Annotated in this window: 50 protein-coding genes and 1 riboswitch (2 of these 51 cut by a window edge); of the genes, 22 read left to right on the forward strand and 28 right to left on the reverse strand. The window is 65.7% G+C overall.

The features are described 5' to 3' along the window. The 3 genes from WG208_RS14245 to WG208_RS14255 form a co-directional block, all read left to right on the forward strand. A protein-coding gene (locus WG208_RS14245) for a DNA-3-methyladenine glycosylase (protein ID WP_337172044.1) crosses the window boundary here: on the forward strand, nt 1-430 show its 3' portion. The gene continues 263 nt to the left of window position 1, outside the view; the window shows 430 of its 693 coding nt (coding positions 264-693); its start codon lies beyond the left edge, outside the window; it ends in the stop codon at nt 428-430. 96 nt (nt 431-526) lie between these two features. Further along, nucleotides 527-1411, forward strand: coding sequence for a TIGR01777 family oxidoreductase (locus WG208_RS14250; protein ID WP_337172045.1), 885 nt, complete (start codon nt 527-529; stop codon nt 1409-1411). A 16-nt stretch (nt 1412-1427) separates the two neighbouring features. After that, complete coding sequence (locus WG208_RS14255; protein ID WP_337172046.1) at nt 1428-2945, forward strand: carboxypeptidase regulatory-like domain-containing protein; 1518 nt, start codon at nt 1428-1430, stop codon at nt 2943-2945. 361 nt (nt 2946-3306) lie between these two features. Here the strand turns inward: WG208_RS14255 and WG208_RS14260 are convergent, their stop codons facing one another. Next, nucleotides 3307-3465, reverse strand: coding sequence for a hypothetical protein (locus WG208_RS14260; RefSeq protein WP_337172047.1), 159 nt, complete (start codon nt 3463-3465; stop codon nt 3307-3309). 266 nt (nt 3466-3731) lie between these two features. Between WG208_RS14260 and WG208_RS14265 the strand changes: the two genes are divergently transcribed. Continuing rightward, entirely contained in the window at nt 3732-4382 is a 651-nt protein-coding gene (locus WG208_RS14265; protein ID WP_337172048.1) for a hypothetical protein, read from the forward strand. 68 nt (nt 4383-4450) lie between these two features. Here WG208_RS14265 and WG208_RS14270 read toward each other — a convergent pair whose 3' ends face one another. The 4 genes from WG208_RS14270 to WG208_RS14285 are packed head-to-tail and all read right to left on the reverse strand — an operon-like array spanning nt 4451 to nt 7855. Further along, the gene (locus tag WG208_RS14270) at nt 4451-5584 is read right to left on the reverse strand and encodes a dihydrodipicolinate synthase family protein (protein WP_345787004.1); all 1134 of its coding nucleotides are present in this window, start codon (nt 5582-5584) and stop codon (nt 4451-4453) included. A gap of 27 nt (nt 5585-5611) precedes the next feature. Then, a complete protein-coding gene (locus tag WG208_RS14275) occupies nt 5612-6628 on the reverse strand; it encodes an NAD(P)-dependent oxidoreductase (protein WP_337172050.1) in 1017 nt (338 codons plus the stop codon). Continuing rightward, nucleotides 6628-7398: a lysophospholipid acyltransferase family protein gene (locus tag WG208_RS14280; RefSeq protein WP_337172051.1), complete on the reverse strand. Its 771-nt coding sequence runs from the start codon at nt 7396-7398 to the stop codon at nt 6628-6630. The genes WG208_RS14275 and WG208_RS14280 overlap by 1 nt, the downstream gene beginning before the upstream one ends. 19 nt (nt 7399-7417) lie before the next feature. Continuing rightward, nucleotides 7418-7855, reverse strand: a complete 438-nt coding sequence (locus WG208_RS14285; RefSeq protein ID WP_337172052.1) for a SufE family protein — start codon at nt 7853-7855, stop codon at nt 7418-7420. A gap of 306 nt (nt 7856-8161) precedes the next feature. Here WG208_RS14285 and msrP point away from each other — a divergent pair, with 306 nt between their 5' ends. From msrP to WG208_RS14305, 4 genes are all read left to right on the forward strand, one after another. Further along, complete coding sequence (gene msrP / locus WG208_RS14290; protein ID WP_337172053.1) at nt 8162-9079, forward strand: protein-methionine-sulfoxide reductase catalytic subunit MsrP; 918 nt, start codon at nt 8162-8164, stop codon at nt 9077-9079. 2 nt (nt 9080-9081) lie between these two features. Next, nucleotides 9082-9693: a protein-methionine-sulfoxide reductase heme-binding subunit MsrQ gene (locus WG208_RS14295; protein WP_337172054.1), complete on the forward strand. Its 612-nt coding sequence runs from the start codon at nt 9082-9084 to the stop codon at nt 9691-9693. Between the two features lie 124 nt (nt 9694-9817). Further along, entirely contained in the window at nt 9818-12667 is a 2850-nt protein-coding gene (locus WG208_RS14300; protein ID WP_337172055.1) for an EAL domain-containing protein, read from the forward strand. Next, nucleotides 12648-13889 carry a hypothetical protein gene (locus WG208_RS14305; protein ID WP_337172056.1) on the forward strand — a complete coding sequence of 414 codons (1242 nt, stop codon included), beginning with the start codon at nt 12648-12650 and terminating at the stop codon, nt 13887-13889. The genes WG208_RS14300 and WG208_RS14305 overlap by 20 nt, the downstream gene beginning before the upstream one ends. A gap of 261 nt (nt 13890-14150) precedes the next feature. Here the strand turns inward: WG208_RS14305 and WG208_RS14310 are convergent, their stop codons facing one another. From WG208_RS14310 to pnuC, 3 genes are read right to left on the reverse strand one after another with little or no spacing between them, the layout of a single operon-like run. Next, on the reverse strand, nt 14151-14588 hold the full coding sequence (locus tag WG208_RS14310; RefSeq protein WP_337172057.1) for a DUF6526 family protein: 438 nt from the start codon (nt 14586-14588) through the stop codon (nt 14151-14153). Further along, nucleotides 14585-15175 (reverse strand): ATP-binding protein, encoded by a 591-nt coding sequence (locus WG208_RS14315; RefSeq protein ID WP_337172058.1) that lies wholly within the window; start codon nt 15173-15175, stop codon nt 14585-14587. The genes WG208_RS14310 and WG208_RS14315 overlap by 4 nt, the downstream gene beginning before the upstream one ends. Further along, nucleotides 15172-15828: a nicotinamide riboside transporter PnuC gene (gene pnuC, locus WG208_RS14320; RefSeq protein WP_337172059.1), complete on the reverse strand. Its 657-nt coding sequence runs from the start codon at nt 15826-15828 to the stop codon at nt 15172-15174. The genes WG208_RS14315 and pnuC overlap by 4 nt, the downstream gene beginning before the upstream one ends. Nucleotides 15829-15853: 25 nt before the next feature. Further along, a riboswitch (TPP riboswitch) is annotated at nt 15854-15957 on the forward strand. Here pnuC and WG208_RS14325 point away from each other — a divergent pair. Then, nucleotides 15950-18064 (forward strand): TonB-dependent receptor, encoded by a 2115-nt coding sequence (locus WG208_RS14325; protein WP_337172060.1) that lies wholly within the window; start codon nt 15950-15952, stop codon nt 18062-18064. Its footprint overlaps the riboswitch before it by 8 nt. 181 nt (nt 18065-18245) lie before the next feature. On the opposite strand, the gene WG208_RS14330 is transcribed toward WG208_RS14325, so the two are convergent. The 4 genes from WG208_RS14330 to WG208_RS14345 form a co-directional block, all read right to left on the reverse strand. Further along, nucleotides 18246-19241 carry an LLM class flavin-dependent oxidoreductase gene (locus WG208_RS14330; RefSeq protein ID WP_337172061.1) on the reverse strand — a complete coding sequence of 332 codons (996 nt, stop codon included), beginning with the start codon at nt 19239-19241 and terminating at the stop codon, nt 18246-18248. 4 nt (nt 19242-19245) lie between these two features. Further along, nucleotides 19246-19824 (reverse strand): NADPH-dependent FMN reductase, encoded by a 579-nt coding sequence (locus tag WG208_RS14335; protein WP_345787005.1) that lies wholly within the window; start codon nt 19822-19824, stop codon nt 19246-19248. A 142-nt stretch (nt 19825-19966) separates the two neighbouring features. Then, nucleotides 19967-21283, reverse strand: coding sequence for a hypothetical protein (locus tag WG208_RS14340; protein WP_337172063.1), 1317 nt, complete (start codon nt 21281-21283; stop codon nt 19967-19969). Nucleotides 21284-21290: 7 nt separating this feature from the next. Next, nucleotides 21291-24977: a carboxypeptidase-like regulatory domain-containing protein gene (locus WG208_RS14345; RefSeq protein ID WP_337172064.1), complete on the reverse strand. Its 3687-nt coding sequence runs from the start codon at nt 24975-24977 to the stop codon at nt 21291-21293. Between the two features lie 262 nt (nt 24978-25239). Between WG208_RS14345 and WG208_RS14350 the strand changes: the two genes are divergently transcribed. The 3 genes from WG208_RS14350 (at nt 25240) to WG208_RS14360 (ending at nt 32071) form a co-directional block, all read left to right on the forward strand. Then, nucleotides 25240-26499 (forward strand): ATP-binding protein, encoded by a 1260-nt coding sequence (locus WG208_RS14350; protein ID WP_337172065.1) that lies wholly within the window; start codon nt 25240-25242, stop codon nt 26497-26499. A 62-nt stretch (nt 26500-26561) separates the two neighbouring features. After that, complete coding sequence (locus WG208_RS14355) at nt 26562-29336, forward strand: 2-oxoglutarate dehydrogenase E1 component (protein ID WP_337172066.1); 2775 nt, start codon at nt 26562-26564, stop codon at nt 29334-29336. An 8-nt stretch (nt 29337-29344) separates the two neighbouring features. Continuing rightward, nucleotides 29345-32071, forward strand: coding sequence for a PIG-L family deacetylase (locus WG208_RS14360; protein ID WP_337172067.1), 2727 nt, complete (start codon nt 29345-29347; stop codon nt 32069-32071). A 9-nt stretch (nt 32072-32080) separates the two neighbouring features. Here the strand turns inward: WG208_RS14360 and WG208_RS14365 are convergent, their stop codons facing one another. After that, complete coding sequence (locus WG208_RS14365; protein ID WP_337172068.1) at nt 32081-32512, reverse strand: helix-turn-helix transcriptional regulator; 432 nt, start codon at nt 32510-32512, stop codon at nt 32081-32083. 145 nt (nt 32513-32657) lie between these two features. Between WG208_RS14365 and WG208_RS14370 the strand changes: the two genes are divergently transcribed. The 5 genes from WG208_RS14370 to WG208_RS14390 are packed head-to-tail and all read left to right on the forward strand — an operon-like array spanning nt 32658 to nt 38091. Continuing rightward, on the forward strand, nt 32658-33725 hold the full coding sequence (locus tag WG208_RS14370; RefSeq protein WP_337172069.1) for a hypothetical protein: 1068 nt from the start codon (nt 32658-32660) through the stop codon (nt 33723-33725). A gap of 2 nt (nt 33726-33727) precedes the next feature. Next, nucleotides 33728-34246 carry an adenylyl-sulfate kinase gene (locus WG208_RS14375; RefSeq protein ID WP_337172070.1) on the forward strand — a complete coding sequence of 173 codons (519 nt, stop codon included), beginning with the start codon at nt 33728-33730 and terminating at the stop codon, nt 34244-34246. Beyond that, nucleotides 34246-36663 (forward strand): PEP-utilizing enzyme, encoded by a 2418-nt coding sequence (locus WG208_RS14380; RefSeq protein WP_337172071.1) that lies wholly within the window; start codon nt 34246-34248, stop codon nt 36661-36663. Before WG208_RS14375 ends, WG208_RS14380 begins: the two co-directional genes overlap by 1 nt. Before the next feature lie 31 nt (nt 36664-36694). Continuing rightward, nucleotides 36695-37324: a gamma-glutamyl-gamma-aminobutyrate hydrolase family protein gene (locus WG208_RS14385; RefSeq protein ID WP_337172072.1), complete on the forward strand. Its 630-nt coding sequence runs from the start codon at nt 36695-36697 to the stop codon at nt 37322-37324. Beyond that, complete coding sequence (locus WG208_RS14390) at nt 37321-38091, forward strand: phosphocholine cytidylyltransferase family protein (RefSeq protein ID WP_337172073.1); 771 nt, start codon at nt 37321-37323, stop codon at nt 38089-38091. Before WG208_RS14385 ends, WG208_RS14390 begins: the two co-directional genes overlap by 4 nt. Before the next feature lie 33 nt (nt 38092-38124). Here the strand turns inward: WG208_RS14390 and WG208_RS14395 are convergent, their stop codons facing one another. The 3 genes from WG208_RS14395 to WG208_RS14405 are packed head-to-tail and all read right to left on the reverse strand — an operon-like array spanning nt 38125 to nt 40481. Next, on the reverse strand, nt 38125-38532 hold the full coding sequence (locus tag WG208_RS14395) for a putative toxin-antitoxin system toxin component, PIN family (protein ID WP_337172074.1): 408 nt from the start codon (nt 38530-38532) through the stop codon (nt 38125-38127). Continuing rightward, nucleotides 38529-38750, reverse strand: a complete 222-nt coding sequence (locus WG208_RS14400) for a CopG family transcriptional regulator (RefSeq protein ID WP_337172075.1) — start codon at nt 38748-38750, stop codon at nt 38529-38531. Before WG208_RS14400 ends, WG208_RS14395 begins: the two co-directional genes overlap by 4 nt. A 51-nt stretch (nt 38751-38801) precedes the next feature. Next, entirely contained in the window at nt 38802-40481 is a 1680-nt protein-coding gene (locus WG208_RS14405; RefSeq protein WP_337172076.1) for a sodium:solute symporter, read from the reverse strand. Nucleotides 40482-40807: 326 nt separating this feature from the next. Here WG208_RS14405 and WG208_RS14410 point away from each other — a divergent pair, with 326 nt between their 5' ends. From WG208_RS14410 to WG208_RS14420, 3 genes are all read left to right on the forward strand, one after another. Then, nucleotides 40808-42076 carry an NAD(P)/FAD-dependent oxidoreductase gene (locus WG208_RS14410; RefSeq protein ID WP_337172077.1) on the forward strand — a complete coding sequence of 423 codons (1269 nt, stop codon included), beginning with the start codon at nt 40808-40810 and terminating at the stop codon, nt 42074-42076. Nucleotides 42077-42362: 286 nt separating this feature from the next. After that, complete coding sequence (locus tag WG208_RS14415; protein WP_337172078.1) at nt 42363-44393, forward strand: ATP-binding protein; 2031 nt, start codon at nt 42363-42365, stop codon at nt 44391-44393. Nucleotides 44394-44396: 3 nt separating this feature from the next. Then, on the forward strand, nt 44397-44999 hold the full coding sequence (locus WG208_RS14420; RefSeq protein WP_337172079.1) for an ANTAR domain-containing protein: 603 nt from the start codon (nt 44397-44399) through the stop codon (nt 44997-44999). A 71-nt stretch (nt 45000-45070) separates the two neighbouring features. Here WG208_RS14420 and WG208_RS14425 read toward each other — a convergent pair whose 3' ends face one another. Beyond that, nucleotides 45071-46534 (reverse strand): M20/M25/M40 family metallo-hydrolase, encoded by a 1464-nt coding sequence (locus WG208_RS14425; RefSeq protein WP_337172080.1) that lies wholly within the window; start codon nt 46532-46534, stop codon nt 45071-45073. 136 nt (nt 46535-46670) lie between these two features. On the opposite strand from WG208_RS14425, the gene WG208_RS14430 reads away from it, so the two are divergent. After that, nucleotides 46671-48305: a metallopeptidase TldD-related protein gene (locus tag WG208_RS14430; RefSeq protein WP_337172081.1), complete on the forward strand. Its 1635-nt coding sequence runs from the start codon at nt 46671-46673 to the stop codon at nt 48303-48305. After that, entirely contained in the window at nt 48302-49693 is a 1392-nt protein-coding gene (locus WG208_RS14435; RefSeq protein WP_337172082.1) for a metallopeptidase TldD-related protein, read from the forward strand. Before WG208_RS14430 ends, WG208_RS14435 begins: the two co-directional genes overlap by 4 nt. A gap of 146 nt (nt 49694-49839) precedes the next feature. Here the strand turns inward: WG208_RS14435 and WG208_RS14440 are convergent, their stop codons facing one another. The 11 genes from WG208_RS14440 to WG208_RS14490 all read right to left on the reverse strand — a co-directional run. Further along, nucleotides 49840-50556, reverse strand: a complete 717-nt coding sequence (locus WG208_RS14440; RefSeq protein WP_337172083.1) for a hypothetical protein — start codon at nt 50554-50556, stop codon at nt 49840-49842. Nucleotides 50557-50644: 88 nt separating this feature from the next. Further along, nucleotides 50645-50785 carry a hypothetical protein gene (locus WG208_RS14445; protein WP_337172084.1) on the reverse strand — a complete coding sequence of 47 codons (141 nt, stop codon included), beginning with the start codon at nt 50783-50785 and terminating at the stop codon, nt 50645-50647. 271 nt (nt 50786-51056) lie between these two features. Continuing rightward, entirely contained in the window at nt 51057-52142 is a 1086-nt protein-coding gene (gene hypE / locus WG208_RS14450) for a hydrogenase expression/formation protein HypE (RefSeq protein ID WP_337172085.1), read from the reverse strand. Continuing rightward, nucleotides 52139-53254, reverse strand: a complete 1116-nt coding sequence (hypD, locus tag WG208_RS14455) for a hydrogenase formation protein HypD (RefSeq protein WP_337172086.1) — start codon at nt 53252-53254, stop codon at nt 52139-52141. Before hypD ends, hypE begins: the two co-directional genes overlap by 4 nt. Further along, nucleotides 53251-53544, reverse strand: coding sequence for a HypC/HybG/HupF family hydrogenase formation chaperone (locus WG208_RS14460; protein WP_337172087.1), 294 nt, complete (start codon nt 53542-53544; stop codon nt 53251-53253). Before WG208_RS14460 ends, hypD begins: the two co-directional genes overlap by 4 nt. Before the next feature lie 2 nt (nt 53545-53546). Beyond that, the gene (locus tag WG208_RS14465) at nt 53547-54704 is read right to left on the reverse strand and encodes an NHL repeat-containing protein (protein WP_337172088.1); all 1158 of its coding nucleotides are present in this window, start codon (nt 54702-54704) and stop codon (nt 53547-53549) included. Then, nucleotides 54701-55588, reverse strand: coding sequence for a NifU family protein (locus WG208_RS14470; RefSeq protein WP_337172089.1), 888 nt, complete (start codon nt 55586-55588; stop codon nt 54701-54703). Before WG208_RS14470 ends, WG208_RS14465 begins: the two co-directional genes overlap by 4 nt. Nucleotides 55589-55597: 9 nt before the next feature. After that, the gene (locus WG208_RS14475; RefSeq protein ID WP_337172090.1) at nt 55598-55987 is read right to left on the reverse strand and encodes a hypothetical protein; all 390 of its coding nucleotides are present in this window, start codon (nt 55985-55987) and stop codon (nt 55598-55600) included. Then, the gene (locus WG208_RS14480; protein WP_337172091.1) at nt 55987-57243 is read right to left on the reverse strand and encodes a hypothetical protein; all 1257 of its coding nucleotides are present in this window, start codon (nt 57241-57243) and stop codon (nt 55987-55989) included. Before WG208_RS14480 ends, WG208_RS14475 begins: the two co-directional genes overlap by 1 nt. 95 nt (nt 57244-57338) lie before the next feature. Further along, entirely contained in the window at nt 57339-57593 is a 255-nt protein-coding gene (locus WG208_RS14485) for a hypothetical protein (protein WP_337172092.1), read from the reverse strand. After that, a protein-coding gene (locus WG208_RS14490; protein WP_337172093.1) for a hydrogenase maturation protease crosses the window boundary here: on the reverse strand, nt 57590-57671 show its final stretch. The gene runs 749 nt beyond the window's last position; only the last 82 of its 831 coding nucleotides appear in the window; its start codon lies off the right edge, out of view — the gene reads right to left on this strand; it ends in the stop codon at nt 57590-57592. The genes WG208_RS14485 and WG208_RS14490 overlap by 4 nt, the downstream gene beginning before the upstream one ends.

Raw genomic sequence — 57671 nt, forward strand, 5'->3', positions numbered from 1 at the left:
CGAGGAGGTCGAACATCCGACGCCGGAAAGTGTGCTCGCCATCGACGACGACGCACTGCGTTCGTGCGGACTGTCGGTGGCCAAGGTGCGGGCCATCAAGGATCTTGCGTTGCATGTGAGCGACGGCCGGTTGCCGCTCGACCGGCTGGAATCGATGCACGATCAGGCCATTATCGATGCGCTCGTGCCCGTGCGCGGCATCGGATCGTGGACCGCGCAGATGTTTCTGATGTTCCGCCTGGGGCGTCCCGACGTGCTGCCCGTGCTGGATCTGGGCGTCCGAAAAGGTGCGCAGCGCATCTATCGGACACGCAATCTTCCCGATGCCGCCCGGCTGGAGAAAATCGCCCGGACCTGGCGACCCTGGGCCAGCGTGGCCAGTTGGTACTGTTGGCGGGTACTGGATCTGGAGGACGCCGGCGGCTGGTGACGGTAGTGGCACGGTGGTGTCCCGGATATTGGTGATGCGCCGCGTGCGCTCCGCACGATTCCCCACGATTCCCCTGAGGTGGAGGCATTCCGATCCATGCGCGTGGCAGTCACCGGAGCGAGTGGGTTCATCGGATCCGAACTCGTGACCCGTCTCCGCGCCGATGGCCACGTCGTGGTCCGCATCGGCCGGAGTGAAGGCATGGATGTCCCTTGGGATCCTGCGCGCGGCGTACTCGATGCCGGCGCGCTCGAAGGCCTCGATGCGGTGGTGCATCTTGCCGGTGCGCCGATTGCCCGGCGATGGACGGCGGCCCGGCGCCACGCCATTCGCACGAGTCGTGTGGAGGGCACGACGCTGCTGGCGCGCACACTCGCCGGGCTCGCGCATCCACCCGCGGTGCTGCTCAGTGGCTCGGCCATCGGCATCTACGGAAGCCGTGGAGATGAACGGCTCGACGAAACGAGCGCGCCGGGACGGGATTTCCTCGCCGACACCGCGCAGGCGTGGGAGCGCGCCACCGGGCCGGCGGAAGCGGCCGGCATCCGGGTCGTGCATCTCCGCACGGGCATCGTGCAGGGAAGCGGCGGAGGGGCTCTCGCCGTTCAGCTTCCGGTTTTCCGCCTGGGACTGGGCGGCGTGTTGGGGAACGGACAGCAATGGATGAGCCCCATCGCTCTCACCGACCACGTGGCCGCCATGATGTTCTGTCTCGAAAACGATGGACTGCGCGGACCGGTGAACCTGGTGGCCCCGGAGCCCGTGACCAATGCGGCCTACACCCGCCTGTTGGGGACGGTACTGCATCGGCCGACGGTGGCGCGCGTGCCGGCCTTCATGCTGAGGTTGCTGTTCGGCACGGAAATGGCCAATCTCACGGTATTGGCGAGTCAGCGCGTGGAACCACGGGCATTGCAACGGGCGGGATTCGTGTGGCGGGCTCCCTCTGTCGAACAGATACTGCAGTATGAACTGAGGTGATCTTCTGAGGTGCTCCATGGGTGCAGTCGTCGCAACCGTTGGACCATTCGGGAACGCCATCCGGGTGCACGCCTTCCGGCGTCCGGCCCTCCGAAAGACCGCCGTCGGAATGGCCCTGCTGTGGGCATCGATGACATCGTCCACCGCCCGCGCGCAGGCGAGTATCGAAGGCACCGTGCTCGATTCCCTGCGCAGTCGTTCACCGATGGCCGGGGCGATGGTGGTGCTCGTCGAGCAGAACCGGTACGCCCGGAGCGATGCGCGTGGCCGTTTCCGGTTCGACAACGTGCCGACGGGACGTGTCTCACTCGGCTTTCTGCACCCGTTGCTCGATTCGCTGGATCTGCAGCTCCCGCCGTTGTCGCTGGAAACCACGAACGGGCAGGTGACGAAGACCGCACTGGTGGTGCCGCCGGCGCTCCGGCTCTATTCGCAGTTGTGCACCGATGTGCGCGACCCCGATGGCGGCGTGGTGGTGGGCCGGGTCCGTGATGTGGACGATGGCACGCCCATCGCGGACGCCGTGGTGGCCACGCAGTGGATCGAATTCACACTGGTCGAAGGCCGGTCCACGCCGAAGGTGATGGCCACGGCGGCGCGCACGAATGCCTCGGGGATCTTTGTGTTGTGCAACGTGCCGATCGACGTGCCGCTCGCGGTGCGGGCGCGGCGCGATGGGGCGCTGGCGGGTCCGGCGCAGCTCTCCCTCGACGATCGGCTGGTCGGGCACACGGAACTGGCGTTGAGCCGCCGGGATACGGCCGCCCGCTACATGGTCGTCTCCGATTCGGTCGTGGCGGACCACGTCGTTCGGGGGACGGCCACACTGCGGGGGCGTGTCGTCCGACCGAATGGCACACCGGTGTCGGATGCGACGATCGGTGTGCCGGGCAGCGGACGTCTCACGCGCACGGACGTCGATGGACGATTCACGCTGGACGGAGTGGCCGCGGGAACGCGCTCCATCGACGTGCGGGCGGTTGGCGGCGCGCCACTGCTGCAGGTGTTCGATTTTGCCAGCGACGGGGTGCGGGATACCACATTCGTGCTGCTTCCCCCTCCACAAACGCTCCACACGGTGACCACCACGGCGCCCCGGACCTATCGCGGGTCCGGTTTCGAAGCGTCGGGGTTTGTCGAACGGCAGCGCATGGGATTCGGCGCGTTCGCGACCGAAGAGGAGATCAAGCGTCACGAATCACTGGATCTGAACACGCTGCTCCTGCGCATGCGCGGGGTGAGTGTGGAGGCGGACATGATGCGGGGTCTGCCGGGTATGATGCCGTATCTGCGCGGCATGCGTGGCGGGCGCTGTATTCCCGCGTTCTTCCTGGATGGGGTGCGCATCATGGTGGACTCGCCGAGTCCGGATCCCAAAGGGAACGCGAAGTATCCCTACACGGACTTCGTGGGCATGGTGCCGGTGCAGAGCATCAAGGCCATCGAGGTCTATCCCAATCCCGGGGGGATTCCGCTGCAGTTCGACGACACGGCACTGGGCGGGTGTGGTTCGATCGTGATCTGGACGCGGTGAGGCTCTACGGTGAGGTTCTCATGAGTGGGTTTCGCACATCACTGACCGCGTTGGGTGTCGCGGCATGCATCGCGCCGCTGGTGGTCCATGCGCAGTCGCGTATTCAGGGCACCGTGACGGATTCGCTGCGCGGCCCCGCACCGCTGTCGGGTGCCGTGGTGGTTCTGCTCGAACAGAACCGGTATACGACGGCCGATGCGCGCGGCCGATTCCACTTCGACAGTGTGCCCTCGGGCCGGGCGACACTCGGTCTCCTGCATCCGGTGCTGGACTCCCTCGATCTGCAATTGCCGTCCATGACGGTGGATGTGGATGCGCGGAATGTCCGCGTGGCGATGAGCATTCCGCCGGCGGAACGTCTCTACGCGCTGCTCTGCAGCGGGGCACGCGAAGACGATGGCGGCGTGGTGGTGGGACGGGTGCGCGATATCGACAGCGATGTCCCGCTGGAGGGCGCCGTGGTTGCTACGGAGTGGGTGGAGTACGTGGTGACCGGTGGACGGTCGACGCCCAAGGTCATGGCAGTCGCCGACCGGAGTCGCGCCGGGGGGCTGTTCGTGTTGTGCAATGTGCCCACACAGGTGCCGCTGCTGGTGCGGGCCCGCTATGAGGGCATGCTGGCGGGTCCGGCGCGCCTTTCCCTCGACGATCGCCTGCTGGGACGCGCCGACGTGGCTTTCAGTCGTCGGGACACAGCGGCGCGTCATGTCAGCGTTGCGGACACGGTGATTCCAGGCGACGAGGTACGTGGCACGGCCGCGATACGGGGCCGGATCACGCGGGCCGATGGCACGCCGGCCACCCAGGCCATTGTCGGTGTGGTGGGAACGGGTCGCAGCCGACGACAAAGGTGTGTATCAGCTCGACGGCATCGCCGCGGGGACGCGCACCCTCGATGTGCGCGCCATTGGTTCAGCGCCCAGGCAGGAGAGCTTCGATTTTCCCACCGGTGGTGTTCGCGTCCACAACTTCATCCTCGACCCGGCACCGCAGGCGCTGGCGGCCGTGAAGACCGTCGAGACCGGGCGCTTGGCTTTCATGGCATCGGGGTTTGCCGATCGACGCCGCATGGGATTGGGCGCGTTTCTGACCCAGGAGGACATCAAACGGCACTCCGCGCTCGATCTGAATGCGGCCTTGATGACGATGCGTGGCATCCGCATCGATGGAGGGTTGTTCATGGGCATGCCGGTGATGCGGAGCCTGGATAAAGGCAGGCACTGCATACCGGCATTCTTCCTCGATGGGCTGCAGTTTCCGGTGGACGGGCCGCGGCCCGCCGATGATGTCCTCTATCCCTATACGGATCTCACCGCCGCCGCTCCCGTCGAGCAGATCCTGGGAATCGAGGTCTATGCTTCGTTGGGAGGGATTCCTCCACAGTACGCTGCTGCGAGTGCCATGGGGTGCGGGGCCATCGTGATCTGGACGCGCTGACGGTGCGCACCGACGCCGGCCGCGCCGCCCAGCGGGGCATGTCGTCGGTGGGTACGCCGGTCAGTACCTCAGCGCAGCCACGTGTCCCGATGCGCGTCCACGAAATCATCGTCGACGAGCTCCGGATACAGTACCGGTAGTCGGGCGAGCATGTCGGCCTGCCCCGGGGAAAGCTGTTCGTGTGTGTCGAACGTCCAGGTGCCACGCACCAGTCCCTGCCGTCGCAACACGTCGAGAATGCCGGGCAGACAGCCGCGATACCCGTTGGCGGCGTCGAAGATCGCGGCATTGGCCATCGTCAGCGCCGCGCCGCGCGTGAGCCATGAGGCCGGCAACGAGGTGCTGCCACCGGCACGCCATGCTTGGAACGCCTGCAGCATCGTCACCGCCTTCGAGGTCCATACGGCCCACTGGCCGAGCAGGCCACCCACGAAGTGACGGGTGTACGCCCGTCCACCACTCGTGACGGGGATGTCGGTGACGAGATCGGGAACGATGGCATCGTCGTTACCCGTATAGAGCGCGATGTCGTCGCGCCCCGCGTCGGCGAGTGCGCGCACCACGTCGAGCGTGGCATACCGATCGAACGGTGCGACTTTGATGGCCACGACATTCGCGATCTCGGCGAATTCGCGCCAGAACGCATGACTCAGTCGACGCCCGCCAACCGCCGGCTGCAGATAGAACCCGAACAAGGGAATGGCCTCGGCCACACGCCGGCAGTGCGCGAGGATGTCCGCATCGGTGGCATCGCGCCACGCTCCCAGGGAGAGCAGCCCGCAGTGGTAACCGAGTGCGAGCGCGATCCGGGCTTCACGCAACGCCTGTGCGGTATCGCCGATGAGGCCCGCGACTTTCACGAACGGACGGGGATCGGCCGTCAGCGATGTCGCGACGGTTTCCGCGGCCAGCTCCAGCACCGGTCGGTACAGACCGATCTTGGCATCGTGAATGGGGAATCCGGTGGTGTGCACGCCAACCGCGATGCCACCGGCGCCGGCCGCCACATAGTAGCGGGTGAGCGCGCGCTGATGACGTTCGTCGAGTGTGCGTGATGGCGTGAGGGCGAGCGGATGCGCCGGGATGACGTGGCCGTATTGCAGATGACGGCGCACGTTGAACCCGCTCGATGGATCGCTCAACGAATTGCTCTGCGAATTGCTCTGCGAATCGCTCTGCGGCTCATTCGGCGAATCGTTCATCGACATGGACCCGTCTCCCCGCAGCCGTCAGAAACGCCCATCCCGCACCTCGAATTTCGTGGGTTTGGCCAGCAGACGACCTCCGGCGCGGATCCAGTCCACGGTCCAGGCACAGAGCGTGTCGAGCGGCAACGGTGTGTGTGGCAACCGCTGCCCGAGAGCGTCCACGTTGCCGACGAGTGCATCGGTGCCCGCTTCACCGGCGAAATGCGGCGTGACACCCGCGTACCGGGCCACCCGTTCGGCGATCTCCCGCACCGGGACGATCGCGCCAGTCACATTGAGCGCCACGGCCGGCGTGTCCGCCACCGTCAGTGCGCGGAGAGCCAGACGATTGGCGTCGCCCTGCCAGATGACATTCACGTGGCCGGTGTCCAGGGCGACGGGCTCTCCGTTCAGCACCTGGCGCGCGATCTCGGTCACCACGCCATAGCGCAGATCGTTGGCGTAAAAGAGACGGTACAACAGCAGCGGCGAACCGGTGCGACGGGCCACACTTTCGAACACGCGTTCGCGCCCGATGCACGAGGCGGCATATTCACCGTCGGGACTCAGCGGGTCGCTCTCGCGCGATCCTCCCGATGTCAGCGCCACACGCCCGTACACATTGCCGGTGCTGAAACACACGATGCGCGCACCGGCAAATCGCTCCGCGGCGTGCGTGGAGGCCACGACGTTCTGCGTCCAGGTGCCCACCGGATCGCCGCTCGTGCCGAATTTCTGACCGGCCAGCCAGAGCACATTGGGTACGACGGGCAACGACGCCACCGCGGCGGGATCGGCCAGGTCGGCTCGCAACACGCTCACGCCGGCCGATTCGAGGGCCGACGCCACCGCAGGGTCGCTGAAGCGCGACACCGCGAGAATGCGCCGCCCGGTGTCGAGGGTGGCGCGCCGCACCATCCGCACGAGCGACGGCCCCATCTTGCCTCCCGCTCCCAGCACGATCACGTCCCCCTCGAGCGCCGCGAGCGCTTCCATCGTGGCGGCGTCCGGCTCGGAGAGCCGGGCCTCGAGATCGGCTTCGGTGCGGGGCGCGGTCATCACGCCACGGCGTTTTCGACGTCGTGCAGACGGATACCGAGTTCCGCGGCGAGCTTGCGTCGTCCGGCCTCGATCCGCTCCCGCGTCAAGGCTTTGAGCCTGCCGATGTCGGCCATGGTCATTCCGTGGGTTTCGATCGGTTCGAGCACCTCGGCGAGGGCTCTGGCGCGCAGGAAGCGGAACGTGCCTTTGGCCATCGCGTTGCGTGTGCCGGCCACCGCGATGGGCAGAATGGGCGCGCCGCTTTCGATGGCCAGTCGGAAGGCCCCATCCTTGAATGGCAGCATCTCCGAAGTGCGGGAGCGAGTGCCTTCGGGGAAGATCATCACGCTCACCCGCTTGGCGAGTCGGTCACGGCACTGCGCGATGGCATCGAGCGTGGAGTCGCGATTGCCGCGCACGAGTTTGATGTCGCCGGCCATCTGCATCATCCAGCCCATGCAGGGGATCTTGAACATCGTGTCCTTGCTCAACCACTTCATCTCCCAGGGGAAGCAGCTGATGAGAAACACATCCGCGTACGACTCGTGGTTGGCCACCACCACATACGGCCGACGGGGATCCGCAATGCGGCCGCGCGTGTGGAAGTTCCACAGGCCGTTGATGCGCGTGGCGAACACGGCCACGAGGCGGAACGCCCGGCCGGCCGCGTAACGTCCCTTGTCGAAGGGTGCGGTACAGGCGTACACGAGCGCCACGATGGGCGTCCCGATGATCACGCTCAGCACCGTTCCCGTCCATGCCCACCAGTTGAGAAGCGTTCCTGCCATCGTCGAAGTGCTCCGGGGGTCAGCCGCTTTCGGCGGCGTATCGCTTGAGTCGGGCCACCATGGCCGACAGGCCTGCCTCGCGCGCGCCCAGTCCGATGTCGGTCATGAGCAGGCGAACGAAGTCGGGCGGCAGCGCCAGCGTGACCGACGGGGGCTGGTCGTTCACCGCGGCGAAAGTGATGGCCAGCACCGCCGCCACGGTGGGCGACTGTCGGGCGTTGACGTCGGCATGGAAGTGCATCGTGCCGTCCGCCTGCCGCTCGGGGAAGATGTCCACCCGCGTCTGACACTCGGGGACGGTGAACGCGGCCCGATCGAGCACCGCGAAGCGTTCAGGGAGGGGTTCGAGCTTCTTCGACCACGCGAGCAGCGCCTGCATCTTGTCCTCGCGCCCGAGGAGGCGGAACTGACGCAGTGTTCTGGCGAGTGGGGGCGGGAGGTCGGCCTCGTCGGACATGGGGTGCAAGGTAATGGGGACGGGACCGGGGGCGGTGGGGGGATTCGCGGTTGTGGGTATCGAGGGGGGTGGGTTCGGGGTGGAACGGCCCGGTAACGGGTCTCGCGACCAGGGACTCGAGTCCCACAACCCGGCAGGTCATCCCCGAACCCACGTCCTTGAGACCCGCCACCCTGTGGTTCCCCTCCCAACCCCGAACCCGAGACCCTGAACCGCGCGGCCCGCGCACCCCGAACGGGAACCCCTCCCTGTGCGTCCGAATATGTAGAATGTAGATCTCCGTCCGATTCTTTCACCAAACCGGCCATGCTCATCCGCAAGCCCGACGACATCCCCTCTTCGGAAATCACCCCCGAGGGGCTCTACCAGAATCGCCGCGCCTTCATCGGCACGGCGGGGGCGTTGGCCCTGGGTGGTCTGGCCGCGCCCTCGATCGCGCGGGGTCTGGCGCGGCACGGGGAGGTGCAGGAGGACAAGATCACGCCGGAAAACGACGCGACGAGTTACAACAACTTCTACGAGTTCGGCACCGACAAGGAAGATCCGAAAGAGCAGGCCAAGGACTTCCAGCCGAAACCGTGGACCGTGAACGTCGAAGGACTGGTGAAGACGCCGCGTGCATATGCATTCGACGACCTGCTGAGCAAGCTGCCCGTGCAGGATCGGGTGTATCGCATGCGGTGTGTCGAAGCGTGGTCGATGGTGATTCCGTGGCAGGGCGTGCCGCTCAAGGATGTCATTGCGCGGTTGGAGCCGCTGCCCAGTGCGAAGTTCGTGGAATTCACCACGCTGTACGACCCCAAACGCATGCCCGGACAGCGCCGCGCGGTGCTGCCGTGGCCGTACAAGGAAGGACTGCGCATGGACGAGGCCACGAACGCGCTCACGTTGCTCGCCACGGGCATGTACGGCAAAGCGCTGCCGAATCAGAACGGTGCGCCCCTGCGGCTCGTGACGCCGTGGAAGTACGGCTTCAAAGGCATCAAGAGCATCGTGAAGATCCGCTTCACCGATCGCATGCCGAACACCACCTGGAACGACGCCAATTCGAGCGAATACGGCTTCTACGCGAACGTGAATCCCACGGTGGATCATCCGCGCTGGAGTCAGGCCAAGGAGCGGCGCATCGGGGAGTTCCTGCGTCGCAACACGCTCATGTTCAATGGGTACGCCGACCAGGTGGCCTCGATGTACGCGGGGATGGATCTGCGGAAGTTCTATTGAACATGCGACGGTGGGTGCGGCCGGCGCTCTGGGTGCTGGTGATCTTCCCGGCGCCCATGCTGGTCGCGCAGTTGTTGCTCGGCCAGCTTGGCGCCGATCCGATCGACAAACTGGAACGGCTCTCGGGACTCTGGGCGCTGCGGTTTCTCATAGCCTCCCTGGCCGTGACGCCCCTGATGCGTCTCACCGGCTGGGGGTGGCTGGTGGCGGAGCGCCGGTTCCTCGGACTCGCCGCCTTCTTCTGGGCCATGGCCCATCTGTCCGTGTACACGGTGCTGGACTGGTTTTTCGACTGGCACGAGATCTGGAAGGACATCGCCGAGCATCTGTACATCACCCTGGGCATGCTGGCGTTCGTGCTCATGATCCCGCTCGCGCTCACGTCCACGAAGGCGTCGATCCGCCGGCTGGGCGGGGCCCGCTGGAACCGGTTGCACGCGCTGGTCTACGTGTCGGTCATTGCCGCCGGCTTCCACTACGTGTGGGCAGTCAAGAAGGACATTGCCCAGCCGATCTTCTATGGTACGATGATCGCCATCCTCCTCGCATTCCGGGTGGTCTGGCGCATCCAGCGACGCTCTTCGGCCCGATCGGTGTCCGGCTCCGTGTCATAAAGGCCGGCGGTGTGACGGTGGCGGCGGGTGATCGTCCTCTCCAGAGGTCCGTGGGGGAGGCTCGTGCAGGAGCCCGCGCGGAAGCCCGTGCGTCCTGCTGTGCAACTCAACCGTCGTTCTGTTCATGCCACCAGTGACCGGCGCGGAATCGCGTCGCATCGAACTCCCTGCACAGTCTGATCGTCCGACCCCGGCGCGCGGGTATGCCGCGGTGCCGGGGGGATTGCACAGTGCGCGCTGGGAACGCCATGCCATCATGTCCGCGGCGATCTATGCGATCGTGGCGACGGTGTGGCTCGCGGCATTGCATGGCCGCGACATCGAGTTGTTCAGCGTTCTGGGCGCCGCCCGTATTCTTGCTCCGTTTCCGGTGGTGGGAGTCGCGCTCGTGTTCGCATGGCGTGCAAGCCGCGAACTCTCACTCGATCTTGGCAGCCGCCGGTTCTGGCGCCGGCTGATCGTCGTGCTGGTGCTCGTGGCGATCACGCCCTGTCTGCGTTTCATGCCGACGCTGCCCTGGATCGGCATCGACCTGGCCATCCGTTTCGGGGTGACCCTGAGTGGCCCGCTGCTGATGCTGACCGCGCTGCTGCAGTTGCCCAGCGCGCCACATACCCCCGTCGACAAGACCAAACTCTGGCTGGATATCGCGACCGTGATTGTGGGCGGTCTGCTGGTCGCGTGGTACGATCTGGCCACGACGCATCTGCCGGGCGACCGGATGGTGCGGCTGTCGTTCCAGCTGCTGCATGTGCTGGCGGTCTTCGATCTGGTGCTGGTACTCGTGGCCTCGATTCTCTGGCGACGGACCGCCCTGATTCCACGCGCGAACATTCTGGTGCTCATCGGAGCCGCGCTGCTGATACGGTTCCTGGGGCACGTCGCATCGATCGGGGAGATGTATGCCGGTCAGAAGATCCCGGATGTGATGTACGTGATCCGTCCGACGGCCGGACTGTTGCTGGCCATCGCCGGCTGGATGAGCGCCGCCACGGTGTTGCGTCGCGATGTGCGGGCATCACGCGATCGGGATGGCCGTTCGGTGAGCATCCTGCCCTACGTGCTGGTGCTGCCGGGCTTCGTGCTGTTGCTGCGTCTGGCTTTCGAGGAAGGGCGGCAGCCGCTGCTCGGGCTCGTGTTGGGAGCGGCCACGCTGACCGTGCTGGCGTTTGCCCGGCAGTTCGCGGCGTCGCGGGAAGCGGTGAGCGCCCTGGCCGAGGCAACGGCACGTGACAGCGAAGCGCGGTTCCGGGCGCTGGTGCAGCATTCGAGCGACGTCATCATGATCGTCGACCCCGACGGGACGCTGCGGTATGCCAGCCCGTCCATGTCCACCGTGTTCGGGCATGAGCCGTCGCGCATCGTCGGCCTCAATCTGCTCACGCTGCTGCACATGGAAGATCAGCAGGGTGCGGCGCAGTTTCTCGAGGAACTCGCGCGCTCCGGTATCCGAACGGGGGCGGGGTCCCCCGGGGTGCTCAAGCGCGAGTGGCGCCTGGTGCATGCCGATGGGAGTTGGATGACCGTGGACAACGTCGGCACCAACCTGCTGCGGGAACCGGTGGTGCGTGGTCTCGTGCTCAATTCGCGTGATGTCACCGAACAGAGCATGATCAAGCAGCAGTACATCCACCAGGCATTTCACGATCCGCTCACCGATCTCGCGAACCGGTCGCTCTTCCTGTATCAGGTGGGGCATGCGCTGGCCCGCGGCGCGCGCAAGAACTCGCCGGTGACCGTGCTGTTCCTCGATCTCGACAACTTCAAGACCGTCAACGACTCGCTCGGCCATGCGGCAGGGGACCGTCTGCTGGTCGATGCGGCGCGCCGTCTGGCGTCGTGTGTGCGGGCCAGCGATCTCATCGCGCGACTGGGCGGCGATGAGTTTGCCGTGCTGGTGGAAGATGCGGCCTCGGTGGAGGAAGTCCTCGTCGTGGCATCCCGCATCGGGACGGCGCTGTCGCGGCCGTTCATGCTGGGCGGAAAGGAAGTGTTCGTCAGCGCGTCCATCGGCATCGCGCGCTCGTCGCAGGGCGAATCGTCCGACGATCTCGTACGCAATGCCGACGTGGCCATGTACGTGGCCAAGACCCGGGGCAAGGGTCAGCATGTGCTCTTCGAACAGGAGATGCACGATGCCGCCGTCGAACGTCTGGTCGTGGAGGCCGACCTCCGCCGGGCCATCGAGCGCGAGGAATTCTTCCTGGAGTTCCAGCCCATCGTACGGCTGGAAACGGGCGACATCATCGGCGCGGAAGCACTGGTGCGCTGGCTGTGTCGTGAACGCGGAACCGTGCCACCTGGTGTGTTCATTCCCATCGCCGAAGTGACGGGACTCATCGTGCCCATCGGGCGATGGGTGCTGCGCCGGGCCTGTCGGGAAGCGCAGCGGTGGACCCGCGAACGCGGCATTCCGGCCCGCATCACGGTCAATCTCTCCGGCCGTCAACTGCAGGACGCCGCCATCGTCGACGATGTCCGGCAGGCGCTCGAAGAGACGGGGCTCGATCCCGCGCAACTCGTTCTGGAAATCACCGAGAGCATGCTCATGCACAACACCGAGGTCTCCATGATCCGCCTGACGGCGCTCAAGGAACTCGGCGTATCGCTGGCCATCGACGACTTCGGCACCGGCTATTCTTCCCTCAGCTATCTGCAACGCTATCCGATCGACATTCTGAAGATCGACAAGGCGTTCGTGGACGTCATCGACAAGGGAGGCGAAGGACCGGTGCTGGCCAGCGCGATCGTGGCGCTCGGGGATACGCTGCGGATGAACACCGTGGCGGAGGGGATCGAGACGGAGGCCCAGCGCGGGCATCTGCTCACCCTGGGATGTGAGCTGGGACAGGGCTTCCTGTTCTCGCCGCCTCTCGATGAGGAGGAGTTCTGGCATCTCCTGCTCGCCCGGGGTTCACGCACGCCGTACGTCAGTCGTCGGCTTCGTGAAACGGGTGAACAACAGGCCGCCTGATACGACATACGACGCTTTTGCGATCGCCGCGCCGGGACTGGCGCCCCTGATCGCCGCCGAGTGCACCACGCTCGGCATCACGCCGCTCGACATCGATCCGGCCGGTGTGTCGTTGCGGGTGACGGCGCGTGAATTGTTCACGCTGAACTGCTGGTCGCGTCTGGCGAGCCGCGTGCTGGTGCGTCTGGCGGCGTTCGACGCGCGGGACTTCGCGACACTGGAGAAACAGGCGGCCCGTGTGGCCTGGGCCCGGGTGATCACGCCGGCCATGTCGGTGCAGTTGCGGGTGACCTGTCGGAAGTCGCGGCTGTATCACTCCGACGCCGTGGCCGAACGGGTGGCCCGGGGTATCGTGAAGTTGGTGCCCGGCGTGCGCATCGTGAATGGCTCACGCGATGACGAAGACGAGGCGCGCCCGGAGATCTCCACGGTGAATGAGACGGGGGCTGCGGACGACTCGACCCAGCTCATCGTGGTGCGCTTCGAACGCGATCGTTGCACCATCAGTGCCGACAGTTCCGGTGCGCTGCTGCATCGTCGCGGATGGCGTCAGGCCGTGGCCAAGGCACCTCTGCGCGAAACCCTGGCCGCGGCCATGCTGGCGGCGATGCGGTGGGATGCCGACATGCCGCTGGTCGATCCGTTCTGCGGATCGGGCACGATCGGCATCGAAGCGGCGTTGCGGGCGCGGCGCATCGCGCCCGGCCTGTCGCGCCGCTTCGCCATGGAACACTGGCCGGATGCCGACATCGCTCTGTATCGAGCCGTGCGTGATGCGGCTCGCTCCCAGATACGTGCGTCGCTTCCGGTGCCGATCGTTCTGCGGGACCGGGATGCGGGCGCCATCGTCGCCACGCGTGACAACGCCGCACGGGCCGGTGTGTCGAACGACATCACGGTCGAACACGGTCCACTTTCCGGGACCGATCTGACCTCGTACGGTGACCGCGGTCTCGTGCTCACCAATCCGCCCTACGGACATCGGGTGAGTGAAGGTGTGGACCTTCGTGGGCTCTACGCCCGCCTGGGCGATGTGATACGTGCCGGCCGACGGCGGTGGCGTCTGGCCATGCTCATGCCGAACGACCGGGCACTGCTCGGACAATTGCGTTTCCCGATGGCGTCGGTTTTGCGCACGAGCAATGGGGGGCTGCCGGTGGAACTGTTGGCCAACGGTCAGAGGTCAGACTTTCAGACGGGGTCAGAGGTGAGAGATCAGTAGGTCAGAACTGAGACGGAGATAGAACAATGAGAAATCAGACAACAACGAAATCAGAAGTCTGAGCACTGACGGTCGGGAGGGGTGTGCGCGCCACGGGCTTGCCGCCCGGGCGCCGCAGGGTTCGGGGCGCGAAGCGCCCCGCAAAACGCCGAGCTCTCGCGTCAGCACCCACCCTGCGAGCGAAGTGCTCAGATTTCTGACATCTGACTCCTCCTCCCTGCTCCCTATCTCCGTCTCAATTCTGACCTCTGATCTCTCACGTCACGCCCGGAATGTGTCCGCCTTCCAGTTCCGGATCTGCTGCTTGATCTCCTTTGGTGTGATGGCCGGATTGGCCAGCACCTGCTCGATCAGTGCGGGAAGCTCCGCGTCGCTGGCAAACCGCAGGGCGATGTAGTGCCGTGGACGCAACGAAGCTATGGCCCGCGCGGCCAGTTCGGCCGACAGCACGCGCTGATATCGTATCTGCTCCTCGAGACGGATGAGACGGTCCTGCACACGCAAGGGCGAGAGGCGCGAGACTGCCACGACACCCGCGAGCGCCAGGGCTCCCACCAGGAAGTATCCCGTGTCCGCGCCGGGGTTCTTCACGAACCGCACGATCGTCCAGATCAGAAACACGAGCGCGACCGGGCTCGTGAAGAAGTGGTAGATCGGCGTGAACTGGGTGTGGTTGGCGTAACTCTGTTGCTGGCTCATGGATCGGGTGTGGTGGAGGGGGCTGACGATGTCGACGCGAGCAGGGCGTCGATGTGGTGCATGGCACGTTGCCGACGCTGGTTCCAGTCTCCGCGAATGACCACATACGGCATGGCGAGCCGGTCGAGCGTCCGCGCGAACAGCGTTTGCATCTCCGGCCGCTGATCGCCACGGTCGCGCACCCCGTCGGCAATCCACGGCACGTCGATGTCGAGCAGGAGATAGAGATCGGGGCGCCGTGCCATCACCAGCGTTTCGATGGCCGGCGGACAATCGCCGAAGTAGTGATGACTGTAGACGACATTGCTGACGAGGTCCGTATCGTGCAGCAGCAGCGATTTGCCGGTGGCGCGCGAACGGGCGATGTACTCGTCTTCGAGCCGTACCTGACCCTGGGCGAGCGCGTCACGGTCGCCGAGCACCGGTGGGGCGCCCTTGAGGCGCGTGAATTCACGCACGTATTCCGGTACGCACCATACGTCGTAGTGGGCAGCCAGTTGCACGCCGAGTGTGGTCTTGCCGACGCTTTCGGAACCGGTGATCACCACCCGGCGGAGAGGGGTCGGCGTCGTCGCGGCGGACGTCATGCCGGAGTATCCGGAGGCTGCGTAGACCTCGGCATCCGTGCATGACTCTGCGCCTCGCGCCAGGAGCGCCGCCAGCTGACGTGACCCATGATGGCGAGAATGAAGAACACGCCATACAGCACGGCGGTGAGCGGCAGATGCCGATTGAGGAACACACCCACGTAGATCATGTCGACGATGATCCACACCAGCCAGTTCTCGGCGAGTTTGCGCGTCATCATCCACTGGGCAATGAGGCTGGCCGCGACCAGAGCGGAGTCGATGTGCGCGAGCGCCGCGCCGGGAATACGCGCGGTGATCGTCCAGAGCAGCAGCCACGTGGCAATCCCGATCGCCGTCAGCAGCGCGGCCAGCCCACGGGAGGTGCGTGTCACCGGCAAGGTGTCGTGTTGCGGTCCGCCGCGCCACCAATGCCACCATCCGTACAGCGACAGCACGAAGTAGACGACCTGCAGCCCCGTATCCGAATAGAGCCCGGTGCGTGCGAACACGACCATGTAGAACAGCGCGTTCGCCACACCGATGGGCCAGCTCCAGATATTCTGGCGCGTGACCAGCCACACGTTGACGACGCCGGTGAGGAAGCCGGCGGCTTCCAGACAGGACGACCCGTGAGCGTCGAGCCAGAGGCAGACCGCGGAGAGGCTGGTCATGGCGAGCAAAGCTAATTAGGGTACAGGCACATGACCGGGGTGCCGGCGCCGCTGGGGTGCGTTGGCTGAGAGAGTCCCGTAGAACCTGATCCGGTTCGCACCGGCGTAGGGAGTCCAATCGATGTCTCGTCGCATCTTCGTGCGCGCCTGCCGCGCGCCGCGACCTGGCCGTTTCCGCACGGCCGTCGCCCTCCTTTCCATCTCCGCATCGCTGAGCCCTTCGGCGCTCACCGCGCAGGCCGGCACGCCGCCTCGTGATACCGTCGTGGCCGACACGGCTGCCCGCCGCATCGAAGGGGTGCTGGTCCAGGCCATCCGTGCCGGCAACGAAGCGCCCATCGCCCAGAAGACGATCGACCGGGCGCAGATCACGGCGCGGCAATTCGGGCAGGATGTCCCGATGCTGCTCATGCAGGCGGCGCCCTCGATGACGGCCCACACCGAGACCGGTACGCAGTGGGGGTACAGCTATCTGCGATTGCGCGGGCTGGACCAGACCCGCATCAACATCACCATCGACGGGGTGCCGCTCAACGATCCCGAAGACCAGGTGCTGTATTTTGCGAATCTGGCCGACCTGATGAGCAATGTGCAGAGCGTGCAGGTGCAGCGTGGTGTAGGGACGAGCACGGCGGGGACGGCGTCGTATGCCGGCTCTATCAATTTCGAGACCATGCCCGTGGCGCGGCGCGAGCGCAGCGGTGATGTGGAAGTGCAACTCGGCTCGTTCGGCGCGCAGCGCGCCAGTGCGTCGTTCAATTCGGGGCTCGGGGACAACCGTCTCGCCGCCTATGGTCGTGTGAGTGCGCTGCGCACGAATGGCTATCGCGATCATTCGGGTGTCATGGGACGTTCGGCGTTTCTCGGCGCCGGATGGTTCGGCAATCGCGACATCGTGAAAGTCACCGCTCTCGTGGGGCAGCTGGCCGACACGCTGTCGTACACCGGCGCCACGCTGGCCGAACTCGCGCAGAACCGTCGCTACAATCCCCTCTATCCCAACGAACGCGACAAGTTCGGACAGCAGATGGTGTCGCTGGCGTACACACACGCCGGTCTGAATGGAGAGAGTTCCAGCATCACGCTCTATCGCAACTCGGCCAGCGGCAACTACGACTACTTCGATCTTCCCGATCGGTACCGCTACAATCTCGCACACACCTGGTACGGACTGACGAGTGCGTACAATGTGGAGCGTGGCGTTGCGCGTCTCAGTACGGGCGTGAACGCCAACATCTATCAGCGGGCGCATCGGGGGTACTACCAGCCAGACACCGAGCTGTACGACAACACCGGTCACAAGCGGGACGTGAGTGCATTCGCGAAGGCGTCGGTGGACGTGGGGCGTACCCGCTGGTTCGCCGATGTGCAGGGCCGATGGGCACAGTTCCGTTATGACCCTTCGGCGAACGCGGGCATCAGCGGGCGCAGCATCGACTGGGCGTTTCTCAATCCCAAGGCCGGTGTGACCCTCTCGCTGCGTCCCGGTCTGTCGGCGTTCGCCAGCTATGGCATCACGAGCCGCGAGCCGGCGCGCAGTGATCTGTTTGCCGGCGAAGACGATCTGAACGCCGACAATGTCGCCGACTTCGGCGATTTCTCCCGCGTGAAGCCCGAACGGCTGCACGACACCGAGCTGGGACTCACGTACACGCATCCGTCGTTCGATCTCGCGGCCAATCTCTACAGCATGGATTTCCGCAACGACCTGGCGCGCATCGGTGCACCGACGGCCTCCGGCGCGATTCCGCGGCGCAGCGTGGGGAGCAGCTATCGCCGCGGAATCGAGCTCGACGCCACTTATCGGGGTATCGAGAAAGTGGTGCTGGCCGGTAACGCCACGTGGAGCGACAACCGCATCAAGCAGTTCACCGATTCTTCGCGCGGTACACCGGTGGTGCGTCACGATGTGGAGCCGATGCTGACGCCGAAGTTCATCACGACCCACCGCGTCGAACTGCTGCCCACCCCGCGTCTGGGGTTCAGCGTGGAGGGGCGCTATCAGTCGCGGGCATTTCTCGACAACACGAGCAGTGCCGATCGGGTGCTGCCCGATTACTACACGGTCGATGCGTCGGCCCGAACGACGGTGCGGGACTTCACGCTCACCGTGCGTGGTGTGAATCTCGGCGACACGCGGAAGTTCGGTAGTGGCGCGGTGTCGGGGTCGGGCAAGGTGCGCTACTTCGTGCTGCCGGCGCGGGCGGTGTTCGTGACGCTCGGGTATTCGTTCTAGCCGCGGATCAGGCGGGTTTTTTGCCGCGGATGACGCGGAAACCGCGCGGAAACAACACGGATCAATTCATGGTTGATCTCTCTTCCCGAGTCACACCGCATCTCCAATGTGCTCGGGATCAAATCCGTGTTGTTTCCGCGCGGTTTCCGCGTCATCCGCGGCAAAAAAGCCCGTGATCCGCCTAATCCGCAGCCCCCAGACCCGCCTCCGCAGTCAGCGCCACCGACCGCAATCGCGCGGCGTGTTCATAGATCATCGACACCACGATCAGTTCGTCGGCTCCGGTTTCTTCCACCAACGCCTGCAAGCCGGCGCGGACGGTCTCCCGCGACCCCACGATCGAGCGCGCCAGCATGCGGCCGACCTGCGCCTTCTCGAGCGGCGTCCAGTAGGTCTCGATGTCGTCTATGGGAGGTTGGGCCAGACCGCGGGCGCCGCGGAAGATGTTGGTGAACGCCATCTGCTGCGTCGTGGCGAGACGGCGGGCCTCCGCGTCGGTATCGGCCGCGATGACGTTCACGCCCACCATTGCGTACGGACGATCGAGCTGGTGTGATGGCTTGAAACGTTCGCGATAGAGGCGCAGCGCCGGCAGCAGTTCGTCGGGCGCGAAGTGCGATGCAAACGCGTAGGGCAATCCCAGCTCCGCCGCGAGCACGGCGCCGAAATGACTGGAGCCGAGTATCCAGAGCGGAATCTCCGTACCGGCGGCCGGCACGGCGACGATCCGCTGGCCGGGCGCGACCGGGGCGAGCCAGGATTGCAGTTCCAGTACGTCCTGCGGAAAATGCTCGGCGGCCTCGGGGGGGCGACGCAGTGCACGCAACGTCTGCGGATCGGTACCCGGTGCCCGCCCAAGTCCCAGATCCACGCGCCCCGGAAACAGTCGTTCGAGTGTGCCGAACTGCTCGGCGATCACATAGGGCGCATGGTTGGGCAGCATGATGCCGCCCGCCCCGATGCGGATGGTGTGTGTGCCGGCCCCGATGTGCGCGAGCACCACCGACGTGGCGGCGCTCGCGATCCCGGGCATGTTGTGATGTTCGGCCACCCAGATGCGACGGTACCCGAGACGCTCGGCATGAATGGCCAGATCACGGGCGTTGTCGAGCGCACCGCGGGCATCGGTGTCCTGCGTGACCGATACCAATTCGAGAATGGACAGCGGGATGTTCACCCGATCACTCGGCCGGACGTTCGCGCATCGCCTTCAGAGCCACGGCCCACTTGTGGAGCTCGTCGAACATGGCCGTGGTGCCCTTGCTCATCGGTTCGTTCGGACGGAAGACTTTGTCCTCGCCGATGAACTGCGTGACCATGGGGATGGGCACCGATGCCTGCAGCGGCATCATGTTGACGTTGCTGATCAGCAGACGGAGCTGCTGTGTGGACCGAAGACCGCCCGAGATACCGCCATAGCTGACGATGGCGGCGGGCTTCTCGGCCCACTCCTTGATCAGAAACTGAATGGCATTGACGAGCGTGGCCGGCGGGAAGTAGTCGTACTCGGGTGTCACGAACACGAAGGCATCGGACGAGGCCACGAGCGCGCTCCAGCGCTTCGTATGCTCGTGTTCGTATTGCTGGAACCGGGGGTGCGCCGGCTCGTCGAGAAATGGCAGGGCGATGTCGGCCAGATCGACGAGCTCGACCTGGAACTTGCCATGATCACGCGCGAACTGATCGACCCAGTGCGCGACGGTGGGGCCGACACGGCCGGGCCGCGTGCTGCCAATGATGATCGTGAGCTTGAGAGACACGGGTCGGGAAGTGGGCATGGTCGGGAACGGTCCGCGTTCGGTGAACGGGGTGAACATCGGGATCACCCTGCATGCTGGTGACCTGTCTCGAACCTGCCAAGTCCAGACCCGGAATCCCGCCCACCGTTCCCTCCCCGCTTCGTCACCGCTCCACGATGGCCCGCTCCAGTGTGGCCCGTTCGGGGGATTGCACATGGTTCAGATACAGCGTGCCGGCCGGCCCGAATCCGACCAGCGTGCGCCCTTCGGGGAGCTGCACACGTTCTACGACCTGTCCGCTACGATCCACCACGTCGTACAACAGGCCGGCTTTGGCGTCGCGCGACGTACTGGGCAAAATCCAGAGCCGGCCGAGGGGATCGGCCCGCACCTGCCCCTGCCGCACGGGCGGGTAATAGTCGGGCAGATCTTCCGGATCCACCGGCTCGTTGCGCTGGCGGGGAATCTGAAACGAGCCCGGCGCGGCCGGGGGCGGCGGCGGCAGTTTGGCCAGACGTTCGTTTTCCATGCGTTTCACCGAGTCGACCATCGCAAGTTTCTGCTCACGCGTGATGCGACGCCAATCGAACGGCATGCGGGGCGACGACGTGAGTTTGCCGTCGGTCGAAAGCCAGTCCACGTGATAGTCCTGCCCGCGCACGATGGCGATGGTGCCGTCGGGCAACTGTGTCCATTCATCCGATGACGGCAGTGGATTGATCATCTGCATCCACAGGATGAAGTTGCTGCCCGTGACCTGGATCTGCTTCTGCACCGGCGTCTTGATCATGACGACGGTATCGACCGTGCGCTTGTCGAAGTCCATGCGCAGGATGGGGGCCGAGTCGGGCTGGGCCAGGATTTTCCGTGGATCGGCCGGATTGAAGCTGGGCGGTTGACCCATGCGCAGACGACGGATGCCACGATACAGCAGGCGTCCCTGGGGATCGAAAACCGCGCGACCATTCGTCGCATCACCCACGTAGAACAGATCACTGGCCCGCACCGGTGCCATGACGCGCGCAAAATTCCCCTCGGCATCGATGACGAGGAACGCCTGGGAATCGAAATCCACGAACAGCGTCGAGTCGCCGACGTAGGGGATGAGTGATCCGCCGGTACCACGCACACCGTAAGGATTGGGAGAATTGCTGGTGGTGTCGGAGATGACGCGGCCGGTGCGCAACGCGGAATCGAAGACCACCAATTGCCGACGCTTGGAGTCGTTCACGATGACGCCGCCATTGGGCAGATGGCGCACCGCGGAGACGTCCATCAACAACCCCGTATCACTGGCGACCACCTGCGCCAGTTGCCGGATGGGCGCGGTGGAGCGGGTGGCGCGCAGCGAGTCGCGCAGCGAATCGCCCGGAGGCTGTTGCGCGACCAGCAAGGCTTCGGCGGCGGGACTCAGAGCTGGTCGCACCGTGACCGGAGCGAACGTGGTCACGCCGAGTGACAGCAGAAGCGCGAAGACCATGATCGCCTCAGAAAAAGAAGAAGAAATCGCCGCTGTTCTGGCCCGAGCGCAGCAATTCCAGGTATCGTGGCTCCAGCATCTGCAGGAGGTTGTTGTCCATCACACGGAGCTGTCCCTTCGTGAGCAGCTTGCGGACGTCGGGAACGACTTCGATGAGATAGGTGATGGCGACCGAACGGGCCGCGGTGAGGCGTGCGCGCGCTTCACGCTGGTCATAGTGGGCCGGCAGTGCCGCGAGCGCCTTGGCGGCCGGCGTCCACACCGAGTCCACCAGACGGGTATACCGACGGCTGAGCGTGGCTAGACTGTCCGCCTGCCGGCGTGAGAGGTGAATACGTTCACCCACCTGCAGCAGTCGCGCCATCACGTTGGGGAACATGCTGCTGTTGAGCTGACGCACGGCCGCTTCCGTCATCTTCGTGCCGGCGCGGGTGCGTCCGCGCGCGAGCTGCTGATTGAGCCCCTGCCAGTCGCGCGTGGGCGCGAGATCGATGCTCATCTGCATAGTGAGCACCGCCGGTGTGCGTGAGGTGACCTGCTGTACGCGTGTCGCGCCGAACCGCTGGTTCACGTCGTAGCGGAACCGTCCCGTGTTCGGATCGAAGCCGCGCACGTACAACAGCGACTGATCGACGAACGGCACCTGTCCCCAACCCTTGAGTGCCCGCTCGCCATTCAGCAGCAGATCCGCCGCCGCGAGGGGATTGCTCAGCGTGAAGCTGAGGGTGGTGCGTTGCGGGAGGCGGATGCGTGACGGATTGAGCGCGATGCGTAGCGAGGTGCTGGCGCTCGTCCACGGTCCCAAGCAACTGTTCCGGTCGGCGAGACGCCCGATCTGCCGCTGCAGGCATCGCTGCACCGAGGGCGAACCATGATCGAGCAGTTGCTGCATGGCCGTGCCGAACGCGGCGCCGTATTGCGCGTCGGTCGATGCGCCGGGTGCGAAGATGAACGCCCGGTCATTGGCGCGTCCGTCCCCATTCACATCACCGGCCACCATCGGCGTGAAACGCTGGCCCGACTGCAGGCGCCCGTTCAACGTGAACGTGACCGCATTGCGCAGGTTGTAGCTCAGCATGTATCCGATATCGTGACGCGGCTGGCTGCCGGTGTTCCAGGCAATGCTCAGCGGATCACCCGCGGTGTTGCTGAAGCCGCGGTACTGCTGCGTGAGGAAGAGATAGTTGTAGGTGAGCGACCAGCGGAACACGGGAGTCATGATCGCGAACGGCGACAGCGTGACCGTGAGCTGACCGCTGCGCGAGAGCAGATCGGAGTGTTGCGCCTGCACGCTCGCGAATGCCGGTGTGATGCGCGCATCGCGGGTGGCGATGAGACCGCTCGTCGCATCGATGCTGGTGGGCGCGACGTACACGGGGCGTCCGCCTTCTCCCGTCAGTGAAAACTGTGCCGTGGGACGGAAGTTGAGATCCATGAAATCGGGCTGCGCGAAGTTGAGCGCCCCCTGCACATTGGTGGTCAGATTGTAACGATTGCCGAGCACCGTGCCGGTCCAGCTCAGATTGGCGCGCACGCTGCGTTCCTGGCTGTAGCCCGGTGTGAAGAGCGTGACCGCCGGCGCCGGGTTGGCGAACAGGGAACCGGCGCTGCCATCGGCGCAACTGCCCGGCCCCGTCGTCGCCATGGAGGTCTGCCAGCTCGCACTCGGCGTGGCCGCGCCGGTGCACATGATCTGCTGCTGAGAGTTTGGCAGGCCCGTATTCGCGATCGCGCCGTTGACGAGATCGGGGCCGCGGATGTTCTGGAAGAGACCCACGCCGCCGCGGATCGTGGCGCGTGGTGCATACGCGAACCCCTCACCGAAGGGGATCTGTGCCGCCTGGCCGTACAACCAGGAGAAGCCCACGCGCGGACTGACGTACAGACCGTTCGGCACGTGATCGTTGTGCATGCCGAACGCCTGCACAATGGCCGGGTTTTCGAGGGGACGATCGAGCAGGCGATTGCCGTCCATGCGGATGCCGTACTGCACCTGCAGGTCCTGCGATGGCCGCCACGCATCACCGAGTGCAAGGGCGCCGATCAGCGCGCGCCCCGATTGGGTGACCGCGTTGAGCGTGCGTGAATAGGACGACGGCACGCCGAGTTGCAGGTCCTCGAGCGACTGGTAGGTGTAGCGTCCGCGCAGGTTGAACGCACGTTCGGACTCCGCGTCGTCGAGTCGCAGTTCGGTGATGAGCTTGAGCCGGTGCCGGTTGTTGGTGCTCACCCACGAGAGCATGTTGCGCCCGCTCAGCGAGCGGGACGTGGTGGACCCGGCATTGGCGCCACCGCCGAAGGTGAGCGATCGGGTCGCGGTGGTGCCATCGGCCAACGCCGACGTGACGAGCACCGTCCCGCCGACGCCATCGAGGTAGGGATCGTTCCGGCTCTGGGAGCCCGTGAGACTCAGTTGCGATTCCGTGAGCACCCCGTTGGTGAAGTAGTTGGTGTGCCGGAGCTGCGCGCCGCCATTCACGAAGCGGGAGGCGGAGAGTGAACTGGGGGTTTGAGAGGCCAGCAGCGACTGCGGATCGGTGTCGGTGTAGCTGCCGTTGAAGGCGATGTTGAACGCATGGCCGCTGGTGGGCGACTTGGGCGCCCAATCGAAGGTGCCGAGCCAGGAGGCCGACGTGCGCGCGGCGGTGCGACCCAGGCCATCACCATGCAGCGGCACTCCGAAGCTCCCCAGAATTTCGCGCAGACGGGTGGCCGAATCGGCGGCGATCCCTGCACTCTGAAAGACGGTGGAGGTGCTGGCGAGCAGTGTGGGCAACTGTTGCGAGCGGCGATCGAACTGGAACGAGACGTTGTAGAAGTCTTTGTCCATCACGATGGGGCCCGAGGCCCGTCCGCCGAACGACACCGAGGAGTAGGCGGTGGCCATGCCGACCGGGTCGTTCCACTGCGCCTGCCGGGCGTTCAGCACACTGCTCAGCGAACGGGAGATGTAGTTGGTGCCCGACTGGGTGTTCACGCCGATCTGCGCGCCACTGAACCCGCCGTAGGCCACGTCGTATCCGGCGCGAAGCTGCGGTGAGACGCCGGCATCGCGGGGGATGCTCGAAAGACTGCCCTGTTGTCCGTTCAGCGTGGCGTTGTTCTGCGAGGGATCGAGCCCGAACATGGAGAATCGGTCAGGATTGCCATCGACGCCCGGAATGAGCTGCACACCCGGCATCGTGGCGGCCATCGCGGCCAGATTGCCCGCCACATCGGGTGACACATTGTTGTTGCTGATGGTACGATCGCCTCCCGACGGATCCGAGGAGAAGGCGTTGTCCGCGCTGCGGGGCGCCTGCTGGCGAGGACCGCTGGCGGTGGTGGTGACGGTCTGCAGGACCTGCGTGTTGGAGAGCTTGATATCGGCCACCAGCACTTCTTCGTCCGCGAGGCGTTTCACCTCGATGCGCTGGCCCTGATAACCGATCGCGGCAAACGCCAGCCAGTAGTCGCCTTCCCCGTTGGGATAGGTGATGGAATAACGGCCATCGCGGTTGGTGCGGGCGGTCTTGGTGATGCCACCGAAGTAGGAGACGGCCGTGACCTGCACCCCGGCAATGGGTTGGCCATCTTCCGACGTGACCCGGCCCCGGATGAGGTCGGCCGTCTGCTGGGCCGCCATCGGCAAGGGCGCGCCGGCCAGTGTCCACAAGCCCAGGATCACGGTCAGCAGGACCTGACGGAGATTCATCCGGGACCTGGCCGAAGTCTCGCACCGTCCATCACGCATCGCGCCACCACTTCGCGGCATGAACTCTCCATAGTCGATTGGTGATACCATGGCATCTTCCCGTCCCGTCTGAGGTGCGGGCCGTCAAGCAACGCGCCCCATGCTGCCAGTCGTGACGCGGAGGCGCAAGATTCCCGTTGACGTCTTCATCAAGACATCATGAGAGCGTCACCGGGTTGTCATTTTGTTCTCCACCCGCCCGGATCCCGAACCTCACCGCCCGATGTCCACTCCCCACATTCCGGCTCTCCCGGACGACCTGCTCTATTCCGACTATCGCAGAACGGAAGAGCTCGGCAGCATCCGTCAGGTGGCCCGGGCATTGGCGGCGGAGACCAGTTCCCAGCAGGTGCTGCAGACGCTCTGTCATCTGTCGATGTTCAGAGGACGGGCAAGTGGTGCCATGGTGACGCAGATAAGTGGCGAAAGTGGCGTATATGTCGCCTGCTCCGGGATCGCGACGCCGTTGCTGGGCATGACCTTTCCGCTGGCCGGCACGTTCATCTGGCGCGCCGCGGCCGAAAAACGCGCCGTGCTCCTGCCCACGCCACTGGAGGCGACACCGCCGTTTGCGGCGCTGCTGCCCACCCTGGGGTTCGGCCCCATTCTCCTCCTGCCGCTGGTGGCCAACGAACAGCTCTTCGGGGTCCTGGCCATCACGCGGGATCCGGGGCATCCCACGTTCGACGAAACTGACGAGGAGCGTCTGGCGGTCATGGCCGACCTGGCCGCACTCGCCCTCTGGAAGGCGCGGTTGCTCGAAGAGGCCCAGTCGGCCGATGCGGCGAAGACCAGCCTGCTGGCCACGCTGTCGCATGAGTTGCGCACGCCGCTCACCGCGCTGGAGGGGTACGGGGAGTTGCTCGAGGACGAGATTCTGGGGCCGCTCTCGTCCGAACAGCGTGAGGTCATCACGCGGCTGCGTACCGTCGGGCGACATCTCGGCTCGCTCATCGAGGACATTCTCACCTACGCTTCCCTCGAGGCCGATCGTCTTACGGCCCGGCCGACGGCGGTGCGTCTCGACGAACTGCTCGATACGTTGCATCCGTTTCTCGAGCCGCTGGCCCGCGAAAAAGGCATCGCGTTCCTGATCGAGCCGGAGCCGGGGTTGCCGGGTATGCATACCGACGAGGCCAAGGTCCGGCAGATCCTGCTCAATCTCTGTCAGAACGCGATCAAATTCACCGAGGTGGGCAGCGTGGTGCTGCGGGTGTCGCGTGGGTCGCCACTTCCGGAGGGTGGGAGCAGCCTGCGGTTCGCGGTGAAGGACACCGGCATCGGGATCGCGGCCGCCGACATCCAGCGGCTGTTCCGTCCGTTCTCCCAGCTCGAGGACGTGCCCACGCGCCGGCGCGGCGGGACCGGGCTCGGCCTCTACATCGCCCGCCGTCTGGCCACTCTGCTCGGCGGGCGCATCGAGGTCGTGTCGCGTCCCGGCGAAGGGTCGGTCTTCACGCTGGTGATGCCCGTTCAGGTGTAGCGATTTCCGGCGGGTGGCCCACCGACTGCCTCGGCGCGAACCCCCGGTTACATTCCCATTTTATGTCAGCCATCACGAGCGTTTTCAACGACGGCATCTTTGCCGAGCAGTTCGAGCGGTATCGTCGCGATCCAGCGAGCGTCGACGAAACCTGGCGTCAGTACTTCCGCATCGCCGAATCGCTGTTCGGCCAGGCGGCCGCGAGCACCGGTGCGGAAGCGGGCGGTGCGGTCACCGACGTGGCGTATCTGCAGAAAGTCGCGGGTGCCGCGTCGCTGCAGCAGGCGATCCGCATGTACGGTCACTACGACGTGCAGCTCGATCCCCTCGGCACGCCGCCCATCGGAGCCGACGAACTGCATCTGTCGTTTCATGGACTGACCGAAGACGATCTCACTGCGATTCCCGGTGCGGCCATCGGTGACGACCGGTTTCCGACGGCGAAGGAGGTCATCGCGCGCAAGCGGGCGGTGTATTCCTCGCGGATCGGATACGAAGTGTGGCACCTCGAGATGAACGAGGAGCGCAACTGGTTTCGTCATGCCTTCCGGGGCGGTGAACTGACGCGGGCGCTCACGCCGGAGGAAAAGAAGGCCGTGCTCCGTCGCCTCAACGAGGTGGACGGACTCGAGCGCTTCCTCGGCCGCGCGTATCAGGGGTACAAGCGTTTCTCGGTGGAGGGCACCGACACGCTCGTGCCCATGCTCGACGAGATGATCAGCGCGCTGGGCAAGTCGGGCGCGGAAGAGATCGTGATCGGCATGGCGCATCGTGGTCGCCTGAACGTGCTGACCAACGTCATGGGCAAGCCGTTCGAAGCGCTGTTCGCGGAGTTCGAAGGCCGCCACGACAACGCCGACGAGATGGCCACCGGCGACGTGAAGTACCACATGGGCTTCCTCGGCGCCCGTTCGGTGGACGGGCGCGAGGTGAAGCTGCGTCTGGTGCCCAACCCGTCGCACCTCGAAGTGGTGAACCCGGTCATCGAAGGTGTCGTGCGCGCGCGTCAGCGCCTCGCCGGCAAGCCCGGGGAGCGCAACGAACATGCGGTGGTGCCGGTGGCCATTCACGGTGACGCGGCGTTCCCGGGTGAAGGCATCGTCGCCGAAACGCTGAACATCTCGCACCTGAACGCGTATCGCACCGGTGGCACGATCCACATCATCGTGAACAACCAGGTGGGCTTCACCACCGATCCCGCCGACGCGCGGTCGACGTACTACTCGTCGGATCTGGCGAAGGGTTTCGAGATCCCGATCTTCCACGTCAACGCGGACGATGCCGAAGCATGCATCACCGCGATGCGACTGGCCTGCGCCTATCGCACGACGTTCAAGAAGGACGTGCTGATCGATCTGGTGGGGTATCGTCGCCACGGACACAACGAAGGCGACGAACCGATGTACACGCAGCCCACGCGCACGGCGGCCATCCGCAAGCATCCCACGGTGCCGCAGGTGTGGGCCAATCGCCTGGTGAGTGAAGGGGTGCTCACCGCCGACGAAGCGGCGCAGGTGGAGAAGGACGTGTCGCAGCGATATGCCGACATCCACGCCGCGTTCAAGCAGTCGCTACTGGGCAGCGAGAAGCACGCGCCGTGGCCGGCGGAAGCCGCGTCGGCGCTCCGGTCCGTGCAGACGGCGGTGGCGGCGGAACGGCTCCAGTTCGTGAACGAATCGCTGTTGCAGTGGCCGCAGGACTTCACGCCGAATCCGCGTCTGGCCAAGCAGCTCGAACGTCGTCGTGAGGCGATGGGGGAGCAGGGTGGCATCGAGTGGGGCCATGCCGAAGCGCTGGCGTTCGGCACCCTGCTGCTGGACGGCATGTCGGTGCGTCTCACGGGTCAGGACGCCGAACGTGGCACGTTCTCGCATCGCCACTCGGTGTTGAACGATGCCAACACGGGCCGCAAGTATGCGCCGCTGGCGAATCTGCCGGGCGCCCGCGCGGTGTTCGAGGTATACAACTCGGCACTGTCCGAAACGGCCATTCTGGCGTTCGAATACGGTTTCAGCACCGTGGCCACCGATGCTCTCACGTTGTGGGAGGCGCAGTTCGGTGACTTCGTGAACGTGGCGCAGCCGATCATCGATCAGTTCATCATGGCCGATCGCGCGAAGTGGGGTCAGGACAGTGGACTGGTGCTGCTGCTGCCGCACGGCTACGAAGGGCAGGGCCCCGAGCACTCGAGCGCGCGTCTCGAGCGGTTCCTGCAGCTCTGCGCCGAAGGCAATGCCACGGTGGCCTACTGCAGCACACCGGCGCAGTACTTCCATCTGTTGCGTCGACAGGCGCTGCGCAGCAATCGTCGTCCGCTGATCTGCATGCAGCCCAAGTCGATGCTGCGTCTGCCGCAGGCCTCGTCGCGTCTCGAGGACCTGGTGCAGGGCGGATTCCATCCGGTCATCGACGATCCCATCGCATCGCAGCGTCGGGACGATGTGCGCCGCATCGTGTTCTGCACCGGCAAGGTGTACTACGATCTGGCGCTGGCGGCCAACCGGAACCCGAATGTCGCGCTCGTGCGCGTGGAAGAGCTCTATCCCTGGCCGCACGAAGAGATCCAGCGCATCATGGATCTCTATCCCGCCATCGAACAGGTGGTGTGGGCGCAGGAAGAGCCGAAGAACCAGGGTGCCTGGACATACGTGCAGCCGCGGTTGCGGGCGTCGGCCGGAGCCGCGGTGGGTGTGCGGTACGTGGGGCGTCCGGAGCGGGCGAGCCCGGCCGAAGGGTATGCCGATGCGCATCAGCAGGAGCAGGCGCGTATCGTGGCGATGGTGATGGATACCGGCGAGGTGGCTGAAGAGCGGCCCGCCATGACGATCACGCAGTGAGGTCAGTGATGACGCGACAGCTTTCGCGGGTCGCGCGCCTCATCTGCCGGAGTGGATACACGAGCGCCGTGGCAATTGCCGCGGCGCTCGTCGTTGGCGCCCCGGCGATGACGGCGCGGGCCCAGTCGGGTGTGACGCTCAATGGCGGCGAACGCGGTGCGGCGCTGCTGGGGTCGACGCTCGCCGGTATCGGGACCACGGGTCGGGTGCTGACGATCGCCGCACACCCCGACGATGAAGACACGCCGGTCATCGCGTGGCTCGCCCGCGGACGTCACGTGGAGACCGCGTATCTGTCGCTCACCCGCGGTGACGGCGGACAGAATCTGATCGGCAACGAACTGGGCGAACCGCTGGGGGCGATCCGCACACAGGAACTGCTCGCGGCGCGGCGCATCGACGGTGGCCGGCAGTTCTTTTCGCGGGCCTATGATTTTGGTTTCAGCAAGAACGCCGAAGAGACGTACCAGCATTGGCCCAAGGATTCGATTCTCGGCGATGTGGTGCGGGTGGTGCGCGCATTCCGCCCGCAGGTGATCGTCGCGTTTTTCAGCGGCACGCCGCGCGATGGCCATGGGCACCATCAGGTGTCCGGCCTGCTCGCGCGCGAAGCGTACGACCTGGCCGGCGACACGGTGCGCTTTCCGGTGAAGGACTTCGGTCTGCCGTGGACCCCGCAGAAGTTCTATCGCAGCGCGCGTCAGGCCCCCGACAGTGCGACGTTGCGTGTGAACACCGGGGCATACGATCCGCTGCTGGGTCGCAGCTTCTATGAGATTGCCGCGGAAAGTCGTTCGCAGCACAAGTCGCAGGGGTTTGGCGTGCTGCAGCGGAAAGGGGTGATGTGGGCCTACCTCTCGCGTGAGGCATCGCGGGTGGGGCCGAGCGATCCGCGCCGTGAGCAGTCGTTGTTCGACGGCATCGACACCACCTGGACTCCATTGCGTGCCGGTGTGCCGACCGCCGTGGCGCCCGTGCTCGACTCCGCGCTCGCCGCGGTGGCGGCCATGCGCACGCGATATCGCGCCGACGATCCGTCACAACTCGTCCTGCCGCTGTCCGAGGCGCTGCGGCAGTTCCGCGTCGTGCGCAATGCGCTCGGCAACGGACCGGCACTGCTGATCGGCGATGGGCTGGGCCGCGCGGCGCAGGTACGCGCGCGTCCGGCGCAGCAGGCCGATCCGGCGCTGTTCGATGCGATCACACTGACGGTGCAACGCACCGAGCTCGCGCTGGTGCAGGCGGCGGGCATCGCCGTGGAAGCCACGGCTCCGCAGGCCACGTTCCCGGTGCGCGAGGCCGAGAAGGTGGATGTGAACGATTCGCTCCCCGTCACAGTCACCGTGTTCAATCGTGGACGGTCGGCCGTGCGTGTGGGCGCCGTGTTGATTCAGGGGTTGGGGCCACGCGCGAACGAGCGTGGCACCGTGGATGTGGCGCCCGACAGCGCGGTGTCGCTGCGGCGGTATGCGGTGGCGTTCACGCCCAATTCGCCGTGGTGGCGACAGCAAGGACGACAGGGAAACGACTGGTTCCTCATGCCCATCGATGCCCGCGACGAAGTGCAACGGGAGTCGGACATCGCCACCGAGGTGGAGGTGGGCCTGGCGATCGATGGAACGAACGCGTCGGTGCGGGTGCCCGTGGTGTATCGCTACGCCGATCCGGTGAAGGGCGATCAACAGGTTCCGGTGGCGGCAGTGCCCGGCATCACGGTCAACCTCGGTAGTGTCGTCGAGTACATCCGCGCGGGCGTGCCGGTGGATCGTGCGGTGAGTGTGCGTGTGCAGTCGGCGTATCCGCACGAGGTCAGCGTGCGCGTGCGTCTCGACCTGCCCAAAGGGCTCCTGGCGGACTCCATCCAACGCATCCGCACGTTGCCGGCCGGAGGCTCGGCGGTGGTGACATTCCGTTTGCGTGGCACGCTGACGGAGGGCGCGCATCAGTTGCTGGCCGCGGCCTTCCACGAGAATGTGCCATCCATGCGTGGAGTCTATCCCATCACGTACGACCACATCACGCCGATGCGCCTGTACGGCACGTCGGCGATGTCCTTCTCGGCGGTGTCGGTGAAGCTGCCGCCGCGCGCCCGTGTGGGATACATCACCGGGGTCGCGGACGCCGGCATGGAGGCGCTCCGCCAGCTCGACATCCCGGTGGAGAAGCTCGAGCCGTCGTTGCTGGGCAGCACCGATCTGTCGCGATTCACGAGCATCGTCGTGGGCCCGCGGGCCTACGAAGCCAACGAGGAGTTGGTGCGCCAGAATGCGCGGTTGCTGGCCTACGCCAACCGCGGCGGGACACTGGTGGTGCAGTACGGCGCGCAGGACATGAGTCGCTTTCCGGTGACACCGTACCCTTTGCAGTGGACACGGCCGGCGGCCCGCGTGACACTGGAACAGGCGCCGGTCACGGTACTGCAGCCGACGAATCCGTTGCTCACCACGCCCAACCGCATCGGCGATCGGGACTGGGCCGGCTGGGTGCAGGAGCGGGCCACGTACATGCCCAGCACGATCGATCGGCGATACACGCCACTGCTCTCGATGCACGATCCCGATGAACCCGCCAATACCGGCGCGCTGCTGGTCGCCCCCGTTGGACGGGGACGCTATGTGTACGTGACGCTGGCGTTGTTCCGACAGTTGCCGGCCGGAGTCCCCGGTGCGGCGCGCCTGCTGGCCAATCTCGTGAATGGGCAGGCACCGGCGAGCGCGACCCCACCGGTGCCCTGACTCACGCGGTCAGCGGCTCTTTCTGCGCCGGGGTCGGGAGCGGGTGACCCCGGCGTCGTCACCGCCGGCATCGAAATACTGCAGTTGATGTACGGCGTCTTCGAGTGCTTGTCTGGCCTCGGCCACCCGATCGAGTGCGGGCCGGAGCAGGGCCGCACGGCCGTCCGTTCCACTGCTTCTGGTTGTCGGTACGGACGTGGGAACCGGACGGTCATCGCCAGCGTCGGTCCCTTCCATCTCGGCAAACAGTGCGCTCAGGGAGATGCGGAGTCCCCTGGCGATACGGTGCATGTTCTCCAGCGAAATGTTCGTCTCGCCGCGTTCGACCGTGCCGATGTAGTTGCGGTGCATGCCGACGAGATCCGCCAGAGACTCCTGCGAATATCCGGCATGCATGCGCAACCGCCGCACTGTCGCCCCGAAGCGCACAAACAGATCCATTCGCCAACGCTGTCATGACGATGCCCGGATGGCCACACATTATATATGGACCTTGTATGAGTGGCTCACACTCTCCGGTAGAGAGGTCGCGGGATGGCGCGATGTCGCTGGACACTCGAAAGAAAATCACGTTAGGTTCCCGCCCATGAGTCCCTCCCGCCCGCAGGTGCCATTCGGTTTTGTGACTCATTCGGTGGACCTGCTCAATCACTTCAGGCCTGTCCTGGAGCAGTTGCCGGCCGGCAGCTTCGAACTCATACGGTGCGTGGAGCCGGACGACATCGAGCCGTTCGAGCAGGTGACCTCACGGCACGCCTGGCCCTTCGTCGCACTCGAAGCGCTCGATGGTGTGGAGACGCCATACGACTGCCTGATCTCGAATCATCCCATGATGCTCGCCGATCCGGAGCAGATCAAACGGCTCGGACGTCGGAACGTGCGATTCATGTACGGACTGGGAAAGAATCGCTGGCAGTTCGCCGAGTGGAACGCGCTGTACGATGCGATCCTCTGTTTCGGTCCGTATCAGGTGGCGCATCTCGCGCCGGTGACGGACGCCGTGCTCATCCCGATGGGATATCCACGATTCGACGGGTTCTTCACGCTGCGCCACGAGCGGCATCGCCTGATCGAGGAATTCGGCGGGGACCCCTCGCGGGCGACGATCGTGTGGCTTCCCACCTGGAATCAACTGTCCTCCGTGGGCCACTACGACGAGGACATCGTCCAGTGGGCCGACCGGTACAACGTGTTCGTGAAGGTGCATCCGGGAATGCCCAGGGTGGAACCGGAACGCTTCGCGCGGCTGAAGGCGCTGCCGTTCACCACCATGCTGGCCGGCGAGGCGGACAACATGCCCCTCTTCGCTGTCGCCGACCTCGTATTGGCCGACTACGGCGGCTCCGCATTTGGCGCGATCTACACCGACCGCAATCTGCTGCTGCTCGACGTACCGGGCGCCGAACATGACGAATACCTCGGCGAGGATTCACCGGAGCTGCTGCTGCGCGAGCACATTCCCAGCATCCGTCCGGGTGAAGGGCGGGCCATCGGGTCGGTGCTCCACGACGCCGTGTTGTGGGAACGGCAGCGTCATGTGCGACGGGCGCTCCGGGCCGGATACTTCTTCCCATTCTATGGTTTTTCGGGGCGCGTCGCTGCCGATGCGTTGATCAACATCCATCAGATCCTGGACCACGGCGACGGGAACTGACGATGGTCATCTGGATCATGGGAATGTCGGGAAGCGGGAAGTCGACGCTCGGACGCGCCGTGGTCGACGCCTGGCGCACGCGTGGCAGTCGCGTCGTGCATGTGGATGGCGACGAGATCCGACGGCTGCTGGCGCTCGATGCCGGTGATGCACCGTATACGATCGACGGACGGCGGCTGGTGGCCGAACGCATCACGGCCCTGTGTGAGTGGCTGGATGGACAGGGCGTGGATGTGGTCTGCTCCACCATGTCCATCTTCCCCGATCTGCGCGCCGGCAATCGCACGCGATTCAGCCACTATCTCGAGGTCTACCTGCGCGCACCGATGGAGGCCCTGATCCGTCGCGACAGCAAGGGACTCTACGGATCCGCGCTGCGTGGCGAGCGGGCGTACGTCGTGGGAGTCGATATCCCGTTTCCCGAACCGGAGTCGCCCGACCTGCTGTTCGATACAGGTGGGGACGCCTTCGATCTCGAGGCACGTGTGCAGGAAGTGCTCGGCCATCTTCCCGTCACCTGATGCGCACCGTGCGTCCCATCCGTCTGGGCACCAAGGCGGAAACGCTCGAACGGCTTCGGCCGAAGTTGCGCAGCGCGGAGGTGCTTCCGCTGGTGTACTTCACGGTCGCCGAATGGAAGCAGGCGCCCGAACGTTGTCTCCGTGCCGTGCAACGCCGTCTCGCGGTGGAGACCGTGGTCGTGCGTTCGAGTGCCCTGGTGGAGGACGGCGCCACGGAATCCCGGGCCGGGGCTTTCGACAGCGTGCTCGATGTCGCGGTCCATGATGTGGCCGCCCTGCAGGCTGCGGTGGAACATGTCGTGACATCGATGACGGGTGATCCGCGGGATCAGGTGCTCGTGCAGCCGATGCTCGAATCGGTGGCCGCCGGTGGCGTGGTGATGACCTACGACATCGTGCACGGATCGCCCTACTTCGTTCTCAATTACGACGAACGATCGGGGCGGACCGACGCCGTCACCGCCGGGCGCGAGGTGCACAAGGCGCTGCGTGTGTCGCGGCACGCCGATCCCGCATACATCACGTCGCCGCGTGTCCGCCGGTTGATCGATCTGGCGCGCGAACTCGAAGCGCTGTGTGGCTCGCCGGCACTCGACATCGAGTTCGCGATCGGACGGGATGGGCGGCTCTGGCTGCTGCAGGCGCGACGCATCGCCACGGCCCGCGGCTGGCATCCGGTCACCGAGCGGCGGGTCGCCCGACAGCTCGTGTTCGTGGAGCACTTCGTGCGCGAGTGCTCCACACCGCAGCCCGGACTCTTCGGCCGCCGTACCATTCTGGCGGTGATGCCGGACTGGAATCCGGCCGAGATGATCGGGACGACACCACGGCCACTGGCCACCTCGCTCTATCGCGAGCTGATCACGCGCCGCACCTGGCGCGAGGCCCGCGCCGGCATGGGATATCGGGAGCTGCCGCCGGTCGATCTCATGGTCGTGGTGAACAGCCATCCCTACATCGACGTCCGGGCGAGCTTCAATTCCCTGTTGCCCGCATCCGTTGCCGCCGACACGGGCGAGCGACTCGTCGACGCCTGGCTGGATCGTCTCGATGTGCACCCCGAGCATCACGACAAGGTGGAGTTCGAGATCGCGCTCACCTGTCTCGATTTCGACGCACGCAAACGGCTTCGCGACTGGTATGGTTCGATGCTCGGCCGGCGCGAGCAGACGATGTTCCTCGAACAGTTGCGGGCGCTGACGTCGAACGCGCTGCGCACGGATGCGCGGGGGTCCCTGTCCGGTGTGGAGGCGACCGTGGCGACACTGGAAGCGGACGCATTGGTGATGCGCGCGACCGCTCCCGCAGGTGGCCGTACGGGAAGCGCGGACGCGGCGCAGGGACTGCGCCATGCGGTGTCGCTCATCCGCGGTGCGGCGGCACGGGGCACCCTGGCCTTCGCGACGGTGGCCCGGCACGCCTTCATCGCCGAGGCGCTGTTGCGATCGGCCGTGCGACGGGGCGCTCTCGCGCCTGAGCGCCTGGAGCAGTTCCGTCGCTCCATCCGTACCGTGACCGGCGGCATGGTGGACGCGTACGAACGGGTGACCCGCGGAGAGGACACGCCGGACGATTTTCTGACGCACTACGGTCATCTGCGACCGGGCACGTACGACATCACCTCGCGGCGTTACGACGAACGTGACGAACTGTTCGTCGATTCCCCGGTACAGGAAACGGTTGCGCGCGTTCCCGGCTTCCGTCTCACCCCGGGTGAGAATGCGGCCCTGCGCCGGTTGCTCGACGAGGCGGGGCTTGGCACGGTGCGCGGTGCGCAACTGCTCGATCATGCGCGGCGCGCGATCGCCGGACGGGAACATGCCAAGTTCGTATTCACGCGGGCGCTTTCGGATGCTCTCGCGGCACTGGCCCGGTGGGGCGAAGCGCAGGGGCTCAGTCGCGACGATCTGTCGTTCATCGACTGGAGTACGTTCGACCGGTATGCCGTCGATCCGGCCATCGACTATGCCGATCGCTACCTGCTGGAAATCGCGCAGCAGGGACGTCAGCGCCACGCCGAGGCGCACGCGTTCCGGCTCGGGCACATCGTGCGTGATGCGCGTGACGTGTATGTGGCGACCATCCATCGCAGTGAACCCAACTTCATCGGCACCGGGCGAACGACCGGCCCGGCGGTGATGGTCACCGCACAGAGTCCGGGCGACACCACGCTGTATGGCGCGGTGGCCTGCATCGAGAATGCCGATCCCGGATTCGACTGGATCTTCACGAGGGGAATCGCGGCGCTGGTGACCAAGTTCGGCGGGATGAACTCACACATGGCCATTCGCTGCGCCGAACTGGGAATTCCCGCCGCCATCGGCTGTGGCGAGCAGACATTCGAACGTCTGCGTTCCGCGTCTCTGGTGGAAGTCGATTGTGCGGGACGGATGGTGAGGCCGGTCCGTGCGCACTGAGCGCGCGCGATGCGGGCGGATCGGTGTGACGATGCGCCGCATGACGGTGGGCGATCATGCGGAGGCACGTGATGCGCTCGCCGCGGACTGGGGCCGATTCCTCGCGGCCGTGCTTCCCGACGCCCAGTGGCTTCCGGTGCCCAATCTTGGCGAGGCCGTGGTGGACTTCGCGCAGGCGTGGGCGCTGGATGGTCTCATCCTCAGCGGCGGAGAGGACATCGGCGTGACGCCGGTGCGGGACGACACCGAGCGTCAACTGCTCGCCTGGGCGCGGCAGCATGGGCACCCGGTGCTTGGCGTCTGTCGGGGACTGCAGTTGTTGCACACGGAGCAGGGCGGTGGGCTCGTGGCCACCACCGGGCATGTCGCCACGCGACATCCCGTTCAGATGCTCACGCCGACGATGCCGGGTCTCGCCGTTCCGCGTGAGGTGAACAGCTTTCATCGATGGGCGCTGTCCATCGACCCGGTGAACGGCGCCGAATGCCTCGTGCGGGACGTCGATGGATATCCCGAAGCCGTGCGCTATCCCGCACTGGGGGCGTTGGGAATCATGTGGCATCCGGAGCGGGAGACCGCACCTCATTCCCAGGATCGTGCACTCGTTCGTCATTGGTTCGGCCATGAGAACGATGGACCATCGAACGAGCGTCACTCATGAGCAAGACCTCACACACGGCGGCACTCATTCTCGCCGCCGGACGCGGCAGCCGGCTGGGCGCTCACACCGAAGTCCGGCCCAAGGGGATGGTGGAGTTGCTCGGCCGTCCGATGCTGCAATGGCAGATCGACGCGCTGCGTGCGGCCGGCATCGAAACGGTCACGGTGGCCACCGGATACCGCGCCGACGTGATCGAAGCGCTGGATGTGCCCACGGTGCACAATGCCGAATGGGAGCATACGAACATGGTGGGCACGTTGCTGGCAGCGGCAGCGCATTTCACGGACGGACCGGTGATCGTGTCCTATTCGGACATCGTCTATCACCCCGATCACGTGCGCGCGTTGCGTGCCGCGCAGGCGCCGCTGGCCATCACGTACGATCGTCGGTGGCAGGACCTGTGGGCGTTGCGTTTTGCCGATCCACTGTCGGACGCCGAGACCTTCGATGTCCGTGACGGGCAACTCGTCACGATCGGTGAGAAGCCGGGCTCGATCGATGAGGTGCGCGGTCAGTACATGGGTCTGCTGCGTTTCACACCGGAAGGATTCGCGCGGGTGCGGGACGTGGTGACCGCCGCCGGCGACGAAGGGCGGCGGAGACTGGACATGACCACGTTGCTGCGCCGCGTTCTGGCCACCGGCATGCCCATTGCGGCCGTGCCGGTGGATGGCCGGTGGCTGGAAGTGGATCATGCCGGTGAACTGGCCGCCTATGAAGCCCGGCTCGCGCAGGGCGAGCCGTGGCTTCACGACTGGCGGTGGTGATTCGCCGCCAGCAACGCTGAACGATGTGCGCTCCTAACCCGCACCCGACCGGACCAATTCCCAGAACGCCCGTGGCGTGAGAATACGGTTCGATGTCTGCTCGTGGAATGTGAGGAGATCCTGATCCCCCGTCACGAGCACCTCCGCATTTCCCGCCAGCGCCGTGGCGAATACCCACCGGTCGGCGGGGTCACGAATGCCGACCGGCCCAGGCCTGGTCGGTTTTGGAAGACAGGGGAACGGGTCAAAGACCGCGACAATACTCTCGATATGGTCCGCAGGCACCTTGAATTTGGTGGCCAGCACGCGCCGTATCTCCTCCAGAATCACCTCACCGATGACCAGATCATGCTCGGCCAGGACGAGACGAAAGACATCGGCACAAAGCCCGCGGGTTGCCAGCGCGGCGACCAGGACGTTGGTGTCGAGGCAAACCCTCACGACACGGCGCGAAAGACGTCCTCGTCCGTGAGGTATCCGCAGGCCTCGGCAAAGGGCATGAGCAAGCGCCGCGCTTCCTCGAACTGCAGGATCGCCAGTTGTCGCCGGAGTGCGTCGCGCGCGATGTCACTTCGGGAACGGCCTGAGCGCTTCGCGAGCGCCGCGAGCTGACGTTCCAGCTCGCGGTCGAGGCGGATGGTCAAGGCGGAGGTTTTCATGTATGACAATGTAATACATTGTCCTTGGGACGGGAAACCTCCGATCGTGTCTTACGCCTCCTGCGGCGTCGGCGGTGTCGGTGATTCCGGCGACAGCAGACTGAGACCGTAGCCCACCACGAAGACCACCACGGCGCCGATCACGTTGTACCACAGGAAACTCACCTGCGGCGCGCCGAAGGACACGGCGGCCACGGCAGCCATGCCGGCGAGCAGTCCGACAAAAGCGCCCAGTGCGCGGGTGCGTTTCACCATCGCGAGCATGAACACGCCCAGAATGGAGCCGTAGAAGAACGATCCGAACCGGTTCACGACTTCGATGAGTGAACCGAGGGTGGCGGCGTAGAGTGCCACGATGCAGGCGAAGACGCCCCACAGGGCGGTGAAGATCCGGCCGGCGTTGAGCAATTCCGTGTCGCTCGCCGAAGGGCGGTACCAGCGCTGATAGAAGTCCACCACGGTGGCGGTGGAGAGCGAGTTGAGTTCCGCCGCGATGCTCGACATCGCGGCCGCGAGGACGGCGGCGAGGAATATGCCGGCGAATCCGAGGGGCAGCTGGTCGAGCACGAGCCGCGGAATGATGTAGTTCACGTCGCGCGAACTCTCGCCCGTGGCCTTGGCCGCGGCGTCGAGGGCTTCCTTGCGCACCGACTCCACGACGGTGTTCTGCTGCGTGAAGTTGGTGAGGGCCGCGGCATCCGACGAGGCGGCGGCGTCGCGTGCGGCCTGATTGCGGGCCGAGAGGGCCGCGGTGTAGCGCGATTCGAGCTCGGCGTAGGCTGCCGGCTCGCGCTCACGCAACTGCGCATCGTGCCGCGGGTTGTAGAGCAGCGGCGCCGGCGAGAAGGTATAGAACAGGAAGACGAGCACGCCGATGAGCAGGATCAGCGCCTGCAGCGGGATCTTCCAGTACGCACTCATGAGCAGCGAACTGCGGGCTTCGTCGACCGAACGCGCGGCCAGATAGCGTTGCACCTGGCTCTGGTCGGTGCCGAAGTACGAGAGCATCAGGAACGTGCCGCCCAGAATGCCTGACCAGAACGTGTACGTCTCGGTGAGGGAGAACGAGAAGTCGAACACACGCAGACGACCCGTGGAGCCGGCCACGCGCAACGCGTCGTCGAGCGGCACGGGCAGCCGGATGATCAGCACGACCACGATCGCGAACAGTGCACCGACGATCACGACCATCTGCTTCACGTCCGCCCAGGCAACCGCTTCCACCCCTCCCAGCACGGTGTAGACGATGGTGGGCACGCTGATCAGCGCCACGCACCAGAGGAGGTCCCACCCGAAGATGGCGGAGAGCACCACGCCGGGGGCGGCGATGATGGTCCCGCACGACATGCCGCGCGAGAGCAGGAAGAGCAGACTGGTGAGCGACCGGGTCTTGGGATCGAAACGCCGCTCGAGAAACTCGTAGGCGGTGTAGACCTTGGCCTTGTGCAGAAACGGCACGATGGTCACACCGAGCAGCACCATGGCGATCGGCAGACCGAAGTAGAACTGGACGAAACGCATGCCGTCCGTCGCGCCCTGTCCTGTCGTGCCGATGAGGGTGATGGCGGAGATCTGCGTGGCCATCACGCTGAGGCCCACGGCCCACCAGGGAAGGGAGCGGCCGGCGAGGAAGTAGCCTTCGATGTTCTTGGTGCCGCGGGTCCGTCTCAGGCCATCAAAAACGACGACCACGAGGTACACGGCCACGATCAGCCAGTTGATCCAATGCATGGGCGCTCAGGGAGTGTAGCGGGATTGCAGCAACCCCAGCAGGATCAGCGCGATGACCTGGATGACCAGGACGCGCACGAGAGTCGATCGGAATTGGCTGGACATGTCCACAAATTACCGAGGAGGACCGACCTTCGCCGGTTGCGGGGTGCTGGCCGTGGGCAGGGCGCGGCCAGCCGTGGCCGATCGACGGTTCCGGGGGTATGGGGGCCATACGGGCCACAATGGCCGGCCCGTGGTCCCTCCGTGATGTTTCAACGGCTTCGGCGCGTACCGCGGCTTCAGGGGCCAACCGTCATGGACCTCATGGACAATCGGAGCATACGATGGCGAGTCCTGTCAATGTCCCTCATGTCGTGATCATCGGCGGTGGTTTTGCCGGGCTGGCTGCCGCCCGGGAACTGCGCCACGCGAACGTGCGGGTGACACTGCTCGATAGATCGAATCACCATACGTTCCAGCCACTGCTGTATCAGGTCGCCACGGCCGGTCTGGCCCCGAGCGACATCTCCGTGCCCATCCGCTGGCGTCTGCGGCGGCAGACCAACACCACCGTGCTGCTGGCCGAGGTGGAGGCCATCGATCCGGCCCGCCAGATCGTCCGGCTGGACGACGGGACGGAACTCGCCTACGACTATCTCATCGTGGCCACGGGCGCCCGGCATGCGTACTTCGGGCACGACGAATGGGCGCCGTTCGCGCCGGGCCTCAAGAGCATCGAGGATGCGACCGACATGCGTCAGCGTTTGCTGCTCGCGTTCGAACGGGCCGAACGCACCGACGATCCGGCCGAACGCGAGGCGAATCTGACGTTCGTGATCGTCGGCGGTGGGCCCACCGGCGTGGAGTTGGCGGGCTCGATTCCCGACATCACGCGTCGTGCCCTGCGTCGCGAGTTTCGTCGTATCGACACGCGTGCCACGCGAGTGCTGCTCGTGGAGGCGGGGCCGCGGATTCTGCCCACGTTCCCCGAGGGGCTGTCCCGGGCGGCGCAGCGGGATCTCGGGGAGCTGGGTGTCGAGGTGCGTCTCGGTGTGCCCGTGACGCAGATCGACGCGCAGTCCGTGACCATCGGCGAGGAGCGCATCGCCACACGCACGGTGTTCTGGGCGGCAGGCAACGTGGCATCGCCGCTGGGTCGCATGCTCGATGCGGACACCGATCGTGCCGGCCGGGTGAAGGTGGCACCGGACTGTTCGATTCCGGCGCATCCCAATGTCTTCGTGGTGGGCGATCTCTGCATCGTGATGCGCGAGAACGGACAACCGGCGCCGGCTGTGGCGCCCACGGCGAATCAGACGGGGCAACACGCGGCGCGCATGATCCTCGCGTCGATCGCCGGTCGTCCACGCGCACCGTTTCAGTACTGGCACAAGGGCGATCTCGCCACTATCGGCCGGCACAAGGCCGTGGCGGCGTTCGGGGCGCTGCATCTGAGCGGGTATCTCACCTGGTTCCTCTGGCTCTTCGTGCACCTGATGTACCTGGTGGGATTCCGCAATCGCGCGAGTGTGCTGCTGCAGTGGGGATGGGCCTACGTGACCTGGCAGCGAGGGGTCAGGCTGATCACGGGAAGGCCGCGCGGCGTGCCGTGACTCGAGAGGTCGAGATGTCGAGATGTCAGAGCAGAAAGGAGGTCGAGAGGTCGAGATGTCAGAGCAGAAAGCAGGAGGGAGCTGGTCAGGATGGAGGGAGGAGCGGTTCTTCTCCTTCCTCCATTCTGGCCCGCTCCACCCTGCGTCCTGCTCTGATCTCTGCCCCCCGTTTGACCCTTGCCTCGAATGGGCCTAGGTTATCCCACCGCACGTCGCTCCTCGCGCCACGGAAATCCGACCGGCCGCGACGTCAATGCCGACGCTGGCAGCGCGTGGTGGTCTTCCGATGCCCATCCCTCCCTCAGTGGTTTCGTCGGCACCGATTCACAGCGATCTGGACACGACACGGCTGACCGCCGTGCTGCAGGCTCTGCCTGTGGCGGCCGCGCTGTTCCGTGCCGATGGGATGACCGTGGCGATCAATACGATGGGCGAGGAGTTGTTCGTCCATGATCCGCTCGCGCCACTGCAGACACAGCACTGGCGGGTGATGCTGCATCCGTTCGGCGAGACCGCGAAGGACGCGATGGCCGTGGTGCAGAGCACGCAGGAGATGGTGGCGCGGCAGGTGATCCTGCCGGCGGACGAAGGGCTGTTCACCCTGCGGATGACGCTGTTCGACGGCACACTGGTGCTCGTGACGGCGGAGGACCAGCGCGAGGAGCAGCAGCGGCGCCTGGCACTCGATCGGGCCGAACGTGAACGCCGCACGCTGCTCATGCTCACTCCCTCCTCGGTGCGCGTGGTGGATGTGTCCGGACGCATCCTGCGCACCAATGGAGAGGCGGACCGGCAGCATGCGGGGCAGGCGCCGACGACATTGCGCGAGCTGTGGGAGCGCGAAGCGCCACACGAGATCTCCGACGATGGACGTCCGGCGCGTCCGCTGTCCTTTCTCGATACGCCGGGCATGCGTGCGTTGTCCGGTGTCGTGGTACGGGCCCAGCGACTGCAGTGCCGACACGGCGAAGGGCTGCGTGTGGTGGAGGCGAGTGCCGCGCCCATGACCGATGTGCGCGGACAGATGATCGGTGTCATGCTCGTCGATCACGATGTGACCGACCGGTATCGTCGTGATCGTTCTTCACCCGCCGGCGCGGTGGCGGTGCCTGCCGTGGGCTCCGCGGCGACGGTGGATGCGGCGCAGTTCAACCGACTCGTCGAGGAGCGCTCCCGCGAGCTGATCGCGTCGCACGAGGAGCATGTCCGCGAGCGTCGTCTCGCGGCCATCGGACAGTTGGCGGCAGGGGTGATGCACGATGTGAACAACGCGCTCAATCCCATCATGGCGGCGGCCTATCTGCTGCAGCATCATGCCGAATCACCGGCGGCGGTGCGCGACTACGCCGAACGCATCCGCACGGCCGCCGAGATCGGGGCGGCGACGGCATCGCGTGTGGGGCGTTTCATCCGGCAGGAGCCTCTGCATGCCGGTGGTGACGAGGAGATCGATCTGGCCGAGCTGGTGACGGAGGTGCTCGATCTCACCGAGCCGATGCGGCTTCGTCGTTCGGCGGAAAGTCGCGAGGTGCGTATCGAGCAGCAGCTCGAGCCGGGTGTGCGCAGCCGGGGCATTCCCGGCGAAATCCGCGAAGCGCTGCTGAACCTCGTGCAGAACGCCATCGATGCGATGCCCGAGGGCGGGACACTCACCGTGCGATGCTGGAGCGAGGGAAAGGATGCCTGTCTGTCGGTGCAGGACACCGGCGTGGGCATGACCGACGAAGTGCTGGAGCGCGCCTTCGAACCCTTCTTCACGACCAAGGGGGCCAAGGGATCGGGGCTGGGCCTCGCCGAGGTGTATGGCATCGTCCGGCGTCATCGTGGACAGGTGAGCATCACCTCGATGGCCGGGAAAGGATCGACGGTGAACATCCGGCTGCCGCGTGCCGGTGGTGTGACGGCTGCCGTTGCCGCCGCCACGCCGCTTCCGTCGGTGCCGCGGCGGATTCTGGTGGTCGAGGATCACGACGATGGACGGGTGCTGCTGCGGCGCATCCTCGAAGGCGATGGACATACCGTCGATGCCGTCGCCAGCATCGCAGAAGCCCGTGCCCGGCTCGCAATTGCCGGTGGAATGCCGTACGATCTCCTGCTGACGGATGTCGGGCTGCCCGACGGCAGCGGCTGGGATCTGGCCCGGGAAGCGCGGACGTCGTGGCCCGCGTTACGTGTCGGGGTCATCACGGGCTGGGAACCGCTGACCGACAGTGAAGACGTGCGCGGCGTGGAGTTCGTGCTGCGCAAGCCGTTGCGGGCGCAGGAACTGAAGGCTCACATTGCAGGGCTCACACGCCCCGTATCAACCAACGAGTAAACCATGTCGGAACTGCCGTCGACACTCCGTGTGCTGGTCGCTGAGGACAACGCGCTCGAGCGCTCCATGCTGGTGGACTTGCTCGGTGTCCTGGGGCATGTCGTGGTGGCCGAGGTGGAAAGTGGCACCGACGCAATCACGAAGGCTCAGCAATTCACGCCGGACGCGGTGCTGCTCGACATGCACATGCCCGGCGCGAGTGGCGTGCAGGCCGCCGAAGAAATCGCCAACGCGCTGCCCGGGACTGCCGTGGTGCTGGTGACGGGCGATCTGTCGCTCACACTGTCCACGGCCGATGTGCTGCGCAGCACGGCGGTGGCGCTGCTGCCCAAACCCACGCCGCCCACCACGCTCGATGCCACGCTGCGTATGGCGGTCACCCGCGCGCGCGAACTCATCGAAGCCCGGCGGGAAGCGGCGGAGGCCAAGCAGCAACTCGAGGCGCGCAAGCTCATCGAGCGCGCGAAGGGCATCCTCATGCGCCGCACAGGCAGCAGCGAACAGGAAGCCTACCGCATCATGCAGCGCAGCAGTCAGGACCGCTCGGTGCGCATGGTGGACATTGCCAAGGCCGTCATCGACAGCGAACCCGGCATGAAAGCCTGACGACGGCCGATGACGGCCGATGACGGCGGCCTGATTCGCTGTCGAACACCACCAGGTGCCGCGCGCGGGGCTCAGGACACGGGTTGTCCGGGCCCCGCGACCTGTTTCACGAGCTCGTACAGGAAATCGAGGCCGTCGTAGAACGACTTCACACGGAGCTTCTCGTTGCGGCCGTGGGCATTGGTCTCGCCCGGCGCCGAGAAGATGCCGCTCACGCCGAAGGTGGGAATGCCGACATTGCGCAGGCGATACCCGTCGGTGGCCCCGGTGCTCATGGTGGGGATCACCGGAATGTCGCCGAACATCTTCTTCGTCAGCGTCTCGGTGGCGCGCAGCAGCACCGGATGCACGGGCAGGGCGCCGTCGTTGCGGTCGGCGCGATCACCGGTGATCACCACGCTCGAGTCGTTCACGATGCGCACCAGTTCGGCGTGCACCTGCGACGCCTTGCTGGAAGGCACGATGCGGCAGTTCACGTTGGCTTTGGCCGTCTGGGGCAGCGCGTTGGGTGCATGACCGCCGCTGAGCATGGTGGCCACGCAGGTGGTGCGCAGCATGCTCGCATACCGCGGGTCGGTGGACAGCACGCGCGCCGCCTCGGCGTCGGCGGGATTGGCCACGAGGGCGCGCATGGCGGCGGCGAGCGAGGGCATTTCCACCTTCGCGGTCTGTGCGAAGAAGGCCGTGGTCACCGGGTTGAGCTCCACCGGGAACGTGTACTGCTGCACCTTGAGCAGTGCCTGCGCCAGCGAATAGATGGCGTTGTCCTTGCGCGGCACGCTGGAGTGACCGCCGGTGTTGTGCACGGTGAAGGTGAAATCGCCGTACACCTTTTCGGCGGCCTGGATGGAATGCAGCAACGGCTTGTCGTCCTGCAGCGTCCCGCCGCCGCCTTCGTTGATGGCGTACTCGGCGTCGATCAGATCGCGGCGGTTCTCGATGAGCCAGGTGACGCCGTTGTGATCGCCGCCTTCTTCGTCGGCGGTGAGGGCGAGAATGAGATCGCGCTCGGGCACCCAGCCTTCGCGCTTGTACCGCAGCAGATTGGCGATGAACATCGCGCACATCGACTTGTCGTCGGACACGCCGCGTCCCCAGAAGTAGCCGTCTTCCTCGATGAAGGTGAACGGATCGCGTGGCCAGTCGGCGCGGAGGGCCTGCACCACGTCGAGGTGCGCGAGGAGGAGAATGGGCTTGCCGCGGCCCTTGCCACGGTAGCGCACGACGAGGTTGTGCTTGGTCGGCGCGTCGGCGGGACCGACGATGTTCACGTCGGCGGCCGGAAATCCGGCGGCGCGAAAGCGCGCGGCGACGACCTCCGCGGCCCTGGTCACCGAGCCCACCGAGTCGGCGGTGTTGATCTCGACGATCTCCTTGTAGATGGCGCGCGCGGCCTGTTGCTCGGCGGTGAGCGTGGTGGGCGCGCCGGGGGCGCGGGTGCCGGGGAGCTGGGCGTCGGCTGGGCTGGCCGAGGCGGCGAGCAGGAGGCCGAGCAGGGGAGCGGAGCTCGCGATGGAGAGGACGCGGCGCAGCATGGCGATCATGAGGCGGGTGGGAGTGATGAGGCGATGCTGCGAATATCGCGCGGGACCGGGTGAGGCGCGACCGGTCTCATGCCCTCCACACCTGACCCGCGAGTATATTTGAGCTCTCACCTTGCTTCCCCTTCCCATGTCACGCACCCGCCGAGATTTCCTCAAGGTCGGGGCTGCGGTGGCGGCCGGTTCCCTGGTCGCATCCTCACCGCTCCTCGCCGAGTCCTCCTCAGGGCTCCTCGTCCCCCTCTCCGACCTGCCCCCGGTCGACGATCCGGCCATCAAGGCCCTCATGGAAGTGGCGCTGAATACGGCCAAGGCCGGCGGCGCCTCCTACGCCGACGTCCGTGTGGCGGCCCGCCGCCAGCAGAACGTCGGGACCCGCGATCGCATCGTGCAGGGGGTCTCCGACACCGATACCTACGGGCTGGGGGTGCGTACCCTGGTCGACGGCGCATGGGGCTTTGCCGCCACCAGCAAACTCGACAAGGACAGCGTGGCCCGCACCACGCAGCTCGCGCTCGGTCAGGCCAAGGCCAATCGGGCCAGCCAGCTCCGGCCGGTCGTCCTCGCGCCCACACCGGGCAACCAGGTGGGCGAGTGGAAGAGCCCCATCGAGGTCGATCCCTTCAATGTCGCCATCACCGACAAGGTCGCCTATCTGCTCGCGGCCAACGAGGCGGCGCTGAAGGTGAAGGGTGTGCGCAACGTCAATTCGAGCATGTTCTTCCTGCGGGAAGAGAAGTCGCTCATGACGACGGACGGTTCCTACGTCGTGCAGACGATCTACCGCGCGCAGCCGAGCATGACCATCACGGCGGTGTCGTCCGATTTTTCGGACTTCCAGTCGGTGGCGAGCAATGAAGTCGCGCCGATGGGGCTGGGATACGAACACGTCACCAACAGCAAGCTCGCCGAACGCGCGCCGCAGTGGGGCGAACTCGCGGTGCAGAAGCTGAGCGCGAAGCCGGTGGAACCGGGACGCTACGATCTGTTGCTGCACCCGTCCAATCTCTGGCTCACGATTCACGAAGTCATCGGACATCCCACCGAACTCGATCGTGCGCTGGGCTTCGAGGCCAACTACGCCGGCACGAGCTTCATCGCGCCGCCGGAAGCCATGCTGGGCAAGATGCAGTACGGCTCGGAACTCATGAACATCGTGGGCGACCGTGAGCAGCGCGGTTCACTCGGCGCGATCGGCTGGGACGACGAAGCCGTGAAGCCGGTGAAGTTCGACATCGTGAAGAACGGCGTGTTCCAGGACTACCAGACCACGCGCGAGCAGGCCACGATGATGGCCGACTACTACAAGCGCGTGGGCAAGCCCGTGCGTTCGTATGGCTGCTCGTATGCGCAGAGCTGGGCCGACGTGCAGTTCCAGCGCATGCCCAACGTGAGCCTGCAGCCGGGCAACAACGACGACACGTGGGAGTCGATGATCGCCAAGGTCGACCGCGGCATCGCGATCGTGGGCGACGGGTCGTTCTCCATCGATCAGCAGCGCTACAACGGCCAGTTCGCGGGACAGGTGTTCTACGAGGTGCGCGGTGGCAAGATCGTCGGTCAGCTGAAGGACGTGGCGTACCAGTTCCGCACGCCGGATTTCTGGAAGGGACTCAAGGCCATCGGTGGTCCGCGCAGCTACCACCTCGGTGGTGCCTTCGGTGACGGCAAGGGTCAGCCGTCGCAGTCCAATTCCGTCAGTCATGGCTGCGTGCCGGCCATCTTCCAGCAGGTCAACGTCATCAATACCGGGAGGAAGGCATGAGTCACGCGCCTCGTTCCCTCTTTGCGCCGGCCAGTGTGCTCTCGCGCGCCGAAGCGCAGGAGATCGCGCAGCGTGTACTGCGCAACTCGCCTGCCGAGGAGACGCGCGTCTCGATCAACAGTGGAGCCCGGGCCGATACGCGTTTCGCGTTGAACCAGGTCACCACCTCCGGCGAGAACCAGGATACGCAGGTGACGATCACCGCGTATGTGGGCAATCGTGCGGCCAGCGTGAACACCAATCGTCTCGACGAAGCGTCGCTGGCCGCGGCCGCGAAGCAGGCGCACGAGATCGCCAAGCTGGTGCCGCCCAATCCGGAACGTATGCCGGAACTCGGGCCGCAGACGTATCCGCCGCTGCGTGAGCGGGCGCTCGACATTCCCACGCCGGCCGAACGGGCCGCGGCGGCGAAGATCGTGACCGAACTCGCGCGGACCAACGATCTGGTGGCCACGGGCTTCATCGAATGCCGCGCCGGCGCCAACGCGCTGGCCAACTCGAAGGGCCTCTTCGCCTACGATGCGACGGCCTCCGTGTCGATGACGGCGACGGTGCGCTCGCCCGACGGCACGGGTTCGGGGTGGGCGTGCAGCGATGGCAACAGCTTCGGGGAACTCGATCCGAAGCAGCTCGCCGCCACGGCGGTGCAGAAAGCCAAGGAGTCGCGCAATCCGGTGGCCATCGAACCGGGTCGCTACACGGCCATCCTCGAGCCCACGGCCGTGGGCAATCTCGTGCAGCTCATTCCGGGCGCGATGCAGGCGCGGGCCGCCGATGAAGGCCGTTCGTTCTTCTCCAAGCCTGGTGGCGGCAACAAGATCGGTCTCAAGGTGGTGGACGGGCGGGTCACGCTGCTCACCGATCCGGCCGACTCCCCGAGCCTCAGCGGTGGCTACGACAACGATGGCCTGCCACTGGAGAAGGTGGTGTGGATCGAGAACGGGCTCGTGAAGAATCTGAACTACGACCGGTTCTGGGCGCAGAAGCAGGGGGTGCAGGCCACGCGCGCCGGCGGCGGCGGGTTCGGCGGCACACGGTCGCTGCGCATGCTCGGCGGATCCACGAGCATCGCCGACATGATCCGTAACACCGAACGTGGTGTGCTGGTGACCCGCTTCTGGTACATCCGCAGCGTCGATCCGCGCACGATCCTCTACACGGGACTCACGCGCGACGGGACGTTCCTGGTCGAGAACGGCAAGGTCACGCGGTCGATCAAGAATTTCCGCTACAACGAGAGCCCGATCTTCTTCCTGAACAACCTGGAAGCGATCGGTCCGACGGTGCGCATCAATTCGTCGGAAAGCGCGTCCACGGGCGGCGCCGTATTCATGCCGCCGATCAAGGTGCGGGACTTCAATTTCACATCGTTGTCCGACGCGGTATAAGGAACTGGATCCATATCAAGAGGGAGCAGGAGGGAGCTGGCCAGGGAGGAGATCAATAGCGGTTGCGGTTGCTATCGATCTCCATTCTGACCAGCTCCTCTCTGCTCCCTTTTGAAATACAAGCGCGCAGCGCCGTCCTTATTTCCTCAGACGGCATTCACGAACGCACACCCGCACTCCTGTGCGAGGACGTTCGCGAAGATCCCCGACGGCTGCAGGATCACGCCGGGCACGAGCATGCTCTTTGCCTTCTCGCGCGCTTCGGGCGGCGTCAGCTTGTCCTGCTTCTGAACGGTCGCGACGATGCTGCGGAAGGCGAGATTGCAGGCCAGGACGATCGCGCCTTTCGAGATCTGGGCATCGAGCACGGCGGTGGCCATCATGCCGGTGGGCGCGGGCGCGCCGGGCGCCGCCAGTACCGGATTGTACTTGATGACCTTGCCGTCCTCACCTTTGATCTTGAACTGTTTGCCGACGTTGTAGGTGGTCCAGAAATCCTGATTCATCGCCAGGGGAATGCCGCTGTGGCGGATGACGATCACCGTAGACAGATCGGCCGGCGTGACTTTGAGCGCATCGATGTACTGCGCGCCCCAGATCGCACCGCGGAACACACCGATACCATCCGCGATTTCGGGGACGTCGAACATGGCCTTGTGCTTCGCCGAGACCCGCTGGGTCCAGGTGGTGTCCCAGGCCTCCTGTTGCTGCTGCTCGAGAGCCTCGAATTCTCCGTGCAGCGACATCGACCACGCTTGCGGGCTCGCGTCGGAAGATTCGGCACGGGCGAGCGAAGGGATCGCCGCCAATGCGGCGGCGGAGATGCCGGCCTGCTTGAGAAATGCGCGACGCGCAGAGGACACTGAGGCTCCGGGGTGGGAAATCGAGGGGAGGGATATCCCGGAATGATGATCGATTCCCGACCGGTTGTCACGCGGAGCGACGTGTGACCTATTCCGGCGCCTGGACCGTTCCCCAGTCGCCGAAGCTCACGCCGATGCGGAGCTGGTGCAGTTCCACGGGATGGAAGTGCACGTCTTCGATTCCGCCCGCGGGTTCCCCAGGGAGACGTGGGGCATCGTAGTGCTGCACGTCGCGTCCTCTGTTGCCCAGCAGATTGAGGACGGTCGTGGTGACCCGGACACTCCCGATCGGTACACCGAGGCCTGCATTGACCCGCGTCGTGGAGCCGCCCAGCGTGGGGTCGATCTGTCCGAACCGCCCGACTGTCCCGAGATCGGCGCGACCGATCCGGCCCCGGGAGGCGCTTCGGCCGCGCCGGCGAGCATCGGCAGTGCGAAGAGCAGTCCGACCCGCCGCCGCCGGCGTGGAACGGCACGGGAGAACGCAGACAGCATGGGTATCAGCAGATACGGGGAAGCTGTTCGCCGATCGGCATGGTGATCACCCGTCGTGCGCCAAGCCCGGTGCGTGCGACGAGCATACCGGGGTGATCGGCGACGACCTCACCGATGATGGCGGCATCCGCGCCGAGCGCGTGATTGCGCAACGCCGACAGTGCCGCATTGGCTGCTTCCGCGGGAACGATCGCGAGCAGTTTGCCTTCGTTCGCCACGAAGAGTGGATCGAGACCCAGGATTTCGCAGGCGGCCCGCACCTCGGATCGTATCGGCAATACGCGCTCGTCGATCGAGATGCCCACCTGCGCGTCGTCGGCGATTTCGTTGAGTGAGGTGGCGACACCGCCGCGTGTCGGGTCGCGCAGGACGTGCACATCCGGAACGGCGTCGAGCAGCGATGCCACGAGCGTGTGCAGGGCCGCCGAGTCGCTCACGATGGCCGTCTCGAACTCGAGCCCTTCACGTTGACTCATGATGGCCATGCCATGATCGCCGATGAAGCCGCTGATCAGGACGACGTCACCCACCGCGGCGCGATCCGGAGCGATGTGCACGTCCGGATCGAGCAGGCCGATGCCGGTGGTGTTGATGTACAGACCGTCGCCGTGTCCCCGCTCCACCACCTTGGTGTCGCCGCAGACGATGGATACGCCGGCCTCGCGTGCCGCCCGTGCCATGTCGTGCACGATGCGCGCGAGACGGACCATCGGGAGCCCTTCCTCGAGAATGAAGCCGGCGGTGATCGCGATGGGACGGGCGCCACTCATGGCCAGATCGTTCACCGTCCCATGTACGGCCAGCGATCCGATGGTGCCGCCAGGGAACTCGAGCGGCTGCACCACGAAGGTGTCGGTGGTGCAGGCGATACGGTTGCCGGAGAGCGTCAGCACGGTGGAATCGGTGAGCGCACTGGTGTCGCCCGGAGCGAAGGCCGGACGGAAGAGGTGCGTCACCAGCTCCGCCGACAGTTGTCCTCCGCCGCCATGCCCCATCACGATGGCCGGATAGTCGCGCAGCGGCAGCGGGCAGTTCCATTCGTCCATGGAGATGGTGGCTCGACCATCGTCCGTCGTGATGGAGAGGGTCATGGCCGGGACACCACACGCTGGAGTTGCACCGTGTGCCCGTAGTTGAAGTAGGCGGCGCAGGCGCCTTCACTGGAGACCATGGTGGCTCCCAGCGGTGTGCGCGGCGTGCAACGTTCACCGAATGCGGAACAGGCGGTGGGTTTGATGGTGCCCTGCAGCACCTCTCCACTTCGGCAGACGGTCGACTCCTGCGTGCGGATGTCCGACACGGCAAACCGATGCTCGGCGTCGTAGTCGCGATAGGCATCACTCAGACGCCAGCCGCTGGCCGGAATGACCCCGATGCCCCGCCAGCTCCGATCGCTCACCGTGAACACCTGTTCGAGCAACTCCTGCGCCGTGCGGTTGCCATCGAAGGTGACCACACGCGCATAGGCGTTCTCGACGGCATGTTCACCGCGTTCGAGTTGCGCGATGGTGCGCCGGATGCCTTCCAGCACATCGAGCGGCTCGAACCCGGTGATCACGATGGGCACGTGGTGTGTCGAGGCCAGCGTGGGATACTGCCAGAAGCCCATCACGCTGCACACGTGGCCGGCGGCCAGAAAGGCCTGCACCCGATTGGTGGGTGAGCGCATGATGGCATCGATGGCCGGTGGCACGAGCACATGCGAGACCAGCATGGAGAAGTTGCGCAGCCCCTCCGTCTTCGCGACATGCACCGCCATCGCGTTCGCCGGCGCCGTGGTCTCGAAGCCAATGCCGAAGAACACCACCTGGCGATCGGGGTTCTGCCGGGCCAGCGCCACGGCATCGAGCGGCGAATACACGATGCGCACATCGCCGCCCTCGCTCTTCACGCGGAAGAGATCACGATCCGATCCGGGCACCCGCAGCATGTCGCCGAACGAACAGAAGATCACGCCCGGCATGGCCGCGATCGCCAGGGCCTTGTCGATCACTTCGAGCGGTGTGACACACACCGGGCATCCCGGGCCGTGAATCAGTTCCACCTCCGGCGGCAGCAACTGATCGATGCCGTTGCGCATGATGCTGTGCGTCTGTCCCCCGCACACTTCCATGATGGCCCAGGGGCGCGTGGTGAGCTGCCGGATCTCGGCGGCCATTCGCTGCGCGATCTCCCCATCGCGGAATTCGGTGAGGTATTTCATGACGGGAGCGGGCAGGGTGGTGGGGGCGCGTAGGCTTCATCGGCCACTTCTCCGAGTTCTTCCTCCAGGATTCCCAGTTCGCGGAAATGGCGCAGGGTTTCCTGGGCCGACGTTTCGTCGATCAGACTGATGGCGAAGCCCACGTGCACGATGGCGTACTGCCCGACGACGGCATCGGGGAGATAGGCGAGACAGACATTCTTCGTGATGCCGCCAAAATCCAGTCTGGCCATCCGCACGGGGCCATCGTCGAAGATTTCACTGATCCGACCGGGAACGGCGAGGCACATCGTCAGACCTCCGCTCGAGAGGTGGTGGGGGCGGTCCCGAGGGACCAGAACATCACGCGATTGTTGCCGCTGTCGGCGATCGCGAGCCGGTCCCGATTCAGCCAGAGACCGTAGGGCCAGCAGAGTGTGTCGTCGGTGACGGCCGTCCATCGATTCTCGCCGGCGGCGTCGAAATCGGACTGGCCGAGGACTTCGTCAGCGGGGCGTTGCACACCGGCGCGCGGCATGGTGTGCCAGCGCAGTACACGATTGTTGGCGGTATCGGCCACCACGAGCATGTCGCGCTGTGCGGCGACCGCGTAGGGAAAGCGCAGGCGATGGGCTCCCTGCGGACGGTGCGGGAGTTCTTCGTTGCGCTCGAAGTCCTGTTGCCCCAGGACGAGATCGGCGGGCCGGTCACGATCCGGCACCGGCGTCCAGCCCAGGATCCGATGGTTGCCCGCGTCCGCCACGAACAACGTGCGGGCGTCACCGCTGATGGCGTGGGGCCAGCGGAACGAACAGGCCGATGGCGGACCACCGCGGTTCTCGTCTGCCCGTGATGGGTCGTCCTGACCGAGAACGATCTGGGCATGATCACCGGGCTCCGGGATGTACGGCCATCCCAGCACGCGGCGATTTCCCGTATCGGCGATCCAGAACCATCCCCCGGCGATGCCGAGGCCATAGGGCCAGTAGAGCGTATTGCCATCGATGCTCCCACCGGCATTGGGCATCGCGTCGGCGAGTGTCGGTTGACCGATGGCGTAGGAAGGCGGGGTATCGCTGTGGGTCGGGATCGCGTTCCAGACGAGGATGCGGTGATGCCAGGCGTCGGCCACCAGCAGACGATCCTGATACACCAGCACACCGGTGGGGAGATGCAATCCGTTTTCGCATCCACGGCCACCCGCGGCGGGACCTTCCGACTCGAAGTCCGGTTGGCCCAGCACCACATCGGCGTCGGCGCCATCGACGGTGGGATGGGCGTGCCAGATGAGCACCCGGTGGTTGCCGGAATCGGCAACGATGACGCGATGGTCATCGAACCACACGCCGCGAGGCGCATAGAGCTGACCGGCGGTGGGTTGCGCCGATGGCAGCGCGAGACCAAATGGAGATGCCGCGCCCAGTCGGCGTATCGGCACCGACATCGCCGCCGTGCGGTGTATCGCGGTCATGTCGGCCGCAGTTGTACGCGGCCGCTGTCGACGCGTACCGGCAGAGCTTCGAGCTGGGCCTCGGGTGCCGACAGACATTCGCCGGTGGTGCAGTCGAAACAGAACCCATGCCACGGACACGTGATGGTGCGGGCTTCCCGGTCCACGAGACCACCGTCGATGGGCAGTCCCATGTGCGCGCACTCGTTCCAGTATGCGGTGAGTGAATCATCCAGGCGCAGAATCACGATGCTGCGTCCGCCGTCGAGTTCATGGCGATAGGGTCGGGCCTCGTGAACCTGTTCCAGCAGCGGCCCATCGATCCAGCCATCACCGCGCGGCGCCCGCGTGAGTGTGACGAGCGGGGCAGCTTCATCCGGTTCATTGGGTACCACTTCGATGGCGGTGATCTCGGGCACCTGTTCACGCAGCGCCTCCTCCACGCCGTTGCGCAACGTGACCGACGACATGCTGCAACCGTTGCAGGCACCGGACAGCCGGAGATAGACCGTGTTCCCCGACACGTCCACCAGCGTGACGTCACCACCGTGCGATTGTGTGTACGGACGGAGATTCTCCACGACACGCGCCACGCGGGTGCGCACATCGGCCTTCACGATGCCATGCAGGGCGAGCAGCGCGTAGACGCCCGGATCGTCGACCAGTTCGAACAGCAGCTCCTTGCCGCGCGGATCCTGCTTGAGGGCGCGCACGATCGTGGTGAGACCGGCCTTGTGAAAGGCTTCGAGCGCGTCCTTGAGGGCCAGGGCGCGGGTCCGGTGATCGATGGGCATGCCGCGGACGTCGTCGAGGGTCCGCTGCACATCGGCCGCGAGCATCTCGAGAGAGGGGGCGGCATCGGTCGGGACCGGTGCGGACGAGGGGAGCGGAGCGGTTGCCGTCATGAGCGCACCTCAGTCCGTGACCTGGAAGGCGAGGCGCTGTTCGAGCGCCTCTTCGGTCTTGGCCGCGAGCATGATGGCGAAGCTCCGGCGTGCCATGCGCTGCAGCCAGTCGCCAACGGTCCCTGCCTCGGCGGACATGGCGGTGACATCCGCAGCCGAGAGCGGACGGCGCGAGAGTGCCTGCAGCACGAACGCCGACCCGGCGGGATTGTCGAGAAGGAAGTCGGCGAACAGCGCACCGATGAATTCGTCCACCCATATGCCCTCGGCATTCGGATCGAGGCGCAACCGGGTGAGCGCCGGCACCGGACCGCCGCAGCGATGCTCCACACGCTCCACGAAGCGCTCGATGGCGGTGTTGAGGAAGAAGTCGAACTGCTGTCTCGCGTGCGCTTCCATCAGACGATTCCCGATGTGGACAGCTGTTGGTTGATCATCTCGAGTTGTTCGAGAAGCCGTTGGGCCGCATCGGCCTCATCGTGCCAGTGCAGCAGCTTGTGTGCTTCGGTGAGCTTTTCCACCGCCGGCGCAAAAATTCCCAGGTGGGCGAGTGCATTGCCCTGATTGGCCAGAATGCGTGCATACCCGACCGGGTCCATCGCCCGGGGCCGTACCGTGAGCAACTCCTCGTACGCTTCCACCGCCTGCATCAGGTTCTCCTGCTGGTGCGCGGACGGCATGTACTGCATGGCATTTGCCATGTTGAGCATGGTGCTGGTCCATTCTTCGGGGTGCGTTTCCCGGTCGTAGACGGTGAGCGCTTCGCGGAAAGCCTGCACGGCCACGGCGAGACGCAGCTTGTCACCGGCTTCGGACATCGGCATGGCCACGTAGGCGATGCCGAGGTTGGCCTGGATGCGCGCCCAGAGCAGCGGATGTGATTCACGATCGATGCCACACCTGAGGGCGCGCTGATAGAGCTGCGTGGCTTCCACGAGCCGATGCCGGTGCGACTCGGCGATCTGATGCACCACCAGCGCATGCCCGCACAGCAGTTCCGCGAGCAGTCCGGGGAGCGGTGTGTCTCCGGCGAGTGCAATGGCGTCCATCCATCGCGATTCGGCATCTCCGGGCGCGGTGTCGAGGCCGGCCCGTTGTGCGACGATCTGCGCGGCGAGAAGTGGCGAGACCGTGCGCGCGGCTGCGGCACCGGCTTCGAGCTCGGTGGCGGCGGTCGCAAAATCGCCGCGCTCGAGGAAGTGGCTCGCATTCACCAGTCGCGCATATCCCGCGAGTTCTCCGTCGAGCCCCGCCTCGAATCCGGGCGATTGGTGTTCGGGGTATTCGTCGCCCATCACGAACGCGGCCATGCGCACGAGTGCCCGCACGATGGGATCGTCATCGGCCAGGGCACGCCGTCGATCGTGTTCCTCGCCGGAGAGCACATACCGGTTGTAGGCCGCGATGGCGTCGTCGGCCTGATGGGCTGCCTGACTGGCATCGGTCAGCAAACGCATCGCCGTGTCACGGTCCCCGCCGATCGCTGCCTCGTAGAAGCGCCAGGCGTCGGGCCACTCCGAGGGAATCGCGCCACGCAGCAGGGCTGCCAGGGCCGTGCCGGCGAGTGCCTCCTGTGTGGAGGATGCGCTCATGGGAGGAAGCAGCAGCAATCCGGTGGGATAGGGAAAGATGCCGATCGGCTGCGGACGGATCATGAGGCGGGAAGGAGAAGAAAGGCGGGAAGAGACCGTGCGGGAAAGCGGAACCGATCGGTGTCGCGTGTTCGTGTCGCGTGTTGGTGTCGCGTGTTTCAGAAGCCCAGCGGAGGGTGGGGCAGCTCACGATTGGCGCCACGTTCGACGAACCGGGCGATCGTCATCGCTTCGGCATGTGAGGCGTAGTCCCCCAGTCGATGCGTGACGACATAGTCATCGTGGTCGGGAATGCGGACCACATCGAGGTGGAGCACCCATCGCCCGCGCTCGGCTTCCACGCGCGTGCGCACGGTGAGGACGGGACTGTCGGACCACGCTCCGCGGTGCAGCCGATCGACATCGTCGCTCATGACGCCGCCGCTCGCGGCGCCGCTGTCCCGGGCGTCGGTGTCCCTGACGCGGGCGCTGTCTGCGGCGCGGCTCGCAGG

Source organism: Gemmatimonas aurantiaca, from assembly GCF_037190085.1.
In the GTDB taxonomy this organism is placed as follows: domain Bacteria; phylum Gemmatimonadota; class Gemmatimonadetes; order Gemmatimonadales; family Gemmatimonadaceae; genus Gemmatimonas; species Gemmatimonas aurantiaca_A.

Coding starts and splice junctions, on each gene's coding strand:
- WG208_RS14265 (WP_337172048.1), top strand. CDS start 3,732: ATGGCACGCCGGCCACCCAGGCCATTGTCGGTGTGGTGGGAACGGGTC.
- WG208_RS14380 (WP_337172071.1), top strand. CDS start 34,246: ATGCGCACCGTGCGTCCCATCCGTCTGGGCACCAAGGCGGAAACGCTC.
- WG208_RS14390 (WP_337172073.1), top strand. CDS start 37,321: ATGAGCAAGACCTCACACACGGCGGCACTCATTCTCGCCGCCGGACGC.
- WG208_RS14280 (WP_337172051.1), bottom strand. CDS start 7,398: ATGGCAGGAACGCTTCTCAACTGGTGGGCATGGACGGGAACGGTGCTG.
- WG208_RS14415 (WP_337172078.1), top strand. CDS start 42,363: ATGCCCATCCCTCCCTCAGTGGTTTCGTCGGCACCGATTCACAGCGAT.
- WG208_RS14430 (WP_337172081.1), top strand. CDS start 46,671: ATGTCACGCACCCGCCGAGATTTCCTCAAGGTCGGGGCTGCGGTGGCG.
- WG208_RS14255 (WP_337172046.1), top strand. CDS start 1,428: ATGGGTGCAGTCGTCGCAACCGTTGGACCATTCGGGAACGCCATCCGG.
- WG208_RS14310 (WP_337172057.1), bottom strand. CDS start 14,588: ATGAGCCAGCAACAGAGTTACGCCAACCACACCCAGTTCACGCCGATC.
- WG208_RS14420 (WP_337172079.1), top strand. CDS start 44,397: ATGTCGGAACTGCCGTCGACACTCCGTGTGCTGGTCGCTGAGGACAAC.
- WG208_RS14295 (WP_337172054.1), top strand. CDS start 9,082: ATGCGACGGTGGGTGCGGCCGGCGCTCTGGGTGCTGGTGATCTTCCCG.
- WG208_RS14260 (WP_337172047.1), bottom strand. CDS start 3,465: ATGACCTTGGGCGTCGACCGTCCACCGGTCACCACGTACTCCACCCAC.
- WG208_RS14365 (WP_337172068.1), bottom strand. CDS start 32,512: ATGGATCTGTTTGTGCGCTTCGGGGCGACAGTGCGGCGGTTGCGCATG.
- WG208_RS14325 (WP_337172060.1), top strand. CDS start 15,950: ATGTCTCGTCGCATCTTCGTGCGCGCCTGCCGCGCGCCGCGACCTGGC.
- msrP (WP_337172053.1), top strand. CDS start 8,162: ATGCTCATCCGCAAGCCCGACGACATCCCCTCTTCGGAAATCACCCCC.
- WG208_RS14400 (WP_337172075.1), bottom strand. CDS start 38,750: ATGAAAACCTCCGCCTTGACCATCCGCCTCGACCGCGAGCTGGAACGT.
- WG208_RS14315 (WP_337172058.1), bottom strand. CDS start 15,175: ATGACGTCCGCCGCGACGACGCCGACCCCTCTCCGCCGGGTGGTGATC.
- WG208_RS14345 (WP_337172064.1), bottom strand. CDS start 24,977: ATGAATCTCCGTCAGGTCCTGCTGACCGTGATCCTGGGCTTGTGGACA.
- WG208_RS14270 (WP_345787004.1), bottom strand. CDS start 5,584: ATGAACGATTCGCCGAATGAGCCGCAGAGCGATTCGCAGAGCAATTCG.
- WG208_RS14355 (WP_337172066.1), top strand. CDS start 26,562: ATGTCAGCCATCACGAGCGTTTTCAACGACGGCATCTTTGCCGAGCAG.
- WG208_RS14405 (WP_337172076.1), bottom strand. CDS start 40,481: ATGCATTGGATCAACTGGCTGATCGTGGCCGTGTACCTCGTGGTCGTC.
- WG208_RS14465 (WP_337172088.1), bottom strand. CDS start 54,704: ATGACCGCGATACACCGCACGGCGGCGATGTCGGTGCCGATACGCCGA.
- WG208_RS14485 (WP_337172092.1), bottom strand. CDS start 57,593: ATGAGCGACGATGTCGATCGGCTGCACCGCGGAGCGTGGTCCGACAGT.
- hypD (WP_337172086.1), bottom strand. CDS start 53,254: ATGAAATACCTCACCGAATTCCGCGATGGGGAGATCGCGCAGCGAATG.
- WG208_RS14360 (WP_337172067.1), top strand. CDS start 29,345: ATGACGCGACAGCTTTCGCGGGTCGCGCGCCTCATCTGCCGGAGTGGA.
- WG208_RS14250 (WP_337172045.1), top strand. CDS start 527: ATGCGCGTGGCAGTCACCGGAGCGAGTGGGTTCATCGGATCCGAACTC.
- WG208_RS14300 (WP_337172055.1), top strand. CDS start 9,818: ATGCCACCAGTGACCGGCGCGGAATCGCGTCGCATCGAACTCCCTGCA.
- WG208_RS14285 (WP_337172052.1), bottom strand. CDS start 7,855: ATGTCCGACGAGGCCGACCTCCCGCCCCCACTCGCCAGAACACTGCGT.
- WG208_RS14425 (WP_337172080.1), bottom strand. CDS start 46,534: ATGCTGCGCCGCGTCCTCTCCATCGCGAGCTCCGCTCCCCTGCTCGGC.
- WG208_RS14480 (WP_337172091.1), bottom strand. CDS start 57,243: ATGATCCGTCCGCAGCCGATCGGCATCTTTCCCTATCCCACCGGATTG.
- WG208_RS14340 (WP_337172063.1), bottom strand. CDS start 21,283: ATGGTCTTCGCGCTTCTGCTGTCACTCGGCGTGACCACGTTCGCTCCG.
- WG208_RS14275 (WP_337172050.1), bottom strand. CDS start 6,628: ATGACCGCGCCCCGCACCGAAGCCGATCTCGAGGCCCGGCTCTCCGAG.
- WG208_RS14370 (WP_337172069.1), top strand. CDS start 32,658: ATGAGTCCCTCCCGCCCGCAGGTGCCATTCGGTTTTGTGACTCATTCG.
- WG208_RS14470 (WP_337172089.1), bottom strand. CDS start 55,588: ATGACGGCAACCGCTCCGCTCCCCTCGTCCGCACCGGTCCCGACCGAT.
- WG208_RS14410 (WP_337172077.1), top strand. CDS start 40,808: ATGGCGAGTCCTGTCAATGTCCCTCATGTCGTGATCATCGGCGGTGGT.
- pnuC (WP_337172059.1), bottom strand. CDS start 15,828: ATGACCAGCCTCTCCGCGGTCTGCCTCTGGCTCGACGCTCACGGGTCG.
- WG208_RS14385 (WP_337172072.1), top strand. CDS start 36,695: ATGCGCCGCATGACGGTGGGCGATCATGCGGAGGCACGTGATGCGCTC.
- WG208_RS14475 (WP_337172090.1), bottom strand. CDS start 55,987: ATGGAAGCGCACGCGAGACAGCAGTTCGACTTCTTCCTCAACACCGCC.
- WG208_RS14350 (WP_337172065.1), top strand. CDS start 25,240: ATGTCCACTCCCCACATTCCGGCTCTCCCGGACGACCTGCTCTATTCC.
- hypE (WP_337172085.1), bottom strand. CDS start 52,142: ATGACCCTCTCCATCACGACGGACGATGGTCGAGCCACCATCTCCATG.
- WG208_RS14435 (WP_337172082.1), top strand. CDS start 48,302: ATGAGTCACGCGCCTCGTTCCCTCTTTGCGCCGGCCAGTGTGCTCTCG.
- WG208_RS14375 (WP_337172070.1), top strand. CDS start 33,728: ATGGTCATCTGGATCATGGGAATGTCGGGAAGCGGGAAGTCGACGCTC.
- WG208_RS14460 (WP_337172087.1), bottom strand. CDS start 53,544: ATGTGCCTCGCCGTTCCCGGTCGGATCAGTGAAATCTTCGACGATGGC.